Origin of the sequence: Labrys miyagiensis, assembly GCF_030160835.1 — a bacterium.
Classification (GTDB): Bacteria; Pseudomonadota; Alphaproteobacteria; order Rhizobiales; family Labraceae; genus Labrys; species Labrys miyagiensis.
Genome location: NZ_BSPC01000038.1, coordinates 1 through 40,818, shown reverse-complemented (window position 1 = coordinate 40,818; position 40,818 = coordinate 1). Strand labels below are relative to the sequence as shown.

51 protein-coding genes are annotated in these 40,818 nt (G+C 56.9%); 24 read left to right on the top strand and 27 right to left on the bottom strand.

From position 1 onward, the window contains the following. On the bottom strand, positions 1-337 hold a 337-nt coding region (locus QQL24_RS20050; RefSeq protein ID WP_284314076.1), incomplete at its 3' end, for a hypothetical protein. A 128-nt stretch (positions 338-465) separates the two neighbouring features. Between QQL24_RS20050 and QQL24_RS20045 the strand changes: the two genes are divergently transcribed. Next, complete coding sequence (locus QQL24_RS20045; RefSeq protein WP_284314079.1) at positions 466-1,182, top strand: YihY/virulence factor BrkB family protein; 717 nt, start codon at positions 466-468, stop codon at positions 1,180-1,182. Positions 1,183-1,390: 208 nt separating this feature from the next. Here QQL24_RS20045 and QQL24_RS20040 read toward each other — a convergent pair whose 3' ends face one another. The 4 genes from QQL24_RS20040 to QQL24_RS20025 all read right to left on the bottom strand — a co-directional run bounded on the left by QQL24_RS20040 (position 1,391) and on the right by QQL24_RS20025 (position 4,012). Beyond that, positions 1,391-2,008 carry a transposase gene (locus QQL24_RS20040; protein WP_284314075.1) on the bottom strand — a complete coding sequence of 206 codons (618 nt, stop codon included), beginning with the start codon at positions 2,006-2,008 and terminating at the stop codon, positions 1,391-1,393. Between the two features lie 165 nt (positions 2,009-2,173). After that, a complete protein-coding gene (locus QQL24_RS20035) occupies positions 2,174-2,920 on the bottom strand; it encodes a DUF72 domain-containing protein (RefSeq protein WP_284314074.1) in 747 nt (248 codons plus the stop codon). Between the two features lie 284 nt (positions 2,921-3,204). Continuing rightward, complete coding sequence (locus tag QQL24_RS20030) at positions 3,205-3,348, bottom strand: DUF3309 family protein (protein WP_284314073.1); 144 nt, start codon at positions 3,346-3,348, stop codon at positions 3,205-3,207. Positions 3,349-3,751: 403 nt separating this feature from the next. Continuing rightward, complete coding sequence (locus QQL24_RS20025) at positions 3,752-4,012, bottom strand: hypothetical protein (protein WP_284314072.1); 261 nt, start codon at positions 4,010-4,012, stop codon at positions 3,752-3,754. Positions 4,013-4,242: 230 nt separating this feature from the next. Here QQL24_RS20025 and QQL24_RS20020 point away from each other — a divergent pair, with 230 nt between their 5' ends. Then, positions 4,243-4,503, top strand: a complete 261-nt coding sequence (locus QQL24_RS20020; protein WP_284314071.1) for a hypothetical protein — start codon at positions 4,243-4,245, stop codon at positions 4,501-4,503. Positions 4,504-4,843: 340 nt separating this feature from the next. On the opposite strand, the gene QQL24_RS20015 is transcribed toward QQL24_RS20020, so the two are convergent. Together QQL24_RS20015 and QQL24_RS20010 are read right to left on the bottom strand one after the other, a co-directional pair. Next, positions 4,844-5,089 (bottom strand): hypothetical protein, encoded by a 246-nt coding sequence (locus tag QQL24_RS20015; protein ID WP_284314070.1) that lies wholly within the window; start codon positions 5,087-5,089, stop codon positions 4,844-4,846. Between the two features lie 580 nt (positions 5,090-5,669). Beyond that, positions 5,670-6,725, bottom strand: a complete 1,056-nt coding sequence (locus QQL24_RS20010) for a YihY/virulence factor BrkB family protein (protein WP_284314069.1) — start codon at positions 6,723-6,725, stop codon at positions 5,670-5,672. Between the two features lie 592 nt (positions 6,726-7,317). On the opposite strand from QQL24_RS20010, the gene QQL24_RS20005 reads away from it, so the two are divergent. The 7 genes from QQL24_RS20005 to QQL24_RS19975 all read left to right on the top strand — a co-directional run bounded on the left by QQL24_RS20005 (position 7,318) and on the right by QQL24_RS19975 (position 11,737). Continuing rightward, on the top strand, positions 7,318-7,638 hold the full coding sequence (locus tag QQL24_RS20005; RefSeq protein WP_284314067.1) for a hypothetical protein: 321 nt from the start codon (positions 7,318-7,320) through the stop codon (positions 7,636-7,638). Positions 7,639-7,927: 289 nt separating this feature from the next. Continuing rightward, complete coding sequence (locus QQL24_RS20000; RefSeq protein ID WP_284314066.1) at positions 7,928-8,188, top strand: hypothetical protein; 261 nt, start codon at positions 7,928-7,930, stop codon at positions 8,186-8,188. A 449-nt stretch (positions 8,189-8,637) separates the two neighbouring features. After that, a complete protein-coding gene (locus QQL24_RS19995; RefSeq protein ID WP_284314065.1) occupies positions 8,638-9,204 on the top strand; it encodes a phosphatase PAP2 family protein in 567 nt (188 codons plus the stop codon). A gap of 4 nt (positions 9,205-9,208) precedes the next feature. Next, entirely contained in the window at positions 9,209-10,111 is a 903-nt protein-coding gene (locus tag QQL24_RS19990) for a DUF6328 family protein (protein WP_284314064.1), read from the top strand. A 179-nt stretch (positions 10,112-10,290) separates the two neighbouring features. Beyond that, a complete protein-coding gene (locus tag QQL24_RS19985; protein ID WP_284314063.1) occupies positions 10,291-10,458 on the top strand; it encodes a hypothetical protein in 168 nt (55 codons plus the stop codon). Between the two features lie 8 nt (positions 10,459-10,466). Next, the gene (locus tag QQL24_RS19980; RefSeq protein ID WP_431310722.1) at positions 10,467-11,117 is read left to right on the top strand and encodes a cysteine hydrolase family protein; all 651 of its coding nucleotides are present in this window, start codon (positions 10,467-10,469) and stop codon (positions 11,115-11,117) included. A gap of 353 nt (positions 11,118-11,470) precedes the next feature. Then, positions 11,471-11,737, top strand: coding sequence for a hypothetical protein (locus tag QQL24_RS19975; protein WP_284314062.1), 267 nt, complete (start codon positions 11,471-11,473; stop codon positions 11,735-11,737). A 119-nt stretch (positions 11,738-11,856) separates the two neighbouring features. On the opposite strand, the gene QQL24_RS19970 is transcribed toward QQL24_RS19975, so the two are convergent. From QQL24_RS19970 to QQL24_RS19955, 4 genes are all read right to left on the bottom strand, one after another. Next, positions 11,857-12,306: a PCC domain-containing protein gene (locus QQL24_RS19970; RefSeq protein ID WP_284314077.1), complete on the bottom strand. Its 450-nt coding sequence runs from the start codon at positions 12,304-12,306 to the stop codon at positions 11,857-11,859. Between the two features lie 88 nt (positions 12,307-12,394). Then, positions 12,395-13,705, bottom strand: coding sequence for an Nramp family divalent metal transporter (locus QQL24_RS19965; RefSeq protein ID WP_284314061.1), 1,311 nt, complete (start codon positions 13,703-13,705; stop codon positions 12,395-12,397). A 456-nt stretch (positions 13,706-14,161) separates the two neighbouring features. Then, positions 14,162-14,542: a response regulator gene (locus QQL24_RS19960; RefSeq protein ID WP_284314060.1), complete on the bottom strand. Its 381-nt coding sequence runs from the start codon at positions 14,540-14,542 to the stop codon at positions 14,162-14,164. 450 nt (positions 14,543-14,992) lie between these two features. After that, positions 14,993-15,379: a PRC-barrel domain-containing protein gene (locus QQL24_RS19955; protein WP_284314059.1), complete on the bottom strand. Its 387-nt coding sequence runs from the start codon at positions 15,377-15,379 to the stop codon at positions 14,993-14,995. Between the two features lie 284 nt (positions 15,380-15,663). On the opposite strand from QQL24_RS19955, the gene QQL24_RS19950 reads away from it, so the two are divergent. Further along, on the top strand, positions 15,664-16,332 hold the full coding sequence (locus QQL24_RS19950; protein ID WP_284314058.1) for an IS110 family transposase: 669 nt from the start codon (positions 15,664-15,666) through the stop codon (positions 16,330-16,332). Between the two features lie 273 nt (positions 16,333-16,605). Here the strand turns inward: QQL24_RS19950 and QQL24_RS19945 are convergent, their stop codons facing one another. Both QQL24_RS19945 and QQL24_RS19940 read right to left on the bottom strand, forming a co-directional pair. Beyond that, on the bottom strand, positions 16,606-17,067 hold the full coding sequence (locus QQL24_RS19945) for an Hsp20 family protein (protein WP_284314057.1): 462 nt from the start codon (positions 17,065-17,067) through the stop codon (positions 16,606-16,608). A 392-nt stretch (positions 17,068-17,459) separates the two neighbouring features. Further along, positions 17,460-17,654 (bottom strand): hypothetical protein, encoded by a 195-nt coding sequence (locus QQL24_RS19940; RefSeq protein WP_284314056.1) that lies wholly within the window; start codon positions 17,652-17,654, stop codon positions 17,460-17,462. Positions 17,655-17,985: 331 nt separating this feature from the next. Between QQL24_RS19940 and QQL24_RS19935 the strand changes: the two genes are divergently transcribed. Further along, on the top strand, positions 17,986-18,891 hold the full coding sequence (locus QQL24_RS19935) for a hypothetical protein (protein ID WP_284314054.1): 906 nt from the start codon (positions 17,986-17,988) through the stop codon (positions 18,889-18,891). Positions 18,892-19,095: 204 nt separating this feature from the next. Here the strand turns inward: QQL24_RS19935 and QQL24_RS19930 are convergent, their stop codons facing one another. Together QQL24_RS19930 and QQL24_RS19925 are read right to left on the bottom strand one after the other, a co-directional pair. Further along, positions 19,096-19,464 carry a response regulator gene (locus tag QQL24_RS19930; RefSeq protein WP_284314053.1) on the bottom strand — a complete coding sequence of 123 codons (369 nt, stop codon included), beginning with the start codon at positions 19,462-19,464 and terminating at the stop codon, positions 19,096-19,098. A 191-nt stretch (positions 19,465-19,655) separates the two neighbouring features. Beyond that, positions 19,656-20,096 (bottom strand): hypothetical protein, encoded by a 441-nt coding sequence (locus QQL24_RS19925; RefSeq protein ID WP_284314052.1) that lies wholly within the window; start codon positions 20,094-20,096, stop codon positions 19,656-19,658. A gap of 671 nt (positions 20,097-20,767) precedes the next feature. Between QQL24_RS19925 and QQL24_RS19920 the strand changes: the two genes are divergently transcribed. Further along, a complete protein-coding gene (locus tag QQL24_RS19920) occupies positions 20,768-20,980 on the top strand; it encodes a cold-shock protein (protein WP_284314051.1) in 213 nt (70 codons plus the stop codon). Positions 20,981-21,112: 132 nt separating this feature from the next. Here QQL24_RS19920 and QQL24_RS19915 read toward each other — a convergent pair whose 3' ends face one another. Both QQL24_RS19915 and QQL24_RS19910 read right to left on the bottom strand, forming a co-directional pair. Next, on the bottom strand, positions 21,113-21,598 hold the full coding sequence (locus tag QQL24_RS19915; protein ID WP_284314050.1) for a YciE/YciF ferroxidase family protein: 486 nt from the start codon (positions 21,596-21,598) through the stop codon (positions 21,113-21,115). A 128-nt stretch (positions 21,599-21,726) separates the two neighbouring features. After that, a complete protein-coding gene (locus QQL24_RS19910) occupies positions 21,727-21,933 on the bottom strand; it encodes a con-10 family general stress protein (protein ID WP_284314049.1) in 207 nt (68 codons plus the stop codon). A 297-nt stretch (positions 21,934-22,230) separates the two neighbouring features. Here QQL24_RS19910 and QQL24_RS19905 point away from each other — a divergent pair, with 297 nt between their 5' ends. From QQL24_RS19905 to QQL24_RS19885, 5 genes are all read left to right on the top strand, one after another. Beyond that, on the top strand, positions 22,231-22,548 hold the full coding sequence (locus QQL24_RS19905; protein ID WP_284314048.1) for a plasmid stabilization protein: 318 nt from the start codon (positions 22,231-22,233) through the stop codon (positions 22,546-22,548). Positions 22,549-22,559: 11 nt separating this feature from the next. Beyond that, complete coding sequence (locus QQL24_RS19900; RefSeq protein WP_284314047.1) at positions 22,560-23,453, top strand: SDR family oxidoreductase; 894 nt, start codon at positions 22,560-22,562, stop codon at positions 23,451-23,453. A 292-nt stretch (positions 23,454-23,745) separates the two neighbouring features. Next, positions 23,746-24,027 (top strand): hypothetical protein, encoded by a 282-nt coding sequence (locus QQL24_RS19895; RefSeq protein ID WP_284314046.1) that lies wholly within the window; start codon positions 23,746-23,748, stop codon positions 24,025-24,027. 326 nt (positions 24,028-24,353) lie between these two features. Further along, a complete protein-coding gene (locus tag QQL24_RS19890) occupies positions 24,354-25,049 on the top strand; it encodes an IS6 family transposase (RefSeq protein ID WP_284314045.1) in 696 nt (231 codons plus the stop codon). 1,059 nt (positions 25,050-26,108) lie between these two features. Continuing rightward, the gene (locus QQL24_RS19885; RefSeq protein WP_284314043.1) at positions 26,109-27,311 is read left to right on the top strand and encodes a serine hydrolase domain-containing protein; all 1,203 of its coding nucleotides are present in this window, start codon (positions 26,109-26,111) and stop codon (positions 27,309-27,311) included. A 172-nt stretch (positions 27,312-27,483) separates the two neighbouring features. Here QQL24_RS19885 and QQL24_RS19880 read toward each other — a convergent pair whose 3' ends face one another. Further along, positions 27,484-27,828 (bottom strand): hypothetical protein, encoded by a 345-nt coding sequence (locus QQL24_RS19880; protein ID WP_284314042.1) that lies wholly within the window; start codon positions 27,826-27,828, stop codon positions 27,484-27,486. Positions 27,829-28,307: 479 nt separating this feature from the next. On the opposite strand from QQL24_RS19880, the gene QQL24_RS19875 reads away from it, so the two are divergent. Beyond that, complete coding sequence (locus QQL24_RS19875; protein WP_284314041.1) at positions 28,308-28,520, top strand: cold-shock protein; 213 nt, start codon at positions 28,308-28,310, stop codon at positions 28,518-28,520. A gap of 1,251 nt (positions 28,521-29,771) precedes the next feature. Here QQL24_RS19875 and QQL24_RS19870 read toward each other — a convergent pair. Beyond that, a complete protein-coding gene (locus tag QQL24_RS19870; protein ID WP_284314040.1) occupies positions 29,772-30,032 on the bottom strand; it encodes a hypothetical protein in 261 nt (86 codons plus the stop codon). Positions 30,033-30,639: 607 nt separating this feature from the next. Next, a complete protein-coding gene (locus QQL24_RS19865; RefSeq protein ID WP_284314039.1) occupies positions 30,640-30,810 on the bottom strand; it encodes a hypothetical protein in 171 nt (56 codons plus the stop codon). 783 nt (positions 30,811-31,593) lie between these two features. On the opposite strand from QQL24_RS19865, the gene QQL24_RS19860 reads away from it, so the two are divergent. After that, complete coding sequence (locus tag QQL24_RS19860) at positions 31,594-31,875, top strand: hypothetical protein (RefSeq protein WP_284314038.1); 282 nt, start codon at positions 31,594-31,596, stop codon at positions 31,873-31,875. 374 nt (positions 31,876-32,249) lie between these two features. On the opposite strand, the gene QQL24_RS19855 is transcribed toward QQL24_RS19860, so the two are convergent. Together QQL24_RS19855 and QQL24_RS19850 are read right to left on the bottom strand one after the other, a co-directional pair. Further along, a complete protein-coding gene (locus QQL24_RS19855; protein ID WP_284314037.1) occupies positions 32,250-32,531 on the bottom strand; it encodes a hypothetical protein in 282 nt (93 codons plus the stop codon). Positions 32,532-33,055: 524 nt separating this feature from the next. Beyond that, positions 33,056-33,430 (bottom strand): response regulator, encoded by a 375-nt coding sequence (locus QQL24_RS19850; RefSeq protein ID WP_284314036.1) that lies wholly within the window; start codon positions 33,428-33,430, stop codon positions 33,056-33,058. A gap of 141 nt (positions 33,431-33,571) precedes the next feature. Here QQL24_RS19850 and QQL24_RS19845 point away from each other — a divergent pair, with 141 nt between their 5' ends. Next, entirely contained in the window at positions 33,572-33,784 is a 213-nt protein-coding gene (locus tag QQL24_RS19845) for a hypothetical protein (protein ID WP_284314035.1), read from the top strand. A 158-nt stretch (positions 33,785-33,942) separates the two neighbouring features. Here the strand turns inward: QQL24_RS19845 and QQL24_RS19840 are convergent, their stop codons facing one another. Next, on the bottom strand, positions 33,943-34,245 hold the full coding sequence (locus QQL24_RS19840) for a hypothetical protein (protein ID WP_284314034.1): 303 nt from the start codon (positions 34,243-34,245) through the stop codon (positions 33,943-33,945). 222 nt (positions 34,246-34,467) lie between these two features. Here QQL24_RS19840 and QQL24_RS19835 point away from each other — a divergent pair, with 222 nt between their 5' ends. Next, positions 34,468-34,854 (top strand): PRC-barrel domain-containing protein, encoded by a 387-nt coding sequence (locus QQL24_RS19835; protein ID WP_284314033.1) that lies wholly within the window; start codon positions 34,468-34,470, stop codon positions 34,852-34,854. A 169-nt stretch (positions 34,855-35,023) separates the two neighbouring features. Here QQL24_RS19835 and QQL24_RS19830 read toward each other — a convergent pair whose 3' ends face one another. Beyond that, positions 35,024-35,230 (bottom strand): hypothetical protein, encoded by a 207-nt coding sequence (locus QQL24_RS19830; RefSeq protein ID WP_284314032.1) that lies wholly within the window; start codon positions 35,228-35,230, stop codon positions 35,024-35,026. 358 nt (positions 35,231-35,588) lie between these two features. Then, positions 35,589-36,008: a DUF1236 domain-containing protein gene (locus tag QQL24_RS19825; RefSeq protein WP_284314031.1), complete on the bottom strand. Its 420-nt coding sequence runs from the start codon at positions 36,006-36,008 to the stop codon at positions 35,589-35,591. Between the two features lie 590 nt (positions 36,009-36,598). Between QQL24_RS19825 and QQL24_RS19820 the strand changes: the two genes are divergently transcribed. Both QQL24_RS19820 and QQL24_RS19815 read left to right on the top strand, forming a co-directional pair. Continuing rightward, complete coding sequence (locus QQL24_RS19820; protein WP_284314030.1) at positions 36,599-37,279, top strand: transposase; 681 nt, start codon at positions 36,599-36,601, stop codon at positions 37,277-37,279. Between the two features lie 495 nt (positions 37,280-37,774). Beyond that, the gene (locus QQL24_RS19815) at positions 37,775-38,986 is read left to right on the top strand and encodes a transglutaminase-like domain-containing protein (protein WP_284314029.1); all 1,212 of its coding nucleotides are present in this window, start codon (positions 37,775-37,777) and stop codon (positions 38,984-38,986) included. On the opposite strand, the gene QQL24_RS19810 is transcribed toward QQL24_RS19815, so the two are convergent. Further along, a complete protein-coding gene (locus QQL24_RS19810; RefSeq protein ID WP_284314028.1) occupies positions 38,976-39,767 on the bottom strand; it encodes a glycosyltransferase family A protein in 792 nt (263 codons plus the stop codon). The genes QQL24_RS19815 and QQL24_RS19810 overlap by 11 nt on opposite strands. 91 nt (positions 39,768-39,858) lie before the next feature. Between QQL24_RS19810 and QQL24_RS19805 the strand changes: the two genes are divergently transcribed. Continuing rightward, positions 39,859-40,224, top strand: coding sequence for a hypothetical protein (locus QQL24_RS19805; protein ID WP_284314027.1), 366 nt, complete (start codon positions 39,859-39,861; stop codon positions 40,222-40,224). 73 nt (positions 40,225-40,297) lie between these two features. Here QQL24_RS19805 and QQL24_RS19800 read toward each other — a convergent pair whose 3' ends face one another. Continuing rightward, the gene (locus tag QQL24_RS19800; RefSeq protein WP_284314026.1) at positions 40,298-40,687 is read right to left on the bottom strand and encodes a DDE-type integrase/transposase/recombinase; all 390 of its coding nucleotides are present in this window, start codon (positions 40,685-40,687) and stop codon (positions 40,298-40,300) included. Positions 40,688-40,818 lie beyond the last annotated feature (131 nt).

The following is a 40,818-nucleotide window of genomic DNA, read 5'->3' as shown; positions in this document are numbered from 1 at the left end:
CATCGGACTGGGCCTTATGGCAGCCATGGCGAGATTGATGCAGCCCGAGACGGATCGTTCCGTTTAAATTCGACGCGAGAGGTGCTTCGACAAAGGAAGGGCGATGCATGACCCTGAGCAAAGGTGAAGCCGACCCTGGATTTGCTAGAACCGCCTTCAGCTTCATTTTGCTCGGGGCGCTTTTGCTGGCGACTGGCTTCATCACTCCAAAGAAAGACACCATTGGGTCGCCACAAATCACCCCAAAGCCAGCCGTTGGGGCTGAAACGGATGTTGATCGCAGCAAATCTGCAGCGAGCCCGGCGGACCTCAGCAGCGCGGGGTGGCGCAATGTCATTCTTCGCACTTACACAGAGGTACAGGATGATCGCCTGGTAATCGTGGCAGGCGGGATCGCCTTCTACGGGTTGCTGGCTATTTTTCCTGGAATTGCCGCGATTGTTTCCATTTACGGTCTATTTGCCCATGCCGACACCATGGGGGGAGCACTTGCACCAGCTGTCATTTTTGCTACCGCCCGATGCTTTCTCCATCGTCGAAGATCAAATTCGTCGTGTTGTCGCCCAGAGCCAAGGAGAGCTGGGCGTGAAATTCGTTCTAGGTCTTCTATTTGCGCTTTGGAGCGTAAACTCCGGGACGAAAGGGCTTATTGATGGTCTGAATGTCGCCTATGAAGTGGAGGAAAAGCGATCATTCCTCACTCTTAATTTGCTTTCGCTTGGAGTGACCGTTGCATCGTTGCTCAGTATCATTGTGCTCATCGCAGTGGCTGCGGCGTTGCCTGCCATCTTCGACGCGACCCTGGATTCCCGCACGGCCGTGGTGGGACTGAGTATTTTGAGATTGCCTTTAATGCTGACTCTGTTTGTAGCCGGGCTTTCTTTGCTGTACAGGTTCGGGCTCAGCAGTCAGCACGCGAAATGGCGCGGGATTAGCCCAGGTGCTGGCTTTGCAGCCTTGGCGATCATCTCCATCTCACTCGCGCTGACGTGGTATCTTAGCAACTTGGCGGATTACAATAAAACCTACGGCTCGCTTGGTGCTGTAATCGGCCTCCTAATTTGGATGTGGCTTTGCGCTTGTTCCATCCTCGTTGGCGCCGAGCTGAATGCCGAAATTGAGCGTCAGACGCTGAACGACAAAACCGCCGGTGCGCCAAAGATCATGGGCGGCCGGGCCTGAGAGATGGCCACGTCGCCGGTCGCCCTGCAACCTGACGCCGATACCTTCAAATCGGATCCTGTCTTGTTCCGAGTACACCGCTATTTTACTAGGCGTACGTTACGGTTCCGCAGTCCATCGAGTTACCCTTTGCAGTACCTAGTCTGAGAGGAATCGAGACGCCGACACAGCCTTTGACGATAACGAACGCTGCTCTGTCTGTTTCCGGTCACGCTTCTTCTACCAGGCGGATCAACGTTTTCAGCACGTCAGTCGCGATGTTAGCATCGACGGTGAGCACGCGACCGCCTCTGCAAGTTACACTCATGCGACCAATTTGAGCGGGAACGTCAAGCTGGTGGCTCCCGATATGCACATCGGCTTCCGTCTCTTCGGGGACGATCTCCGAGCTTTCTGCCACTGGCAAGACGAAGGGATTGGGTGTTCGGAGGTTAGTTGTAAACTTCTTCCGCCAGAGATGGAGCAGCTGCGGCGAAACATTGTGCCGACGAGCAACCTCGGACATTGTGTCGCCGCCCGCCGCCACTTCAGCCAATATCTTCAGCTTCTGAACGTCCGTCCACCTCCGGCGACGTTCGAATGTTGAAGGCTCGGGGGTTGCAGATTGAACAGAAGTTTGCACCTCTTCGATGGGCGTTTGCGCCGTAGGCTCGCCGCCATTGGCAATTGACGCCTCCATTGGTTGCGCCTTGCGCTGTTCGCGGAGGCGATTTGTCCTCGCTCTCATCGCCTCGGCTTCTTTGTCAATGATCGCTTGCGCGGCTGACTTGCTAGCTTCGTATTGGTCGTGCCATCTTTCCGAATTCGAAGTGCGATTTTTGTTCATTGATGTCGTCTCGTCCCCGTTCCTCCCACTGGCGATTGGTAACGTTTCCTCTTGGGGGCGAGTTCCACGCGCTTGTATTCGCTTCGAACGCAGAAGCGGCGGGCCAGCCAAGCGTAGGGCCGCCGAACCTGGGCCAAAAGCCCTCAGAGCACATCAGACCGACCATCAGTCTTTTATCGTTCTAGACGACCCGCTGCGTTTCCCTAGCGCCTCCTTGAGAGCGAGAGCGTTTTGCACGGCTGCACCGGACGCAGTATTATCAAAGATACACCATATCAACGCGGCCTTGCTGGCGAGGAGCACATCAGCTAATTGCGAGATATAATCATCCGAGTAGCTTGAATAATAGACCTTCGGCTTGCCGTGCAGTCGCAAATAACCGAATTGTTCTGTTACGCGTGCTTCAAACTCATCGCCAAGAAGCGGCGGGTCGGCGGCCACCCGCGCGACGCGATACTCCTTAAATAGCGGCCCTGCCTCCAGCCAGCTCGGGTGGCGAGGTTCAAAGGCGATATTGCTGCTAATATTCGAGCGGAGGCGCTGAAGAAGGCGCTCGACACTTACAAGCTCGAAAACGAGGCTCGGGGGCAATTGCACCAGAATGGGTCCGAGGCGTTCGCCAACTAACGCAACCTTTTCCATAAAATCTTCGAGACGGATATCGTCGCAAGCAAGATGTCCCGTGTGCGTTACTGCCTTTGGCGCCTTGAAGGCGAAGCGGAAGGCGGACGGCACCACCGCGGACCAGTGCGCGAGCGTCGCATCCTTATGGATTCGATAGAAGGTGGAATTAACCTCAACTCCTTGGAATACGGCGGCGTAACGTTCGAGCGACGAGCCAACCGTACCGAATAGATCGACAGAGCTACGTGGAATTCCCCATCCCGCCGTTCCGACAACTATGTGCGGCATGACGGCTCAACCATAAGACGTTTCCGCGCAAGCTGTGACGCCATAAGTGGAGTTGCTATAACTGCACGGAGCATAAATAAAGTCCCCACTAAGGGTTTATTTTGATCGGACACTTCAATGCCATAAGACCAAGACAAGTATTAGTGACCACACACGCCGTCAGCATCAAGTCTTCCGATGAGCCAGTCCCCAAAATCTATCAATTTGTATGTACAATTAACTACGCGACTAACTCACCGGTCAACAATTACTTATGACGAACCAATTATCTTATTGACTCGCTGCTAGATCCGTCCCATAAGCGCCAATATAAGCAAAATGAGTAGTACGAGACCTACACCGCCGCCGACGTAGGGGCCACCGTAATAATAACCGCCGCCGCCACCGAAAAGCAGAAGCAGAATAAGAATGAGGACAAGCCAATTCATTTCAACCCTCCATCGAGAACGCGAACAGAACGTTCCTACGACGAAAAAGGTTCCTGCATTCGGACGCCTATTTCGAGGGGCCAAAAAAGCCCATTAATGCCGACGAAGAAGAGCCAGCACCCCAAGGGGCCGTAAAATGGTTCACAAAAGCAACGTAGGCCGCATTATTGGCTACTTATAATTATCTGTGCACCTCGCAGGTCTATACCCCCATCGCGCGAAAGAGTCCGCTTTCGGGAACACCCATACAATAAACAGCGTCTAGCCCGGCCGTTTCAACCGGTCTGTAACGTCTCCCAATGGCGTGCAATGCCCTATCGCGGGCCCAGGTGCTTTCGTAGCGGCAGCGAATAGCGGCGGGTAAGGTATTCCTGGACGTACTCGAGGGTTCCATGATCGTTCTTTAAGGTGTCCGTGGATCCTTCGATTTTTGAACAACTTTAGTCATGGCCTTGGGGTCATGGGCAACACCAGCCTTTAGAACATCTGCGGCGGCCTTGTCTTTGCGGCTGGGACTATCTCGCAGGCGAGCCGTATCGGGCTTTGCGACCAATCCCTGGTCATCCGGCTTCTTGCCGTCGGCGCGAGCCGCCGCCTCGAATTCACGCAGGGCTTCCGGTTGCTGCCCCTTTTGCTCTTTTGGGCGCTTGATATTGTCGACCATACTTACCTCCCATAGCTACGGTCCTTGTAAAACAATCGTGGAAGGAGCAGGGTTCCTACCCAATTCTTGGGGGCACCGGCGTTCGATCGACTTAGAAGTTTTCTCCTTTCCTGTTGTTGGTTGCATGCTGTCATGCAACCTTACCTCGTGGCGAACGCGAGGATAGAGGGTCAAGGGTCCTGAGGTCGCCTGCGAGCCGCTCCCATCTTAACTGCCCCGCCGGGACATCCTTGGTCAATTTCCAGGACTTCCTCAACTTCCTGGGTGGCGCGAAGGGCGAGCTCACCAATGCGATCAACATCGCCTGCATGAGCAGCGTGCTCGCCTTCAAGAAGGCGGGTGTGGCATTCACCCACGAGACTGCCAAGGAGGCGGCGAGCCTTGACTACGCCAGGAGCCTCGACTCCGCGGTGAAGAAGCCTCTGGTCTCCCGCACGGTCGCCAAAACGACAGCGCCGATCCAGGCTCGTCGACGATGCAGGCGCTCGTGACCTTGGGTGTCGTCAACGCGGTGGGCAGCCGCAAGAACCCGACCTACGAACTCGTGGGCTCGCCCTTGACGAAGGCGTTCAAAGCGCGCAACGCCGCTTAGGCCCGAGATCGGGGAGCCATTGCCCGGTCTTTGCCTAAATCCTCCGGGGCGCTTCGGCATCCCTTCTTTTTGGCTTGCTGTGCGCCATGGGGGAGGAGAAGCGCCTTTGGACTCCCCGTTATAAGCGTCACCGTCGCCTCACATCATCTAGCCCTCGCCCGACGCCCTGGGCGTGTGGTGGATCTTCGAGCGCCACGCTCGCCCCTGACGGTCAGTCCCGACGCAGCGGGGCCGAAAGCTCACATGGTACCCTTCGTTTTGCACTTATGTTTCGCCGTGGGCTTACAGGTGGTGCCAGTTTTCATCTTCATGCCGTGGCCCTTCATGGCGCCGGCCTGGCCGCTATTGTCGCCGGTGTTCTTTGTGGTGTCGCCCGGTGACGCCGACGGCGTCCCGGAAGGGGCGTTCGTCGTCTGCGAAAAAGCTGCCACGGGAACGGCGATGAGCAACACGGCTAGTCCCGTCGTAACGGTTTTTCCAAACATGAGTCGTTCCTTTCCTTAAGCGCTTATAACCCACCGTCTCCAACCTCGACGCCGCGGCCGATGTTCCGAGGGTGCGCCGTCGTCAGGTCAGCGCAGGTCTCCACCAGGCCATTGCCCACACCGAAGCAGCCTGAATATCTTGGCTTCCTTCGCATGGTCGTGGCCGACTCCCGCCAGTTTCCGTGGATCGCCGGGGAGTTTGCCACGGTCATCGACCCCAAATCGAGCGGCTCGTGCGCTGTCTTGCCCATCTGACTGGGCTGGGTAAGCTGGACTGCCACAATCCGAGCTTGCCGCTCACTAGCTCATGGGAAGCTCAATGAGCTATCGTTGTGGCCCTGAATGATGAGCCGAGAGGGGCCTATCAACATCATTCACCGGCGCTCAGGTTTTGCTCTCACCTTTGCCAAGGACTCATGCAGCATCGAAAGCTGATTGCCTTACGGCTAGGCATTGATCAGCTCAATCACGAGGCTGAGGCCAGCGAGTTCCTTGCCTCCGCGGCCGGGGAGGCATCGTCGGGAACCTGATTGCCGGCGAACCCTGTCACCACCTCTACGAATGCGGTTGGCACCGGCGGTTACCATCCCAGTTCCTCGATCGATTTGCCGACGTGGTCCGCCATAGTTGCTCCCCTGGCGCCCAGTGGCTTGGGAGGACCAAGGGTGGAGTCACGGGCGGTCTGATGCTCGGTTTCCGCATCGACGGCAGCGCCGAAAAGGCTCACAAAGATCGAAATCCAGCACCAAGTCATGAAGGCGACGATAGCACCGAGCGAGCCATACAGGCGGTTGTAGCTGTTGAATTCAGCGACATACCAGGAGAAAGCCATGGACGTTGCGACCCAAGCCAGTGCAGCCGCTGTGCTACCAGGCGTAACCCAACGCCACTTTGCGTCGTGTCGACTGGGGCCGATGCGATACGTAATCGATAGTGCGATCATTACGGTCACCAACAGGATCGGCCAGCGCAGGTATTGAAGGGCGAAATCTGTCGTAGTGTTCAAACCGAGGGCAGCGGCAATCAAGGGAACAACCAATATGCCGAACAAAGCAAAGATGATGAAGGCTATCGTTCCAACGGTTGTGGCGAAGGTTGTAGCGTAGACGGTCAAGAGGCTTCGTTTTTCTTTTTCCCCGTACACCACGTTCAAGGCGTCGAAGAAGGCGGTGACGCCCGAATTGGCACTCCAAAGGCTGATAAGCAGGGCCGACGCCACGGCCACACTCAAGGTGCCGTTGCTCTTGGCCGCAACGCCGATGATCTGGCCGCGTATCAGGTCGAGAATGTCTGCAGGGAGGACGCCGTTCAAAAAGCGCAAGTGGTCGATGATGGTCCCAACATCTGCAAACATGCCGTAAAGTGATACGGTCGCCGCGATCCCCGGGAAGATTGAAAGTATCACAAAGAATGCCACGCCTCCGGAGAGTGTCAGCAGCCTGTTCTGGGGAATGGAAAGCATGACGCGAACAGCAATGTCCTTCCACCCTAGGGATGGGATGTCGGCTGGCGAATTCGCATTGCGTCCCCGGCCGCGTTCCTGTGCGCGAGCCAGATCGGCGGACAGCGTAGGCTCTGCAGCAATCTTCTGCGCCTGCGCCTGCCAATCCTCGCCGTCTTTAATGGTTTCAGTCATGAAATGCTCGAAAGTTTTTCGCTGGTCAACAAGTAGACTCGCATCCGGGTTCCAACAGGCGACGGGTCCGCGCTGCTCGCTGAGGCAGCGCCCCGGAATTCTTATCGTGGTGAAAGGTCGAAGGTGCGGTTTCATCGGCGGGCGCAGGAAATTGACATCATCCCCGTCCCTACCTCAGCTTGGACGTTTCCGTGACAATGCCCCGCCGCTTCGTCGATCTCGCGGAAACTGGGGACGTTCGTTGTAGACGGAGACGATCAAGGAACTGTGCGATGACCCCCTTGATTTTTTGGGGCTGCTGCGCCGCCGCACCGCAACGACTGCTGGTGCAATCATTCTCGGCCTGTGGACGCTGGCTTTCGCGTGGGCGGCGGACGAAGCGTCTGAGCTCCTTGAGAATTCTGGTCGAGAAGGCGCCCTGTGCACCGCTGGTGACGCCAATGGGGCTGGCCCCTTGAGCTTAACTGCCCCTGCCGGGCCTGGACGAATTTCTCCTTACCGTCCCGGAACTCCACTGCCTTGAGAACGTTGCATTTCGTCCCTGATATTTTGATCCGTCAGCGGTGCGAATTCTAGCATGGAGGGTGAGAACATGGCACTTCTTTATGCCGCAGAGGAAGTATCTTTGGCCGACTGTCCGTTCGGACTTTTTATGTGGCACGAGACGCTTGCACTCAAGACGCTCTACCGTGCACGGGATGGCGGCATCGTTGCTTACACTGTTTCGTCCGGAGAATACTTTTACGGGGACGCCAGGCTATGCGACGAACTGGCAAAATTAATGGTTCGGCCGGTCATCGTAGCCGATGAGGAGGCCGTATCTGAAGACCACCTTTGGCTCTCATTATCGTCCCGGCTTAGCCAGTTATCCGGGGATGGTTCTGGCCCCGCGCGAAAAGGCCAAAGGGCGTAAACATTTTGTCTAAATCTGGCGAGGCTTAAGGGAAAAGACAGTTGGGGTCCCGGCGGAGGGCCTCCAGGTTCTTGCAGGAACTATCGCGTGCAAAGCACGCGCCGCTTGATAGATTTGCTCAATACACTTGTTTTGCATTCAGGATGGCCGGTCGAAAGGCCGCCCCTAATCACCGCCGAACCACCCTCTACACGTAGGTTTTTTGCCGGCCAGCCGAATGGGATCAGATTGGAACTCCAATTGGATTGCCGAGTTTTAAGGTGATCTCAAACTGCAATTGGAGGTTGACATGAACAGGATGAGACAGGTTGCCCTAGCGGCATTGTTAGGATCGGGAGTTCTCGCCCTCGCATCGACCGGCGCGTCTGCACGCATCGTATGCAACGAAGATGGCGACTGCTGGCATGTGAAAGACATGTACGATTATCAACCTGGGTTCAGGCTGACGGTGCATCCGGATGACTGGCAATGGAAGCAGGACGAAAAGTACCGCTGGCGAGAACATGAGGGGCGCGGATACTGGCGAGGCGGCGTTTGGGTCCAATTCTGACCGCGTCGTACTAGGGGCTAGCGATAAGGCCTCCCCGGAACTTCCTAGTCACACCGGCGTTTAGTCCTCGGTGACTTGGTTTTCTCCCCTCACCAACCGAGCCCGGCCGTGCTCTCCCCGTGCGCGACCGGGCTTTCTTTGTGAAGGGGACGGGACGGGCTCCGCTGCTATGTGCCGGTGCAGATCTTCGTGACAGCCATCTAGTTTGCCTTAGGCATGTAACATCGCCACCGTGCTTTACGCGGGCATCCACGATGAAATGCCTCTAACGTCCTTTATGCCTCTCGGCCGCGAAACAATGCTCCGAATGTCACCGGATGAGGTCGTAGCGCCTGGATCGCAGAAAATCTCAACGTTTGGGGCAGCACGAGAACGTATTTGCTTACTAAAGGTAATGTGGCCGGACTGAACACCCTCTCGCGCCCGGCGGCCAACGACGGAGGAAAGGCATGACGCCGATCGTCCTCAAACCGACTCATACCGACCGAGCTGTCGCCGATTTTGTCGCCGGTCATACGTCGCCCGCGCTCGAAGAGATCTCCAGCCTTCTCACACTTGGCGGTGATGAGCACCTAATCTTTTCGACCCTGGCCGCCGCCGCGCTTTTTGCCGCTTTCGGCACTTCGTCCGAACGCAAGAGCGTGGCGCATCTTTGGATTGCGACGCTGTCTGTTGCCGCAGTGTCACATGCCCTGAAGCGCTATGTAAACCAACAACGTCCTGATCGAACAGAAGCACCCTTCGAGGGCCAGGGCATTCCTCACTCGGGAGGAGCCTACAATGCCTTCCCGTCCGGCCACGCGATGTATATGGGTGCCATTGCCTCCACTCTTTCCCACCAAGCGCCGCGATTCAAGGTACCCATCTGGATTGGAGCCGGTCTCATCGCATTAACCCGCGTTGTTGTTCTTGCCCATTGGCTATCGGACGTTCTGGTTGGTCTCGCGATGGGCTCTGCTCTCGAACGGTTGACCCGCACTGAGTCTGAAGAAACTGTGAAGCCGCCGCGACGGTAAAGGAATGGCTCAGAAGGATCGGACAAAGACGGCTCTCGATGAGTCCAGAATGCTCATGCTGGGCGCGCAAGTCCTGCTGGGGTTTCAGTTTCAAGCCCCCTTCCAGGATGCTTTCGGGCAACTTTCACAAACCGAAAAGACATTGGAATTGCTCCTCCTTGTCATAATGACCGTGGTCATAGGCTTACTGATCGCACCGAGCGCCCATCATCGTATTGTCTACGACGGCAGGGCCACTGCGAGCCTGGATCGATTTGTTGCTCAGATGTCTGAGCTAACGCTTGCTCCTTTTTCCACCGCGCTTGCACTGAACCTCGCTATTGCGGCGTCGCGCACCGTTGGGATAACTTCCGCGTGGATAACAGGCATTGCGTCCTGCGCCTTCACGACGCTTCTTTGGTATGCACCGGCCTTGGCAAACAAGGGAGGGAAGCCTGTGACAACCTCCGATGACAAAACGCCGCTCGAGGCGAAGATAGACTATGTGCTCACCGAGGCGAGGGTCATTTTGCCTGGAGCGCAAGCAATGCTTGGATTCCAATTAGCAATCGTTCTCACGAGTGGCTTCGTCCAGCTCCCGAGTCAGGTCAAAACGATTCATGGTTTTGCGTTAGGTTTGATCGCGATTTCAACGGTTTTGCTGATTACGCCCGCGACCTATCACCGTCTGGTTTACGCGGGCAACAACGAGCCGAGCTTTCATCGCCTCGCTAGTCGCCTGCTCTTGTCTGCCAGCATTTTCCTCGCGCTCGGTCTCGCCGCTGATACGTATGTCGTGGCCTTGAAGATTAGTGAGAATTCACGGATCGCAGTTTCGCTCGCCCTAATCGCATTGGTCGTTCTCGCAGCGTTATGGATCGTTTGGCCCTGGTTGTTGCGACGAAAGACTGAGCGGGAGCATGCCTAGGCCCTTTTTAATCACGGGCACTCGCAGCCCCGGTAAATGTTCACGCGCGTGAGCCAACATTTGAACGCACAGAAAGCGAACGGCACTCCCCGACTTGCGAGACGCTCCCTAGGAAATCAGTGGAAATCGAACATATGGAAATCTGGCGCGTTGTATTCGATCAGCGATAAGGAGCTAGAATGACACAAAAGCCGAAAGCGAAGGCGCCGCAGCCCTTCCGAGATGAAGTAAAGCGGGCCGATGCCGCCCGCACGCCCGAAGAGAACCAGGCAATCATTGACGATGAGTACAAAGCTGCTTCCGAGAAGACCAAGCGCGTTGATCGCCTGCACAGCCTTGCGCGTTGACGATCCGGATGTCTCCAAGCGAACAACCGTACGCCGGCGAACCGATTAAGCCGCCGCTGCACTTGGGCGACCCAAGCCCGCGGATGGTGCATCTGTGCGTAGACATGCAACGAATATTCTTTCCCGGCTCGCCTTGGGGTTCGCCCTGGACAGAACGGATCTTGCCGACCGTGGCCCGTATCGCCGCACATTCTGCAGAGCGGGCCGCTTTTACGCGCTTCATCCCGCCTGTGTGTCCCACCGACATGCCCGGCATGTGGCAGCGATACTACCGACGCTGGGAGCCGATGACGCGCCAGCATCTCGATCCGGAACAGCTGGATTTACCGTCACCCTTAGCCGCGCTTGTGCCGCCGGCGGTGGTCGTGGACAAGACGACCTATTCCGCGTTCATGCTGCCCGAACTTCACAACTGGCTTCGCTCCGTCAACGCAGACAGCGTGGCAATCACAGGGGCGGAGACAGACGTCTGTATTCTCGCAACGGTGCTTGGAGCCGTGGACTATGGTTATCGGGTAACTATCGTCGTCGATGGCATCTGTAGCTCGTCGGATCCAGGCCATGAGGCCTTGCTCGAGCTATACGCCAAGCGCTTTAGCGAGCAGATCGACACGGTGGAAAGCGATGAATTGTTGGATCGCTGGGGGCCAAGTCGGTGAGCCGCAGGATATGACAAAAGGGCTGAGGACTGCCCACCGCCCCGGTTGCTCCCTAGATTTTGCTGGTCGCTCAACTACCGTCCTAAGCGGCATGCTGAACATAGCAACGGAGCACCAAAAAGGGGATAGTCTGAGTGAGCCAAGCCGGCGGAAGTCCTGATCTGCGCCGAGCCTCCCATCCCCGCATCACACTATAACACTTCGATCAGCCGAGCCGGAACCTTGCCGTACAGACCGCGTTTGAAATGCTATCGAAACTGTCTTGGTTAGACACGGCGAATGAGGAACGCGTGTGAGCGTTGTGGGCAGCATGAAGCGATACGAAAACAGGCCGTCAGCGAAAGATTCTTCCAATGAAGAGAGAAGATTATCTACGTATCTCAGGCCTTTTTGAGGAATTTGATGAACTCGAGCTCACTCTAAAAGAGGCACAACAGGATCCGGAGTTCAAGTTAATCTATATGACTCAGTCCAACCGACCCGCGGAGCGCATTGTGCGTTCTCAAGTTACTGCATTGCTGGTTACGCATCTCAGGGAAATCATAGCGGCAGAAATTTCGAGAGTGAAGAGCGCCTTGAAAGACTATGGAGCCGAACTGCCAGACGATATTGCCGCGTGAACTCGTCTTGTCCTGTTCTCGACAATTAATTGGGAGCACCCTAAGCTTCCGTGATCGCAGTCTTTGCCCCACGCTGCGGAGGCAACGCACAGTGTGAATATCTGAGCAGCTGGCCAGGTTTATCTGTGGATGGCCGACAGTTGTGATCCATCTTGGTCGGCAATATCGATTAGTGCGATTCCGAGTTCCGGCTTCTTTCGACGTCGCAGATGCGCGGGTGTTTCGCTCACGATCACCTCCAGCGTGGGACGCACCTTGCCGTCGAGAAAATGACCGCCGCCTGTCGACCCATCGGACAGGCCGAGCACGACATGAAGATGCAGGCTTGCCTGCCCGTAGTCCTCAAGAGCGATGTCGCCGATTGCGCTGAGGACCTCACACTGCTGCGCAACATCGATTCTCCGATAGAAGGCGCTTTGCGCCTTTTCAACAGGACATTGATCCGCCACAGCATCAAGACAGGCGCTGACCGTCGGTCGCACCCGGCGTGTATACTTGTAGGGCCATCCCAGGAGGCTATCCAAGGCTTCTTCGGCCGTCGAGATCGTCTTCGCAGATCCAGATTTGATCTAAACCGCAACGGCCTCGTTCCATTTGTGAGTGCCCCTTAAGGTGCCCATGCAACGGCCAAATTCTTTTAGGCTTTGAGGCAATGGTTCACATTATCAGGGTGATCACCATTCCGATTGCACACAGCGTCATCGCTGCGGTCGAAAGCCACCCCATTATCTTGAGGCTCAGACTTATGGTTTCTTCCCCCATCACCTTGGGATTGGCCGCCATGAACATCATAACGAACATGATCGGAACGGCCACGACGCCGTTCACGACCGCGCTCCAGAACAGCGCATCGATCGGGTTGATCCCGCTGAAGTTCATGGCAGTGCCCAACATGGTGGCAACGGCAATTGTTGCATAGAAGGCCTTGGCCTCCTTGGGTTTGCGCGCCAAGCCGGTTTTCCAACGGAAGGTCTCGCCGAGCCCATAGGCAGCCGAACCTGCTAACACGGGCACCGCCAATAGGCCCGTGCCGACAATGCCAATAACGAACAACACCTCTGCGAACTTGCCCGCGACAGGTTCCAATGCCTTCGCTGCATCCGCGGAGCTCTTGATGTCAGTGATATTGTGAGCGTGAAGAGTTGCGGCGGCGGTAACCATGATCGAAAGCGCGATGAAGTTAGACACGCCCATGCCAGCCAGAGTGTCGAGGCTGATCCTTTGCTTGGCTTCCTCCGCCTGTTCGGGGTGATCTTTGAGTGGATCGCGCTCGGGCTTTTCCTTCATATCCTCGACTTCCTGTGAAGCCTGCCAAAAGAACAGATAAGGACTGATGGTGGTCCCAAAAATCGCGACAACGGCCGTTAAAAATTCGGCCGAGAATTGGAAGTGTGGAATGAAGAACCCGACACCGAGGGCATGCCAGTCGATTTTGACGACAAAAAGCGCGGCGACATAAGCAAGTAGCGCCAAGCAGAGCCATTTTAGCACACGAACATACTGCTTATACTGAAGAAAGACTTGAGTCATGGCGCAGACAGCTCCAAAAAGAACGCTATACAAAAGTGACGGACCGCCAACGACAAGCTTCGTCGCATCGCCCATTGCTCCGATGTCCGCACCGATATTGATGGTGTTGGCAACAAGCAGGAGCGGGACGGCGGAATAGACCAACCAAATGGGATAATATTTTCTAAGGTTGCCAGCAACACCGCGCCCAGTCGTGCGTCCAAGCCGGCCGCTGATAATCTGAATCGCCACCATCAGAGGATAAGAGAAAAGCAACGTCCAGGTCGGGGTATAGCCAAATTGCGCTCCAACCTGGGAGTACGTCGCGATGCCGCTCGGATCATCGTCGGAGGCGCCGGTGATCAGTCCCGGACCTAAAATGCCAAGGAGGCGCGGCTTGGTAGGTTCGACGACCGAATCCCGAGCCGACAATTCCGGTGACTTTCTGCCAATAGGCATCTAGCTGGTCCTTATCGATTTTTATCTTGACCCGTCCGAGCCACGCTCGAAAACGCCCGCTATCTCCTAAGGTTCCTTATAGGAGTGGCTTCGGTTACTTTAAACCATGGGTAGATCTGGGGCAGGGGCGCTGCGTTAGTCGGGCTATCGGGAGGAGGCCATTTCAGGCGCTCCAACACCGGGACAAAGTGCTGGCAATAAACCGAGGGGAAACAATGCCCTGGGTGTACCGCTATGAAATTACCGATTTGACGACCTGCACGGTCCGGGAAGCCGCGCTGATGCAAACGAACGAAACAATTCGCAAGCTCGGTAGCCGCATCATCGAAGGATCCGGAATTCAGGTGCCCGAAATCGGCGCCGTCGATCTCAGCGCCTATCTTCGAGGTGCCTTGCCACCGCAGGATGAAACACCTAAGAGGATCTATCGGCCGCCTGGTACGGCCGTAAAACCCATCAATGGCGCAGAATCTTGCGGATTCGTTCCACGAGATTTTCAAAGTCATAGGGCTTGGCGACGAATTCACCGCCGGCGGGCATAGCGGATTTCGGCACGCCGCCGCGGCCCGATGTCAGCATCACAAGCATCTCGGGCCAGCGGCGGTGAACCTCTTTGGCGAGCGCAAGGCCATCCATGTCGCCGGGCATATTAATATCTGTAAACAGCAATTTGACATCGGAACAGCGATCCAGAAGAGCGAGGGCCCTCTCTGCGTTCTCGGCCTCCACCATTTTCAGACCGTTCTCCGAGAGAAATTCGGCCACGACCGTTCGAATCATCGGTTCATCGTCGACGATCATTACAACAGGCGCGGGTTCTGGAGCTTTCTCAACCATAGGAGGCGAACCGACGGAAGAAGGGTTCGTTCCGAGAAGGATATGTTTCCACGTGGGTTTGGGCGGCAAGGCGCGCCGCCCTTCACGTCGAACGAAAATCATTCGGCCGATGCATAACCTAATGAAGTCAAACATGAACGGCAGATTAAATGGAAGGCCCTCCGAATAGGACTACGGACATTGCCGAGCTGACAGCAAGCAGATCAATAGCGTGGCCCAAAAGGGAAGGCGAGGTTTAGGACGCCGTCGGCAGGGCGCCACAAGGACGTTGCCCGAAAATCCAGATCGCGTTCGAAACCCGACCGGACGCAAACCGGTCAAAGTAGAGCTACGGAGTGGAATGCATATGCATCGCAAATATAAAGGCTGTCACAGCCATCGCGACAAATACGATCAGTACGATGGCTATGAACGGCGCCAACTTGGCATTTGTTATTCTCGGCATGGCAACTACGGCCTCTCATCGAGCCGCCGCGTACCCCACAGCCCGCTGTAATACGACTCGACCGCACTGGGACGTTCAGGATCATTCCAGTCCCAATCACCCTCGTGCTCGTACTTTGGAGCGCCGCGCAATTGCTCCTGTGTTAGGCTGGTCTGATAGCCACCGAGATCGGTGTTGTATGTGAGCGCATTCCAAGACAGAGGGTAGTGATCGTTCCCTATGCCCAGGAAGCCACCGAAGCTCAAGACGGCGAAGGAGACTTTGCCAGTCTTCTTGTCGATCATGACGCGTTCGATTGAGCCGACGGACTCGCCGTTCGCACCATAAACGGTCGTACCTTCAACTTTATCGCTTCCAATCAGATTACCATATTCGGCGGTTTCATCAGCCATGATCAATAACCTCCACAGTTGTGTGGGGTATAAAACCGCGCGCGGATGACATGGTTCCAGAAGATATCGATTGGAGCGGCCGGCCCGGATATTTACGCTTCGTGACCTGCGACCGATTTGTCATCCAGCGGCGATTAGAGTCTCGGCGTAATTTGCGCCACGGGGCGCGGTGCTAGCAACAGGGGATCGGCGTAGCTGATGATGTGGACGGCCCGACCCCGAGCGTTCAGGCTCTGCGGCGGGAGCGGGTCGATTTCGACCGGCAACGCGAAAGGCTCATCATCATGCATCAGATCGTCCGCATTGGATTGGATATCGCCAAGCGCTGGTTCCAGGTTCGCGCCGTCGACGAATGGGAAAAGGAGATCTTCAATCGGAAGCTCCCGCGCGACAAGGTCCTGGGTTTCCTCGGCTCGCTGCCGCCTTGCGAAGTCGCTCTCGAGGCGTGTTCGTCGTCGCATCATTGGGGCCGCGAGATCGAACGGCTGGGCCATCGGGTGCGACTGATCTCGCCGAATTACGTTAAGCCCTTCGTCAAACGCGGCAAGTCCGATGCCCACGATGTGCGCGCGATCTGCGAGGCGGCATCCCGGCCTGACATGCGGTTTGTTCCTGTCAAGACCGAGGAACAACAAGCAGCGCTGATAGTCTGTTGCCGGCGTAACCGCGACGCGAGCGCCACGGTTGGGCGCAGCAATCGACGACAGCTTTCAGGAGATGGAAATGACAAGGAAATTCTTACGCACCACTGCCTGCGCAATTTGCATCATGTTACCCATGGCCGCCTTTGCACAATCCAGCGGCGGGGGAGGAAGCGGGGCATCAGGCTCAGGTTCCAGTTCTGGAAATTCGAGCTCTTCGTCCAGCGGAAATGGGACAGGCACCGGAACGGGCGGCACCAATGGCGGCAACGGTATGGGAGGGCAAAACCCGACCACCAACACCAATCCTAGCACCACTCCAAATACCGCTCCCAACAGCATGGGTGGCACATCGAACTCTTCGACGACCAACTCTCAGCCAAATACCAGCCCGGCCGGCCAGCAGCAGAATAAAACCGGGGCGCCCGCCCAGTGCGACCCCGCTACGCAAACTTGCTAAAGCGTGGAGCAGCCCCGTCGACGAGAGTCGGCGGGGTGCTCCTTTTGAGCGTGCACTGCTTCCCTCCGTGGCCAATGCTTGAGAGGGAGGCCGCACAGACGCACCTGGGCCACCCCCCAACGGAGTTACGCGGCCTTGCCCGCCTCAAGTCGCCTCTCGTGTTGGGGCTGCGTCGGAACGATGTCGATCCGACGAGGCTTCATCGCCTCAGGGACCTTACGAGCCAGATTGATCTGGAGCAGCCCGTTCTCGAAACCGGCTGCTTCCACTTCGATGTAGTCTGCGAGATTGAAGCGCCGTTCGAACGCTCGAGCCGAGATGCCCTGATAGACATATTGCTCTGAGCTGGAAGGCGCCGCCTTGCGCCCTGCCACTGTGAGCAGGTTCTGTTGCGCTGTGACTGTGATATCGGACGGGGAGAAGCCGGCAACAGCCAGGCTGATCCGGAATGTATCTTCACCAGTGCGCACGATATCGTAAGGGGGAAAGTTCTCCGCGCTGTCCTGGGACTGCGCGTTCAGAAGTTCGAACAGTCGATCGAAGCCGATTGCAGAACGAGAAAACGGACTGAAATCATAGTTTCTCATAGCCACATCCTCCTTGAAGCAACATGGTTACAAGCAGCACGCCAGACGCCGCCAGCGCCCGCACCGGGCCATTTCAGAACCCGACGCGCATCGATTTGGAAAGCCAGGTCGTTGATTCAAGATCCGTAGATAATTTTTTACTTGGCGTGAGGCTTGGATTGGCCAGGGCAACCGCGAACCGATTCGGTCGGGGCGGCGACGAATAATTTAAAACAGGGAGGACGGCGACCAAGCGGCGTGGGCTCTCGTTTTGCTTTACGCCTTCTTCCGGCTCCCGGTCTGTAGAGCGTCGTAAATTCCCTCGTTCAAATTCGAAATGTTATCCATCGCTTACAGTCTAGCCATCTGCAGATAATCAGTAAGGGGGCAGCTTGCGCTGCCCCCTTTGGTTGTTATTTTGCCGTCTGGCTTTTCTTATGCGCCGCTTCAGAATGCTCATGGGCCGTTTTTGAATGGCCGTGAGCGGTCGTTGAGTGTTCACGTCCCTTATCGTGATCGCCCTTGCCATGATATTCAGCGGCGGAACGATGAGACTTGGCGGCGTTTTCGTGATGTTCAGCTGCTTTGGTATGCGCGTCCTTTGGCATGTAACCTCCTGTTTTGCCGTTGCCTCCCGAAAACCGCCATCGAAAATACAAGTTCCAGCTATGAGTAAGGTCAGTCGCGCTGGTCGGCCGCGCCTCGATCCGACAGTGCTTCAAAGATTGGCGGACAAAAGCGATGGAGGATCTGGAACCACGGCTCAGCGAAGCAGTTTGTTTCCGGCAGAGGCGCTGAACCTTTTCAAAACAGAGATCGACGCCTCGCCAGTTTCATCGCTAGGAGGACGTCATGGGCCGGGGAATATTGTTGTGGCTTCTAGGAGTCCCGATTCCCATCATCATTCTGATCGCGCTGCTGTATCGCTAGGGGGCTGCTGTGTCTGAATCTACCATTTTAGCGCCTGCGCGGGCTGTCGCCGGAGGGCAGGTCGAGGCTCCGCAATCGGCCGTGTCCTGGGCCGCTATCATCGCCGGGGCCGCTGCCTCGACGGTCATCTCGCTCCTTCTCATCGTGGTCGGCACTGGCATTGGTCTGGTTTCGATTTCGCCCTGGTCCAACTCGGGGGCCTCGGCAACGACAGTTGGCATCCTCGCCATCGTTTGGTCCCTCGCGATCCCGCTCTTTGCCTTTGCCGTCGGTGGCTACCTGGCCGGACGCCTACGGACCCAATGGGTCGGCGTCCACACCGACGAGGTGTTCTTCAGGGATACCGCCCACGGCCTGCTGGTCTGGGCGGTCGGAACCCTGGTTTCGGCCTGCCTAGTCGGAAGTATTCTGTCCGGGGCGGCCAGCGGAGTCGCTCAGGCAGGCGCAGCGCTGACCAACGTAGCGGCCAGCGCTGCCGGATCGGCCGCAGGTGCAGCAACTGGCAACAGTGATGTGGGCGCCTACTTCAACGACATGCTGTTCCGCTCGCAGCAGGCGCCGGCAGATGGCGCCGCAACGCAGTCGTCCAGGGCCGAGGTGGGCCGAATTCTTGAGCGTTCGCTCGCCAACGGTGAGTTGAGCGACGAGGACAAGGCGTATGTCGCGCAAGTTGTTGCCCGCCAGACGGGGCTAAGTCAGGCCGATGCGGCCAAGCGGGTGGACGATGTGATCGCCAAGGCGAAGGACACAGCTCAAAAGGCGGGCGATAAGGCCAAGGCCGCAGCGGACGTTGCCAGAAAGGCGGCTGTCTACGCTGCACTCTGGGCGTTCGTGGCGTTGCTGGTTGGCGGCCTGTCCGCATCCTACATGGCCACGGTAGGAGGTCGGATTAGGGACGATCTACCCGCGGTATAGTCGCCATACCCATCCAACTTCTCTCCCAGCGACGTAGTCAGGGTAGATCGTCGCAGATGTGGTCGGGCGTTTGAAAGAGTACCCATCTTATGAAAGGGTGGTACAGGGGCCTTTGCTTCTTCGCTTATTTGACCGCCCTCGCAGCAGCGATGAATGTTGGGTGGTCTCCAGCAAGCCTCGAACGGCGACGAGGTACGGGCCTGCTTACGAGGGGGCAGCGATCGCTTCCAAGGCGCTCTGGAGTTCATCGGATGTAAAGGGCTTTTGCAGGCGCGGCTTGCCCTGAAACGCCTGCGGCAGTGACCAATCTCCATAGCCGCTGGCTAGAATGAATGGAACGCCGCGTTCGATGAGGACTTCAGCGACGGGAAAGACTTGGCCGCCTCTAATGGTGATGTCGAGAATCGCTGCGTCAATTTCCTCTTGCCGAGCGAGACGGAGCGCAGCCTCGAGCTTGTTCGCGGGTCCTACGATGAGACATCCAAGTTCTTTCAAAACTTCCTCGACGACGAGGGTGATCATCATTTCGTCCTCGACAACGGGAATGCGGCGGTTGGCGAGGGTTGTCGCCATCAGACTTTCTCCGATTTAGCCGCTGGGCATGCGATCCGGAGCCTACTCGAGCAGGGAAAGGCCGTTGAGGACATGGCTCAGAGGGCCAGCAAGCTTTTCAGAGTGCAAAGCCGAAACCAGACGAAGGATTGGGCCCGCCTGATCGCGTCAGTCTGCCGCGTTCTCAAAAAACCCTCAGCGGTGGCCGCGGGCTAGCGCGCCTGGGCATGGCCCTCCTTGCGACCATTATGCACGAACTGCCACGTTCGGACCGGCTTGCACGCAGCAGGCAGGGGTCGAGGAGCGGCGCGCGCGATACTATCCTCGGCGTTTCGCAAGGCCTGGAATGCGAAGCGGCCCAAGCCGATGAGCTCGAAATAGCGTAGCATCGCTCCTATTTTCGGCTGGGTATGCCCGACCAGGCAAACGCCCTGCGCATCGCAGGCACTGACGACCTTGAAGTCGCCATTGGCCGCCATCAGATGGCGTGCGCACAGTCCCCGAATGACGGGTCCGGTGCGTTCAGTCCATACATACCAGCCATATTGGTCGGCCTCATTCGACAAGAACTCCAACTCCGCCGGAGAGAAAACCTTCGAATAGCTTTTGTTCATGGTTCCACCCTGTGTGCAATCGCCATCTTCGCGGCGCATTATTGCGTTGGCCAAAAGTTCCCAGACCACAATTTTGATACAGGCTTCTTCATGCGAAAGGGCATGGCTCGTAATGGCTATTTACACCTCGGCTCCATATTGGGAGCAACGTAGAAGTGCTGCTGGCAGAATATCCCCGCTCGTCAGGTATAATATGATACCAACAAGGTCGTTGCTAAACAATTTGTCGGATAAATAGGCAATTCGACTTAGGCAAGTTGTTTAGTTCCTCACCCGCTGAAGGTTTCGTCAAGGTAAACAAGGGGATTTTGCCGCAATGTCACATGGAGCACGAGTCACCAACCCGCGACAAAAGTCGACTTCTGGTAACGGCAACGCGTTTTAGCATAGGCTTTGGCGGGAACTCGGCGACCGAGACGCTGAGCCCGCGAGCGAGGCAAGGACCCATTTCATTGAAATGCGTCTCCCTTCGGGACAATGACCCAGCTGGTGGATCCGCATGCTCTCGCGACCGTCTCCGGCGAGCGGGGATGAATTCGCCTAACAGGTTTATGAAGCGAGCGTCCAATCCGATGGGGTGACGACTCGAATGGAATTTATGGTCAAAAGCCTAGAGTTGAAAAGCCGAAAGCTTGCGCTTTGCAAGCGGCTGATTATTGAATGGCAGGCGTATTCGCGCGCTCCTGTTCCTGCTGCTCGGAAAAATTCCCATGCCAACTGGCACCGTCAAATGGTTTAATTCGCAAAAAGGATTCGGCTTCATCGCGCCTGACAATGGCGGCCCGGACGCCTTCGTGCACATCAGCGCAGTCGAGCGCGCTGGACTGAACGATCTGCGCGAAGGCCAAAAGGTGTCATATGAGCTCGTTGCCGACAGACGAAGCGGCAAGATGTCGACTGATCAACTGAAACTAGTGAAATAAAGGGCTCTGAACCCATCTGGAGCTTACGCCGCAGGATCTAGTCATAGGCCTTGACCATGTGCAGTGCTGGCGTCGCGATTGTGGCAGAGAGGGAAGGGGAGCTCCATGAGGATGGAGCTCCCCTAGCAGGCCTCAGGCAGCCTTCTTGTTGACGCTTGCCATGGCGAGTTTCGACAGCAGGGCGTCGGTCTTGACCTCCTCCTGAAGGGTCTGATCCAGAAGCTTGGCCGCGTCGTTAAGCCCCAATTGGTTCGCCCAAGTCTTCAGCGTGCCGTAGCGCGAGATTTCATAGTGTTCCACGGCCTGAGCGGCCGCCGTCAGCCCTGCATCGAGAGCGGGGGCGCCCTTGAATTCCTCCATGACCTCCTTGCCTTCTTCGATGATGCCGAGGATGGCGTCGCAGGTTTTTCCTCGCGCAGGCTTCTCAATCATCTCGAAGACCTGCTGCAGGCGATCGACGTGGCCTTCGGTTTCCTCCCGATGGGTTTCGAAGGCCTTTTTCAGTTCCGGCGATTGAGCCTCCCGCGCCATCTTGGGCAGAGCACGCAGGATCTGCTTTTCCGCATAGTAGATATCTTTCAAGGTTTCGACGAAGAGATCTTTGAGTTCCTTAGCCATGGGTTCGTTACCTCCGAACTGGGGTTACATTTGTGAAAATTTGGAAGTGCTGCCGCTGGTCACTTGACAGCGTGTGCATCCAATAGGGAGAGGGACCGACAGGCCCCTCTCGAATAAGGGTTCACCAGTTAGCGCTGGCCGCCCTTCTTTCCAGCCTCCGGAGCGCGCTCCGGATCGTCGGCGAAATTTCCGCTGCCCTGCTGGGCCCCGCCCTTGTCCGAGGATTGTTGATGCTGGCCGCCGTGGCTCTTTTCGCCGCCCTTTTTGCCGGCTTCGGCCGCACGCTTCGGGTCGTCGGCAAAATTGCCCTTACCGCCTGGTTTATCTTGGGTCATGGGATATTTCCTCTGTTGGTTGGAGGTCAAAGCGATCCGCATGGGCAGGGTAGGGGCTCGGCTACCAATTCGTTGGTCAGGGCGGGAAACCGGAAAAACCGTCTCTGTTCCCCTTGCTGCCATGTCCGGTTGACGCATGCGGAATCGCTCCTACAACCCAGCTCACACGATGATCGTTCCACACGCATCGATGATTGGAGAAATATCGTTACGGAAGACAATGATTTATTGCGTATAATGCTGGAACCTCCGCCACGGACTTTTCGTTTCGGACGAAAACTTTGATGGAGATGTCCTATGCCCCGCGGCGATAAGTCAAAATACACCGATAAGCAGGAACGCAAGGCCGATCATATTGCGGAAGGCTATGAGAAACGCGGCGTGTCCGAGCATGAGGCCGAACGGCGGGCTTGGGCCACCGTGAACAAGGATGACGGCGGCGGCAAGAAAGAAGGCGGGTCCGGCCGCGGCAAGCACACGGGCCATCCCGCCGCACATAAGGGCGGCGAGAAGGGTGGGGCAGCCTCGGCGCATCGGAGTGCCACCGATCGCTCCGCCTCCGCGAAGAAGGCCGCCGCAACGCGCAAGCGCAATGCCGAGCATCACACCCACTAGGGATCGCCCGCATGTCAGATAAAGACGTTCTGCAGGACCCGCGCGACAAATATCCTGCACCCCCTTTTCCAAAACAGCCACAGCCACGGCCGGGCCTTGCCTCGGAAATGAACCCAAAACCGGACCATGGCGAAGAGAGCTACCGCGGAAGCGGGAAGCTCGCTGGCCGCAAAGCGCTTGTGACGGGAGGTGATTCCGGTATCGGGCGCGCCGTCGCCATTGCCTTCGCTCGCGAAGGTGCGGACGTCGCGATTTCGTATCTTCCCAATGACGAAGCTGACGCGCGCCAGGTCATTGAACTCATCGAAGCCGAAGGGCGGAAAGCGGTGGCATTGCCCGGTGACATCCAGGAAGAATCCTGGTGCCAGGCCATGGTCAAAAAGGCCGCGGAAAGCTTGGGAGGGCTGGATATCCTGGTCGTCAACGCCGCTCGCCAGCAGTTCCGCAAAGATATCGCACATCTGTCCACGGCCGATTTCGACAAAACGCTGAAGACCAATCTTTACGCCTTGCATTGGATCACGCAGGCAGCTTTACCGCATATGCCCGCCGGCGGCGCCATCGTGAACACCGCTTCGGTGCAGGCCTATGACCCCTCACCAATTCTGCTCGATTACGCCACAACCAAAGCCGGCATTGTCGCCTACACCAAGGCACTTTCCAAACAGGTGATCAAGAAAGGCATTCGGGCAAATGCGGTGGCGCCCGGGCCCGTGTGGACGGCTCTTCAACCCAGCGGTGGCCAGCCTGACGAAAAGGTAAAGCATTTTGGCGAGAACAGCGATCTGGGCCGCCCGGGGCAGCCGGCCGAGCTCGCTCCAGTTTACGTGTTGCTAGCGTCGCCGGAGGCAAGCTTCATCAATGGCGAGATCTACGGCGTAACGGGCGGCAATGGCATTGCCTAACATTCTGGCATCGGTCTCGGGAATAGTGGCCAACCATCCTCGTCGGACTTCTGTCTCCCTCCAAGAGGTAGGCCGCGAGCAGACGGAGGGGACTCGTCAACAGGAGTCAGCAGGTGCGCCGGGGCGAGCTACCGCGATCTGGGGGTCTGTTTCCTTTCGAGCCACGCTAATTCTGCAGCCAAAGTGGTGTGTTATCTTCGTCACAACCGCTGCTGACTTCGCCAATCCAATTAGCCGTCAGGCCCGGCTTTAGCTCCCGCGGAAGTCGCGCCGCACTTCGCGAGGAAGCCATATGGATCTCGAAAGTAGACTGCACGAGCCCGCCACCGTCCTGTCTTGGTCAGACCCCGAAAATACGACGACGAAGCCTGACAGTAGGCGCTTCGTCCGCCTGGACGATGCTGTGCGCTGGATTATGCAAGGCGCCACTGTCGAGGAGCGAGGCAACGCCAGCATTACGATGGACTTTGACCACCTCGTTGTTCCCAATGAGCGAATTGCAGAGCTCTACGCGCGCATGCAAGAAGCCGGTGCTAATACCCACGCCAAAGTGGATGCAAGCAGGGGCGACTGACATCGATATTGCGGGGCACTCGCTCCAGTCTACGTCAGCAATCCCTATTGCCGTAGTTGGCCGTAAGACGAGCCAGAAAAGTGCGCAATGGCCGCCAGATCATTCAGGGAGTGCCGTCTCGAGCTCTCGCCCAATAGCCTGACCACGGAGGTTTGCGCCTCGCAAACGCCGGACGATGCGGGTGGAACTCGTCGAGGCGAGCACCTCGGCTCCCTAGGCCATCGGGAGTGGGGAGGGTTTCAGACGACGTCTTGCAGATTAACAGGCCCGACGGCATTGTCACGGGAACTTTGACGGTGTGAGCCGTGATGCGGTAGGGCAGGGGCATGCAGCCGATATCCTACGCCCGTCACCAGTTCCCGCCCGAGATCATCCGGCATGCCGTGTGGCTCTATCTGCGGTTCACCTTGAGCTACCGCGATGTCGAAGAATTGCTGGCCGAACGCGGCCTCGACGTCTCCTATGAGACGATCCGCCGATGGGTCGACAAGTTCGGGTCGGCGTATGCCCGCAACCTGCGTCGGCTGCGACCTCGGGCGGCAGACACCTGGCACCTGGACGAGATGGTCGTCTCGATCCGGGGCCGGCACATGTATCTGTGGCGGGCCGTGGACAGCGAGGGCGAGATCCTCGACATGCTGGTGCAGCCGAGACGCGACAAGGCTGCCGCGCTGCGGCTGATGCGCAAATTGCTGAAGAAGCAGGGCTTTGCTCCCAAGGTGCTGGTGACGGACAAGCTGCGCTCCTATGGCGCTGCCGGGCGAGAGCTCCGCCTCTCGGCGCATCATGAGCAGGGCCTGCGCCAGAACAACCGCGCCGAGACCTCCCATCAAGTGGTGCGAAGACGGGAACGGAAGATGCAGCGGTTCAAGTCATCCGGATCCGCCCAACGTTTTCTCGCCTCCCACGCCGCCGTCCACAATACCTTCAATCTCGAGCGCCATCTGATCTCTCGACCGACGCTGCGCCTCTTCCGAGCCGCGGCTGCGCAGCAGTGGCAAACCGCGACCGCCGCCGCCTGACTGAATTCCTTCGTCCAGCCGAATTGCGGCCAAGGCGGATTCCCGTGACAATGCTCCTCTTGAGGCTCCACATCTAGACGCCCCTTGCTCTGGCCTCCGCCACCCAGGCTTGAAGCGCACTCGCCTCGTCTCGCGCGGTCACTCGAATTTCCACGTCTTGGTAAGTGCCCACCGCCTCCCAGCGGCCATCGGTCCTTTTGCCATCGAGAACTTTGTGGGAGGTTTTCCAAACTCTCACCTCGTGTTGCATCAGACTCTCCACGAGCAGTCGCCCGCTATGGAACGACGGTTCCAAATTACCACATTTAAACACTCCAATGACCGCACTCGCCCAGGCGGCTGGCGGGCACCTCGCCTTGTCGCGCGCCTCTGAGGACGATAAATGATCCCCTCAGTGAAGTGGAGGCTTCCAGGGGAAGCGGGCGGCATCAACCCAAAGTCTCAATGCAGCCCCTGAGGTTCTGCTCTTAACTTGGATATCCTTACCCTCGTAGTCGCCAACTGCTTCCCAGACAGCTTTGGACTTCTGGTGAACTTGAACCGTATAGGTCTTCTCCCAGACTTTCACTGTGTGTTCCATTGCAGGCTCCACAAGCGCTCGGTCCGTCGGACGGGAGTGTACACTTTAACACGTAGCAGCGCCGTAGGCAGGCTTCTCGGTATCCACGCGGCAACAGCGAGGATCTTGACGGAGCCCGCTTACGTGCGCCCGCGACTATCCTATCTGCAATAATAGTTGACGTCGGACGGCCAGAATCTCATATTTGATTCAGCAAGCTAAGTGTGTATTTCAAATTAAATACAAATCCTCAAATGGGGTAAAAGCGTAATGCATTGATTTTGTTAGGCTCATTGTCTCGCCATCAAGTGCAGTACGACGCCCTAGCTTTTTTATGCTCCCACTGGCCCCGCTATGAGAAGACCAGATAGATCTCACCGGTACCGCTACTTTACTTCAAGCTCTTTTACACCCTCTGACGGCTGGAGGGTGTGGTTTTTGTCACCATTTCCTGAAGTTCCGGCGTTCTCCAAACATCTCCAAAAGAGGAAACCCGAAGCATGCAGTGTTCGATATTGGTCCGGTTCGCGTTCGCTTCCATCCTGTCAAATCTCGTCTTCCTAACCGGAAACGCGGCCCAGACGTTCGGCGCCGAGGCCTCGAATACCGCCCCCGCGGCGGCCTGTTCCACCGGAACACTATCCATCGCCGGCGCCTGCATGAGCGCAGCCGACGCGGCGGCTGGCGTTCGCGCCGTCGTCGAGCACACGATGAGCGAAAGCAAATTGCGGGCCGTTGTTGTCTCCATCCGCGTCGGCGGCACGACCGTGCTAACGCAAGCCTGGGGCGACTCGGTCGAAGGCGTTCCGGCCAGCGTCGATATGCACTTCCGCAATGGCGCCATCGCCATCGCCTATCTAACCACCGTTCTGCTCAAACTGCAGGACGACGGCGTACTTCGCGTCGACGACAAGCTCGCCAAATGGCTTCCCGATTTGCCGCAATCCGACAAGATCACCCTCACGATGTTGGCCAACAACACGTCGGGCTATGCAGACTATGTCCCCGTCCTGCCAATCTACGCGAACGTGTTTAGGCAATGGACCCCGGACGAACTCATCGCCTCTGCTTTGAGCCAGCCCCGACCCTGCGAGCCCGGAGCCTGCTTCACCTATGCGCACACCAATTACGTCATCCTCGGCGAGGTGCTCCAGAAAGCCACGGGCAAGGATGTGGCAACACTGATCCGCGATATCGTCGTTACGCCGCTTGGTCTTTCCAATACACGAAGCGACCAGACCGCCTTCATCCCGGAGCCCGTTCTGCACGCCTACGACAACGACCGCGGTCATTACGAGGATTCAACGACCTGGAACCCCTCCTGGACTCTGGCGGAGGGTTCCATCATGACGACGAACATCGCCGATGCGGTGACTTCGGCAATCGCCATCGGCAAAGGCAGCCTGTTGTCTCGGCAAGCCCATGATCTGCAAATATCACCACTCCTGGTGAAATACCCGCCAATGTCCGAGAAACTCTACTTTGGTCTAGGCGTCGTCTGCACCAATGGCTGGATTGCGCAGACCCCGTCCTTCTTTGGCTATTCGGCGGTGATGGCTTATCTGCCAGGCAAGGACATTGCGATAGCGGTGACCTCCACCTCGTCCGAGGGTGCCAAGACATTTGTGGGGGCCAACCTCCTTTTCTCGAACATTGCCGGCTATCTGAGTCCCGACCAGCCGCCCACACTGTTCGCCAAATGAGCGAGCGTGGTTTGACGCGGCCAGGCGAACCAGTTCTCCGGCGCGCACTGTCACGGGAACTTGGCGAGGTCACGAAAATTAGCTCAGTTGGCCCGTTCAGTATTGATGTTATGAGACAGCATGTCTGTCACTCGGCATCTTGGGCGGGTCTTCGTCACTTTTGGTGCCTGCTTCACCCTGGTGGAGGGTGGTCGATTGTCATTACCGGCGCATTTGGATCGCCGGCTGACTGACCAAGCCCCAGTAAGAAGCCGGTGTGTCCCGTGATGCAGTAACGCACTTCGCAAAAGCGGGAGAGGTAGACAAACAGCCGTTCCTTGAACAGCGTAGGTATAGCTGTGTCCAGATACGCTGACTTTGCGAACCGCCACAGCTCGCGAATGACTAGGGGCGCGTCCGGTGCGGAGCGGAAAAAATTGGGAACGAGGCCAAAGCGAGCGGCGACTTCACTGTCGAAGTCCTCCTGGTCGGTCGGCCGGGATTTCCCAACGTCAAAGACAAACGAAATAATCGACATTGGTCGTTACTTCGCGCGACGTGAAAAACCCATGATCGCACCCGTCAACAGAGACTACACGGAACCAGCTAAGGAGTCTGAGCAAAACTGCTCAGTGGGAAGGAGCGGCGCACGTTATCTAATGTCCGCGATTGCCCGCCATCTAAGAATTAGGGCCATCGGGGGGCCCTCAGGAGTCGATGCCGCCATGAAGTGGTCCGTAAACTGGCGAGGGAGAGGCCTCGTCCGAGGTGCTCAGCGTCGAAGCCGTAGCGAGGCTGTTCCGTGCCGTCGGTAGATGACCACTCCTTCGTCCAATCCCTGGATTCGCAGAACGCTGTTTATGACCCGGAATCTGACCCGATGAGGTGACGGCTCGAGCATAGACCGACTTTGCGGTCAAAAGCGAAGAGCTGAAATGCTTGCCCTTTGCTGGCCGCTGATCAAAGAATACCTGGCGTCTTCGCACGCTCATGTTCCTCCTGCTCGGAAAATTCCCTATGCCAACCGGCAGCGTCAAATGGTTTAATCCGCAAAAAGGGTTCGGCTTCATCGCACCTGACAATGGCGGCCCGGACGCCTTTGTGCACATCAGCGCGGTCGAGCGCGCTGGACTGAACGATCTCCGTGAAGGCGAAAAGGTGTCGTATGAGCTCGTGGCTGACAGACGAAGCGGCAAGATGTCGGCTGACCAGCTAAAGCTAGTGAAATAATGGGCGACCGGAACCCAATAGCCCCCAGAGCCTTGCTGGCGGACGAGGTGAACTCGGGGAGCAAAATCCTCTGTGAGCTTCCCGCCTCGCGCGCTCGCGCGTAGGTGCGCGAGGGCACGTTTGTTCGCCATGAAGTCGCGAATGCACCCCCTCGGTCTAAAAGCCTCGCTGTTTTTCGGCCTCCTCGCCCGTCCTCCCTGCAGGTAGCGAAGGCGCCGCTTGACCTGGGTCAGAACCAGAGCAGTTCCCATCGTGGTTATTGTGATACCTGATCTGACCTCAAGACGCCCGGGAATTAAGCCGATTGGATCCCCTTGTTGCGTTCGTGCTCATATGGCTGGTCACGCCGAAGGTCTTTGAGTTTCCTCGGTGATCGAACACCGGGGCAACCCTTGCGCCAGCTACTTGCCTGGGCGCCCTTCCTACAGTCGGATTAAATCGGCAGCGACTGGCGATCGAGCCGGCTGCCGTTGAGGTTTGCGCTCCCATGATGGCATCATGGGCTGTCGCCAAGATGGAACTGGAGGCCGCGGAACTAATCCGTCCGGAGGAGTTGGCTGATAGTGGATACAGCCCCAAGAGCTGACGTTCTCACAGCCTTTCGCTATTCGTGTTGTCCGTGTCGGTGGCGCTGACATCGCGCTGGTCAGGCTTGCGCATAACGCGGTAGCCGCCAACAATCCTATCATCGGTCTCATGCCTGCCTCCATTACGTGGGCATTTGCACGTGTACGAGATGGAACGCACAACCCTTTGGGAAGGTTGCCTCTCCGCCGAATACGGGTTGTCGCGAACTGGTTCAGAAGTACGATCGCGTTTCCCCCTGGGGCACCCTCGACCGGTGTTTCCCCTTAGCTGTCCAAGTCGCCGCGTTTAGCCCAGCGCTGTCACCACACGGCGTCGGGCCGCTTCGAACCCGTCCAGGCAGCGATCATGAAAAAACCCCCGGCGCTGCAGGGGCAGGGCCGGGGCGAGTCTTTGGTGGTCGGGAAAACTTAGTCACCGCGGGGGCAACGCCTAAGAGTGCCACTGGTTGCGCGGCAGATCTGCAAGGGAAAAGTCGCGATTCTGCAACCGCAACTGTGCCCATGGAAGCGGAGACCACACCCCTTTACATCGAAAGCCCGGTCGTGCCGGGAGAGCACGGCCGGACGGAGTTGGTGAGGGGAGAAAGCCAAGCCACCAGGGACGAAACGCGTGTGTGCCTGGGAAGTTGCGGGGAACATGCCCGCTAGTCCAAATATGACGCGGTCAGAATTGGACCCACACGCCGCCTCGCCAGTATCCGCGACCTTCATGTTCGCGCCAGCGATACTTTTCGTCTTGCTTCCACTGCCAGTCGTCCGGATGCACCGTCAGCCTAAACCCAGGTTGATAGTCGTACATCTCCTTCACATGCCAGCAATCGCCGTCTTCATTGCATATAATACGTGCAGAGGCGCCGGTAGACGCGAGGGCGAGCACTCCTGATCCCAACAATGCCGCAAGAGCAACATGTTTCATCCTGTTCATGGATACCTCCAATTGTGGTTTCTAGATTACCCAAAAACTCGCCGATCCAACCAGAGTTCCAACCTGACCCTGCCCAACAAGAGCGGGTCTCTTCGACTCGGCGATGACCCGCGCAAGGCGCAGATTGGTGTGGATGCATAGTGGTCATCGCGACCAATCAGCACGAAGTAAACCAACCGACACACGGCCTTGGTCGGAAGGCCTTCACCGACCAAGGCGTAGATCGTTCAGAGAAGGCCGCCACGATTGCTTCGCAGTACGCCACGCAGTGCCTTCACGACGTTGCTTTGGTATGCACCGGCCTTCGCAAACAAGGCAGGCAGCCTTTGACAACCTCCGATGACAAACCGCCGCTCAAGGCGAAGATAGACTGTGTTGTCACCCACGGAGCGTCATTTTGCATGGCGCACAGGTGATGCTTTGGTTCCACCTGGCGATTGTTCTCACGAATGACTTCGCCCAGCTCCCCAAGTCCGCTCAAAACGCTCGACGGTATTGCCCTGGGCCTGATCGCGATTTCAACTGTTTTGCTGGTCACGGCCGCGGCCTATCACCGGCTTGCCGCGTCATGGGCTAGCCGCGCGCCTCGCAACCCAGCGCCGCTGCGTCAATCGCCGTCGGCATCGTCCAAATCGTTGTCTGCACTGTGCCAACCCTCATTCCAGCGCCGATAGTCACAGGGATCGATTTCTGGATCGTACGGATTTGCGTCTTCCGAATATCCCGTCCAGCGAGCAATCTCACCATCGCTGAAGGCATCGCTTAATGACTGCTCCATATCGCCTCCCTTGGGGGTATTTTGCGAGACGTTCCGTGCTTCGTTGGCAGCTTCTCTGCATCAACCTTCTTTTCGTCCTGCCTCTCGCTCGGGCTATCGACTTCCTGGGACGGAAAGTCTCTCTTTTTCAGCCCGCGCTCGACGTCGGCCCTCTTCGGTAATATTCGGATCCGCTCACCATGGGTTGCTGCCTCGGAGGGTTATCTTTGCATGTGGTAGGTTTGCGCATGACACTTTCCTCATTGGTTATGTGTCATTCGAACAACCCTGAGGCGGCGAGGTTCCTTGCCGACAACCGGACGCGCTCCACGACGCGGCGAGGGCGAAACGGTCTGCGTCAAGATGCCGAGACCTCCTTTCGAAAAAGGCCCGGCGAGAAGTCAGGCGAACGTCTTGAAAAGCTTATTTGCTTTGCCGCTCGGCCTGGCCGTGGCGCTGTCGTGTCAATGTCGACTGACGCGCGTCCATGTACCGTCACAGCGTTTACTGCCGCACTACAGATGGTTCCTGAGTCCATGTGCCGGGCAGCCCAAGGACATGACGGGTACCATCGGCGGCGATGGCTCGCACTGCGATTCACATCATCAGCGGGGGACGTGCAGCCACCATCATGGCATAGCGCGGGGAGGGGGGCAGCGGCTGCCTCCCTATGGGCCACGCTAATTCTGCAGCCAAAGTCGTGTGTTATCTTCGCCACAAGCGCTGCTCACTTCGCCATTCCAATCAGCGGCCAGGCCCGGTTTGGCTCCTGCGGATGTCGGGCCGCTCTCCGGGAGAAACCATATGGACCTTGAAAATAGATTGCACGAGGCCGCCACCGTCCTGTCCTGGTCAGATCCCGAAAAGATTACGACGAAGCCTGACAGCAGGCGCTTCGCCCGTCTGGACGACGCCGTCTGCTGGATTATGAAAGCCGCCACGATCGAGGAACGAGGCAACGCGAGCATCACGATGGACTTTGACCACCTGGTGATCCCGAATGAGCGCGTTGGAGAACTCTACGCGCGCATGCAAGAAGCCGGTGCTATTTCCCCAGGCGAATTAGATGCAAGCAATGACGACTGACGGGCGAGAGCGTTTGGCTAACAGCGCAACCGGAATACATGGCTAATTTCGTTAAGTATTGCGGATCACCGTTCCGCCATTTTTGTCAATTGCCGGATGGGACGAGTGGTTACAGGCGAATGCCACGTCAAATGAAACTTGAGTAGCGTGTGTTGAAGAGCGGAGCGCTTCTTTTCCGCAAAGGCTTTACGGTCGCGTCGTTTGACATTGATCTTACCGATCAGATCGCACTTGAGATGATCGAGGAGTTTCGCCGGACATACCCCGCTACAGATCTAAACGATCCAGCAGTGACGACGATATGGTGTCCGCCAACTCTCTCCCATCTTAATTGCTCCGTAGAGCCACCCGTACCGGCGCTGCCGATCGCAACTTCAGTTGCCGCAACGCTCGCCGACGGCGTGCTGCAAGATCGAGTGTACTGGTCCGCCGAGGGCCGCATGCGGTTCATGTCCCCGGACACGCAGGAAGGACGTCGCCTGGTACAGCGGGGTGCGAAACCGGGCGATGCGGGCGCCGTGGAGTGAGGCAAAGGCATTGCCGAGGCCGTTGCCGGATGACGCGCTTGTGGTGTTGCCGTCGCGCTCAACGGAGAGTGCAGCGATGGCGCTGTGAACTAGCCGCAGACCAAGCCCCACGGTTGTAGTAGGCGACAATGTTCCAGTGCCCCTCACCGTCCGCTTCTTCGGTGACGATCTGCTATCCCCGGGGTAGCAGTTGATCGGCAAAGTCGCGGCGGCCAACAGTGGCTTGCCAGCGTTTCACCCTCTCGGCCGCGTCTCCCAGTGAAACGCAGGGCCAGTATGCTGAGGCCTCCCCGGCGCCCATCAGGCTCACCCTGTACATTTTATGCTCCTCATGAGAGCGAATTGTGGGGAGCCCGCATTCCTGTGCACCGACGGACTCTCCGTGACGAATGCCGTGTGCGGGCTCGCGGCCCTACCTCCGCGAAGGGGACCGAAGGGCGACGAGTGATGAGTGAGCCTGGAACGGGAGAGAGGAAGAGCATCCTAGACCCACCCAGACAGACGGCTATCCGTCGTAAGCTGAACGTGGGAACCGGCGAAGGGTTCCCCGGGTCATCGCGCGTACATTGAGGTTATCGATCGGGCATTGCTCAGGCACTTCGCTGCGCTCTTGCGCCGCCTCTAGCGCTGATTTGAGTTTATGAATCTGCGCTTTAAGAGCGCGCAGCATCAAAGACCCTTTGCAGGTCATCCTGGCGGAAAGGCTTGCCAAAGAAAATGGCCCCAGCGGGCATATGCTCTTGCAATGGCAGACTTCGGCCTGAGGTGACGAAGATTTTCACCGGAGGCCAGCGCCCTCTCACATAGTGGGACAGCTTAAGGCCATCCATCGAGCCGGGCATCTCAATGTCGGTCAAGAGCACACCGATTTCCTTATGCGCCTCCATGAGCTTGATAGCTTCATCCGCATTGGGGGCACCATATACAGTCAGGCCCTGGTCCTCGATCTGCTCGATCAAGTACCATAAAACTAGCAGGTCATCCTCGACGACGAGGACCGCGGAGGGAGCAGGCATATATTGGGTCATGCGACCCTAACAAAGCTACAGCCCGATCGTTTCACGGCTTCGTATTTTTGCCTTCAAACCCACTTGTCAAACTCGCAATTTTGAGGAATCAAATTCCTGTTCGTCAGCCAATTGAAAGGTCCGTTGACGAGAGGTGCAGCGATGAGCGCAGATCATCCGATCCAACAATCGAGCATCCTGATTTACAAAGAGGCCGGCGAGTGGTGCGTGCGTGTGAGCGAGCCAGGTCAAGAACCCTACAGCCGAGAGTTCGTTTGTCACGAATTCGCCGCCAATTATGCCGAAGGCCAGCGGATGCGACTTGGGCTGGACAAGGTTGAAGATCCTGGTCCAGATGACCGAATGCCACCCTAGGCTTTGAGACCTTCACGGCAAATTCTGGCTTCGACGTCAGCCTCTCAGTGGGGCTGAAGTCTGCTGACACGGCAATTGCGGTCACGGTAAGCGTCCGCCGCGTGTCGTGCCAAACCAAAACCCCGACCAGTTCTCACCGGCCGGGGCTGCTTCTCGTTTTAGCAAGCTTGCTTAGCGGGGTCACATTGGACGGGCGCTCCGGTTTTATTTTGCTGCTGATTGGTCTGGCTGGCATTCGGCTGAGGGTTGGTGGTCGGGTTTTGCCCTCCCATACCGTTGCCGCCATTGGTGCTGCCAGTTCCATTGTTCGTCCCATTCCCACCGGATGACGTGCCCGAACTTCCAGAACCGGAACTCGAGCCTGACCCGCCATTGCCACCGCCGCTGGATTGAGCAAAGGCGGCAAAAGGTAAAATGATGCAGATTGCGCAGGCAGTGATACGTAAGAAATTCCTCGTCATTTCCATCTCCTGATAGCTGTCGTTGATCGTTGCGCCAACCGGTAGCGCCCGTTTCGCGGTTGCGCCGTTAACAGACCGTCAGGATCGATTGTTCCGAGGGTATCCGGCAAGCACTCGACATGCCAAAGCGTAGATAGGACTGGCCTGTCCAATGGGCCCGTTCCGGAACCATGTCATCAGTCCCAGGTTTTATACTCCACACAACTGAGGAGGTTTTTGATCATGGCTGATGAAACTGCCGAATATGGCAATCTGATTGGAAGCGACAAGGTTGAAGGTACTGCCGTTTATGGTGCGAATGGAGAGTCGATTGGCTCGATCGAACGCGTCATGATCGACAAAAAGACCGGCAAGGTGTCCTTCGCCGTCTTGGGCTTCGGTGGATTCCTGGGAATTGGGAACGATCATTACCCCCTGTCTTGGAAAGCGCTCACATACAACACCGACTTAGGCGGCTACCAAACGAGCGTAACTGAGGAGCAGTTGCGCGGTGCTCCAAAGTACGAGCACGAGGGCGATTGGGACTGGAATGATCCTGAGCGTCCCACAGCCGTCGAGTCCTATTACAGCGGCCTCTGGGGAACACAGCGACTAGATGAGCGACCGTAAGACACTATGCCAAAGATAACGAATGCCAAGTTAGCGCCGTTCATAGCCATCGTGCTTATCGTATTTGTCGCGATGGCTGTGACGGCCTTCATATTTGCGATGCACATGCATCCTGCGCCGTAGCGCAACAGCCCTGCCCGTTTGCATCGGCCGGGGCTCCCTAGATCGCTCATAGACCAAATGATTGCTCGCTCTTGACCCAACGCGTCATCACGTCGACGTCGGTCAGGCTCACATCCGGATGGGCTTTGCGAAACTCGTTCTCCGCTGACCTCGAGAATTCGTTGACCTGGGTCGAGCGTGCAGCTTCTGGCAGTTTAATCGTCCAAGTGAAGATTAGTGTCCCGGCTTTGAACACTTGAAATTCCATGTGCATCGCGGCAGACTCCTGTTGGGCTATGGCCCACCGGGCCGGCGCGTATAGTAGCGGCCGATGAGATCCCTAATCTGCTTGTTGGTATTCTCGTTGGCGGCGCGCCGAGCACGCACTTGTCCGCCAACTCGATGAGAGCCAGGCAAGCCTCAAGGTGAGTCCAGCCGGCGCCTCTGGCCTCGGCCACGAGCGCAAGGAATGCCCGCTCGATGTCTTCCTGGCCTTCAAGAATGCGATCGGAGATATCGGTACCTAGCTTAGGCCGTGCATTTTTTATCTCTATGTGAGATCAATGAAAAGAGCCCGCCCCCTTTTGGCGGGCGAGCTCCTCGCGATAGAGCACTTCGTCAGCTCTCACGCACTACTGAATGATCTGCACGATACGCCGAGTGCTCGGCTCAACAAGAACGACTTCGCCATTAACATCCGCGTACTGATAGGTGACGTGGCCGTACTCGGCAGGCACTGCGTAGTATTGAACACCCTCGGCAGGTAAAACGGCCCCAACCGCAACAGGCTTCTTGTAGTGGAAGACCTGAGGATGTTGTTCGATCACATATTGTTTGAAACGCGGCCTTTCCTTGATTCCGATTAGTCCATTAATGCCCCCAGTGACGGCTCCTACGGCGCCGCCGACAACCCCGCCGACAGGACCTGCGGCGTCGTTTCCTTGTTCGGCACCATTCTTGGCTCCCGGTAGCACGCCTTGGGCATAAACAGGCGCTGTCAATGCTAGACAATACGCCATCGCACTGGCGAACAGCATGAATCTGCCGGACATTGTATATCTCCATATTTTTTGCACTAACTTCCCAGAGGAAGCTGCTGGACCAACCAATGGTCGTCACCAATGTTCCAATGACGTCAGCGTCCTCGTTCACAAGATAATAACGTTTGTGACATTTCGTGCCCAAATCTCTGGACAATGCGATCTGATGCACGGGCAATGGAACCTAACGACGCGACCCCGCTTCTTGAGAGGTGAGGCTCTCGTTCCTACATTGGTCAGATGAGCAAAAGAGCAAAACAGGAAGATATAGTTGGTCACGCCATAAGGGTAACAGACGATCAGGGTCGTTCCCAGTGGTGGATAACGAGGATAGCTGATGCGGGTGAAGCGATCGCAGAGGTTTTCTCCGCGCTGGGTTACCCAGACGACGTGTCATTCGAGCCCTTCGCCGCGACCGAAGCTGACATCCTGATCTGTGGTCTACAGAAGGGAGTTTGCTTGCAAAACCTAGGCCACACTGATTGGCCGCCGCGCAAAGTGGCTGCGTAGAGCTGCCTCGCGGGGAGCCACGGGGTGCTTGGAACTCTCGCGGCGATACGACGTTACCGGCTGTCAATGGAGGAACCGGGACGATCAAGCCAATGGAGAAGGATCGCACATCAATTGCAGACAAGTGGAGCGATCAATACGATGCTAGCAAGTCTGCTGCCCAGGCAATCATAGACAAGGAAGCCGAAGCGGTGAGAGCAAGGACAGCGCGGTTGCGGGAACAGCGTGCGGCCCTGCTGGCCGGAGCTCCGATAGAGGAGTCCGGGGCACCCGTTGAGCAAACGCAGGGATCCGTTGAGCAAATGCAGTCGCCCATCCAAACCCCACCGTCCGGCATCTCTGATTCAGTTCCCCGCCGCAAACGGACGGCCGGACAAAAGTTGAAGATACTGGAAGAGGTTTCGGCCAGTGGCGCCTCCACCTCCGACATTGCTCGACGGCACGGGATATCACCCCGATCAATCTACAACTGGCAAAAGAGGTATCTAGTCAGCATACAAAACGCTCATTGCACCGCCCTTAGCGTCGATGAGGCCGAGGCAGAAAAAGTACGCACCGACGCAGAGAATAGCGTCGAGTTTGGCGTTGGGCTCGTGGAAAGTAAACGCACCACAGAAAAAGCCGAGAGCGCGATCAATAATTCGAGGCATGACGTCTCTGTTAGTTTTGACCGCGCGCAGATCGATTGCAGGGGCGGTCGGACGCTGACTGTCGCCGCCCACATTGAGCCGAGCCTGCTGAAAACGTTAATCCGCACTGTAGAAGAAGCGTGAGGGGTCGCTTTTCGTTTGGGAAGAAAGGATCTTATGATCGGCGAGTTCCACGAGCGCCAATCAAATCTCGAGCTCTGTCCAGCCGGCGCTCTCAGCAACCTCCATAATGTGGTGAACTGCGGGCTCGATGTCCTCTTGCACTCGAGGATTCGATGGGGAATGCTGGTGTTGTTTCGTGGGCCGGGCATCATAGCGAAGAGCTGAAAAGCTTACCCTTTGCTGGGCACTGATTAATGAATGCCTGGCGTAGTCGCTCGCTCATATCCCTCCTGCTTGGAAAGTCTGCCATGCCAATTGGCACTGAAGCGATTTTGCTTCTCACGCCTTCAAATAGTGAGTCATTAATATTGCAAATCGCCATATGGTTTGGATGCCGATCGGTACCCTATCTCGTTAATAATGTTGCTGAGGTCGGGCTTGTTTATAATGCCGATCCACACGCCACGACGTCGATCTCAATTTCGTTGAATCGTTTTTCGAGGAATTAAATTCGCAATGCACAGTTTACAGTTCAATGATCACTATCGAAACACCTCTGAGCGGCTTATCTTAGATATGCTTCTTCTAGGCGGCTGGGCATACGAACTATCGAACAAGGAAGCAATACGCGAGACAAGGGAAGCTCTCGATCGCTGGATCTCTCTGGGCCTCGGGTTCAAGGAAAAGTCCGGCCATCGACACTTTGATCCTGTCGAAGTCATCAATTCAATGAAAATCGCGGGTCTCGCTGGCCATGATACATTTTGGAAAACGCGCTACGTTCTTACTGGACGTCGCTTAGTTGAGACGCTTGCCTTGGAGGGCGAGCTGCAAACTTTTGAGTTGCGCTATCAAAGACGCTTCCACATTCCCTCCACCGGAGGCAAGCTTCGTCTGCGCATGCCGTTGCCCCTTGATGAGGAGCACTTACGAACGCTTTCTATCTCCCCATTCATAAAGGGCGCTGGGAATGTCGACCTCGACATTAAGCCCGGACGGCTCGAGGCGCGAACAACAGCGTCCGGCGCTGGCACCATTACAATCGGCGCTGGACTTCGCCTAGACGCGCGGGGGCGTTTCGGGAAGAAAGCCGACCGACTGGATGAAAAGCAGGCGGACGTCTATCTGCGCCCTCGGGAGGGCTTGATTGTCGTGAGCGATCGTATTGACGCGCTCGCCCAAACGTTGGTGGGACAAAAGCGAGACACCCTGGAAATTGCCAAGGCCTATTGGAATTATATCCTCGATACGCAACGGTGCGGCTCGATTCACTACGATCAGGTCGACGTCCAAGCACCCTGCGACTGGGTATTGGAAACTGGCTGGTGCGACTGCCAGCTTGCTTCGGCATTGTTCATTGCGCTATGCCGCGCCAGAGGAATTCCAGCTCGGCTCGTAGGAGGACACCTGCTCTATCGCCTGGCCCCCACCAACCATTATTGGGCAGAGTTCTGGCTCGATGATTGTGGCTGGATGCCCGTAGACTTCCTTAGCTGGGATCTCTCGCTCGGTGGGCGAGATATCGTTTGGCGCGACAGATTCTTTACTCGAGTCGATCAGCGCATGGTTACACAAGTCATGCCATTGGCGTTTACGGGTGCCATTGGGCTGCCCGTGCCAGCTGACTTTATAATCGTCCAAACAGCCTGCGATCGTGGAATAGAAATAGCGCTCTCAAGAGCCGACGGGACGTTGGTCTATACTGACGAGCTCGCTTTCACAGCGTGAAGGCTAGGCCGTTGTTGCCCGATACGCCAACACGGTCGGCAGGGAAATTATGAGCTCTCAGTCCCTCGCGGATTAATGCCTCCCGCCGCAAAACCAGCGCACGCGATATGGCCAATTCATCCCTAAGCATCCTGTGATGAGCGGCGTTCCAGGTATTCGAACCATGGCTCACATAGACGTAGAGATGCGCGGCATTGGCAAGGTAACCCACCCGACCACGCGCAATCAGGTTTTGTGCCACTGCCGAATCCTCACCCATCCGCGCATTTGGTCCTTGGGTCGGATAGCAAATGCCAGCGCTTTTCCGCGCCATCAATGTGCCAGGATGGCCCGCAAGCGGCGTGGCACGCCAATTGGTCCAGTAGAGCAACTGCTCTGCCGGTAGGTACTGCATCACATCCTGAAGATAAACAGCTTCCAGGTCACTTGTTATGAGCGCCGTTATCTGTTGCTCCAAGCGTTCGGGATGGTGCATGTCGTCATCATCCCACTGACAAATGATATCGTCATTCGCAGCTTCCAAGCTTACATTACGCAATTCTCCCAAGTTGTGGTTCGCGGGCGCAACAATGACGTTTATGTCCCTGCGATCGAGCCCAGAAACATATTCCTGGAGGGCCTGTTGAATGGCCACGACCCCTTTGTTCATGACAACAATCAACATTTTATTGGGATAGGTCTGGCGGCAGAAGTCTGTGATGCTGCGCTTAGCGAACTCAAGCCGCCCCGGAACCGGCAAAGTTACCATGAGGCAACTTACACCCTCGGGCTTCGTGATCATATCAGAATCGACAGGCATTCGGATTTACCCGCATCTTGCCCAGTGCATGCTTTTGTATCAGTCTAAGTGCAATGGTGCGAGGGACTGTCGGATGATATTCGAGCTTAGATTGCCTGTAATTAATCCGCAAATGTCGGGCGCGACTTTAGAGTACCTTCATTCGACCGGCGGCTCCCTCAGGGTGGGCTCGAAGTTGTTGGATGTAAGCGTCGATCTGGGCAAGGCCTTCGCGCAGGAGTGTCCACCGATCTCTTATTATCGTTTTGTGATGCGCGAGGCTGTTTGGCTGCGTGAAATCAAAGTGAGGCCGGGCCAGTATTCTGAGGTTGACGATCCGATCGCCTTGTTCAGTTCCGGGCCGGATGAAGATCTCAATCAGCCCATCAAGCGGCCAGTACGCGTAACCGTTGCCGGCATTATGTACCATTCAGATATGTGGACGGCTGGCGATCGCTAAGGGGTTTTTCTTTGTGTGGGTATCGTCAACTTATCGACGACTGACGGCGTAGGTCCCTCAGTATTCTGAACAATCACGCCGCTGCGGTCGCATTCGCCCATAGGTAGTGGGCTTGGGCGCGTAAGACCGGCAGTCCAGGCCGAGAGATCAGGCGAGGCTGAAGGTTGAAGATATTGTGGACTGCTCCGTGGATCGAGAGGAAACGCCGGGCCGATCCCTGGCTCCTGAACCTTTCCTGCTTGCGCTCCCGACGGCGAACCGGCAGGTGAGAGTTTTCCGCTCGGTTGTTTGCGTGTAGCCCGGCTGGCAGGCGGCGACCTGAAAGGCCGAGCTCTCTGGCGGCGGCACCATCGGACGCGAGCTTGTCCGTCACGATCGCCTCGGGGCGTACGCCCTGGTGCTTCAGCAATTTCCGCAGCCGCCTCGCGACAGCTTGCTTGTTGCGCCACTTCTGGACAAGCATGGTATGCCTCCGAGTGAGGCCGCCTTGTGAAGTGAGGCGAACGAGGCTTGAATCGTCTGTATGGACATCTATACGGCGTCACGACACGAAAGTAGTGAATCTGTCCGACTTTTAAGAACGTATGGCGATCA

Bases quoted from the DNA above. Each gene is read 5' to 3' on its own strand.
- QQL24_RS19805 (WP_284314027.1), top strand. From the start codon at position 39,859: ATGATATTCGAGCTTAGATTGCCTGTAATTAATCCGCAAATGTCGGGC.
- QQL24_RS20015 (WP_284314070.1), bottom strand. From the start codon at position 5,089: ATGTTTGGAAAAACCGTTACGACGGGACTAGCCGTGTTGCTCATCGCC.
- QQL24_RS19900 (WP_284314047.1), top strand. From the start codon at position 22,560: ATGTCAGATAAAGACGTTCTGCAGGACCCGCGCGACAAATATCCTGCA.
- QQL24_RS19840 (WP_284314034.1), bottom strand. From the start codon at position 34,245: ATGACGAGGAATTTCTTACGTATCACTGCCTGCGCAATCTGCATCATT.
- QQL24_RS19885 (WP_284314043.1), top strand. From the start codon at position 26,109: ATGCAGTGTTCGATATTGGTCCGGTTCGCGTTCGCTTCCATCCTGTCA.
- QQL24_RS19940 (WP_284314056.1), bottom strand. From the start codon at position 17,654: ATGCCAAAGGACGCGCATACCAAAGCAGCTGAACATCACGAAAACGCC.
- QQL24_RS19895 (WP_284314046.1), top strand. From the start codon at position 23,746: ATGGATCTCGAAAGTAGACTGCACGAGCCCGCCACCGTCCTGTCTTGG.
- QQL24_RS19905 (WP_284314048.1), top strand. From the start codon at position 22,231: ATGCCCCGCGGCGATAAGTCAAAATACACCGATAAGCAGGAACGCAAG.
- QQL24_RS19985 (WP_284314063.1), top strand. From the start codon at position 10,291: ATGACACAAAAGCCGAAAGCGAAGGCGCCGCAGCCCTTCCGAGATGAA.
- QQL24_RS19820 (WP_284314030.1), top strand. From the start codon at position 36,599: ATGGAGAAGGATCGCACATCAATTGCAGACAAGTGGAGCGATCAATAC.
- QQL24_RS20030 (WP_284314073.1), bottom strand. From the start codon at position 3,348: ATGAATTGGCTTGTCCTCATTCTTATTCTGCTTCTGCTTTTCGGTGGC.
- QQL24_RS19975 (WP_284314062.1), top strand. From the start codon at position 11,471: ATGAAGAGAGAAGATTATCTACGTATCTCAGGCCTTTTTGAGGAATTT.
- QQL24_RS19870 (WP_284314040.1), bottom strand. From the start codon at position 30,032: ATGAACAGGATGAAACATGTTGCTCTTGCGGCATTGTTGGGATCAGGA.
- QQL24_RS19945 (WP_284314057.1), bottom strand. From the start codon at position 17,067: ATGAGAAACTATGATTTCAGTCCGTTTTCTCGTTCTGCAATCGGCTTC.
- QQL24_RS20025 (WP_284314072.1), bottom strand. From the start codon at position 4,012: ATGGTCGACAATATCAAGCGCCCAAAAGAGCAAAAGGGGCAGCAACCG.
- QQL24_RS19965 (WP_284314061.1), bottom strand. From the start codon at position 13,705: ATGCCTATTGGCAGAAAGTCACCGGAATTGTCGGCTCGGGATTCGGTC.
- QQL24_RS19950 (WP_284314058.1), top strand. From the start codon at position 15,664: ATGCATCAGATCGTCCGCATTGGATTGGATATCGCCAAGCGCTGGTTC.
- QQL24_RS19860 (WP_284314038.1), top strand. From the start codon at position 31,594: ATGGACCTTGAAAATAGATTGCACGAGGCCGCCACCGTCCTGTCCTGG.
- QQL24_RS20040 (WP_284314075.1), bottom strand. From the start codon at position 2,008: ATGAACAAAAATCGCACTTCGAATTCGGAAAGATGGCACGACCAATAC.
- QQL24_RS19850 (WP_284314036.1), bottom strand. From the start codon at position 33,430: ATGACCCAATATATGCCTGCTCCCTCCGCGGTCCTCGTCGTCGAGGAT.
- QQL24_RS19925 (WP_284314052.1), bottom strand. From the start codon at position 20,096: ATGCGCCGCGAAGATGGCGATTGCACACAGGGTGGAACCATGAACAAA.
- QQL24_RS19875 (WP_284314041.1), top strand. From the start codon at position 28,308: ATGCCAACCGGCAGCGTCAAATGGTTTAATCCGCAAAAAGGGTTCGGC.
- QQL24_RS19825 (WP_284314031.1), bottom strand. From the start codon at position 36,008: ATGTCCGGCAGATTCATGCTGTTCGCCAGTGCGATGGCGTATTGTCTA.
- QQL24_RS20035 (WP_284314074.1), bottom strand. From the start codon at position 2,920: ATGCCGCACATAGTTGTCGGAACGGCGGGATGGGGAATTCCACGTAGC.
- QQL24_RS19920 (WP_284314051.1), top strand. From the start codon at position 20,768: ATGCCAACTGGCACCGTCAAATGGTTTAATTCGCAAAAAGGATTCGGC.
- QQL24_RS19810 (WP_284314028.1), bottom strand. From the start codon at position 39,767: ATGATCACGAAGCCCGAGGGTGTAAGTTGCCTCATGGTAACTTTGCCG.
- QQL24_RS19930 (WP_284314053.1), bottom strand. From the start codon at position 19,464: ATGGCGACAACCCTCGCCAACCGCCGCATTCCCGTTGTCGAGGACGAA.
- QQL24_RS19955 (WP_284314059.1), bottom strand. From the start codon at position 15,379: ATGGCTGATGAAACCGCCGAATATGGTAATCTGATTGGAAGCGATAAA.
- QQL24_RS19830 (WP_284314032.1), bottom strand. From the start codon at position 35,230: ATGCACATGGAATTTCAAGTGTTCAAAGCCGGGACACTAATCTTCACT.
- QQL24_RS19845 (WP_284314035.1), top strand. From the start codon at position 33,572: ATGAGCGCAGATCATCCGATCCAACAATCGAGCATCCTGATTTACAAA.
- QQL24_RS20010 (WP_284314069.1), bottom strand. From the start codon at position 6,725: ATGACTGAAACCATTAAAGACGGCGAGGATTGGCAGGCGCAGGCGCAG.
- QQL24_RS19880 (WP_284314042.1), bottom strand. From the start codon at position 27,828: ATGTCGATTATTTCGTTTGTCTTTGACGTTGGGAAATCCCGGCCGACC.
- QQL24_RS19915 (WP_284314050.1), bottom strand. From the start codon at position 21,598: ATGGCTAAGGAACTCAAAGATCTCTTCGTCGAAACCTTGAAAGATATC.
- QQL24_RS19890 (WP_284314045.1), top strand. From the start codon at position 24,354: ATGCAGCCGATATCCTACGCCCGTCACCAGTTCCCGCCCGAGATCATC.
- QQL24_RS20000 (WP_284314066.1), top strand. From the start codon at position 7,928: ATGAACAGGATGAGACAGGTTGCCCTAGCGGCATTGTTAGGATCGGGA.
- QQL24_RS19815 (WP_284314029.1), top strand. From the start codon at position 37,775: ATGCACAGTTTACAGTTCAATGATCACTATCGAAACACCTCTGAGCGG.
- QQL24_RS20005 (WP_284314067.1), top strand. From the start codon at position 7,318: ATGGCACTTCTTTATGCCGCAGAGGAAGTATCTTTGGCCGACTGTCCG.
- QQL24_RS20045 (WP_284314079.1), top strand. From the start codon at position 466: ATGCCGACACCATGGGGGGAGCACTTGCACCAGCTGTCATTTTTGCTA.
- QQL24_RS19835 (WP_284314033.1), top strand. From the start codon at position 34,468: ATGGCTGATGAAACTGCCGAATATGGCAATCTGATTGGAAGCGACAAG.
- QQL24_RS19995 (WP_284314065.1), top strand. From the start codon at position 8,638: ATGACGCCGATCGTCCTCAAACCGACTCATACCGACCGAGCTGTCGCC.
- QQL24_RS19980 (WP_431310722.1), top strand. From the start codon at position 10,467: ATGTCTCCAAGCGAACAACCGTACGCCGGCGAACCGATTAAGCCGCCG.
- QQL24_RS19800 (WP_284314026.1), bottom strand. From the start codon at position 40,687: ATGCTTGTCCAGAAGTGGCGCAACAAGCAAGCTGTCGCGAGGCGGCTG.
- QQL24_RS19910 (WP_284314049.1), bottom strand. From the start codon at position 21,933: ATGACCCAAGATAAACCAGGCGGTAAGGGCAATTTTGCCGACGACCCG.
- QQL24_RS19990 (WP_284314064.1), top strand. From the start codon at position 9,209: ATGGCTCAGAAGGATCGGACAAAGACGGCTCTCGATGAGTCCAGAATG.
- QQL24_RS19960 (WP_284314060.1), bottom strand. From the start codon at position 14,542: ATGGTTGAGAAAGCTCCAGAACCCGCGCCTGTTGTAATGATCGTCGAC.
- QQL24_RS19865 (WP_284314039.1), bottom strand. From the start codon at position 30,810: ATGGAGCAGTCATTAAGCGATGCCTTCAGCGATGGTGAGATTGCTCGC.